General features: G+C 61.6%; 53 protein-coding genes (1 of these 53 only partly in view). 29 read left to right on the forward strand and 24 right to left on the reverse strand.

Annotated features, from left to right (window positions below; all coding sequences use genetic code 11):
* The 4 genes from U862_RS0120050 to U862_RS0120065 form a co-directional block, all read left to right on the forward strand.
* Positions 1 to 409, forward strand: partial view of an FAD-binding oxidoreductase gene (locus U862_RS0120050; protein WP_025112047.1) — the end only. Its footprint begins 986 nt before the window's first position; only the last 409 of its 1,395 coding nucleotides appear in the window; its start codon lies off the left edge, out of view; the stop codon is at positions 407 to 409.
* A gap of 39 nt (positions 410 to 448) precedes the next feature.
* Positions 449 to 1,114 carry a fumarylacetoacetate hydrolase family protein gene (locus U862_RS0120055; RefSeq protein WP_025112048.1) on the forward strand — a complete coding sequence of 222 codons (666 nt, stop codon included), beginning with the start codon at positions 449 to 451 and terminating at the stop codon, positions 1,112 to 1,114.
* A 258-nt stretch (positions 1,115 to 1,372) separates the two neighbouring features.
* On the forward strand, positions 1,373 to 2,296 hold the full coding sequence (locus U862_RS0120060) for an SdiA-regulated domain-containing protein (protein WP_025112049.1): 924 nt from the start codon (positions 1,373 to 1,375) through the stop codon (positions 2,294 to 2,296).
* A gap of 102 nt (positions 2,297 to 2,398) precedes the next feature.
* On the forward strand, positions 2,399 to 3,316 hold the full coding sequence (locus U862_RS0120065) for an SdiA-regulated domain-containing protein (RefSeq protein WP_025112050.1): 918 nt from the start codon (positions 2,399 to 2,401) through the stop codon (positions 3,314 to 3,316).
* Between the two features lie 149 nt (positions 3,317 to 3,465).
* Here the strand turns inward: U862_RS0120065 and rpiA are convergent, their stop codons facing one another.
* Entirely contained in the window at positions 3,466 to 4,140 is a 675-nt protein-coding gene (gene rpiA, locus U862_RS0120070; RefSeq protein WP_025112051.1) for a ribose-5-phosphate isomerase RpiA, read from the reverse strand.
* 146 nt (positions 4,141 to 4,286) lie between these two features.
* Here rpiA and ilvA point away from each other — a divergent pair, with 146 nt between their 5' ends.
* Positions 4,287 to 5,801: a threonine ammonia-lyase, biosynthetic gene (gene ilvA / locus U862_RS0120075; RefSeq protein WP_025112052.1), complete on the forward strand. Its 1,515-nt coding sequence runs from the start codon at positions 4,287 to 4,289 to the stop codon at positions 5,799 to 5,801.
* Between the two features lie 39 nt (positions 5,802 to 5,840).
* Positions 5,841 to 6,266, forward strand: a complete 426-nt coding sequence (locus U862_RS0120080; protein WP_025112053.1) for a DUF2269 domain-containing protein — start codon at positions 5,841 to 5,843, stop codon at positions 6,264 to 6,266.
* Between the two features lie 106 nt (positions 6,267 to 6,372).
* Here the strand turns inward: U862_RS0120080 and U862_RS0120085 are convergent, their stop codons facing one another.
* The gene (locus U862_RS0120085) at positions 6,373 to 7,029 is read right to left on the reverse strand and encodes an HAD family phosphatase (RefSeq protein WP_025112054.1); all 657 of its coding nucleotides are present in this window, start codon (positions 7,027 to 7,029) and stop codon (positions 6,373 to 6,375) included.
* 143 nt (positions 7,030 to 7,172) lie between these two features.
* Between U862_RS0120085 and U862_RS0120090 the strand changes: the two genes are divergently transcribed.
* Positions 7,173 to 7,652 (forward strand): RNA pyrophosphohydrolase, encoded by a 480-nt coding sequence (locus U862_RS0120090; RefSeq protein ID WP_003229203.1) that lies wholly within the window; start codon positions 7,173 to 7,175, stop codon positions 7,650 to 7,652.
* Positions 7,653 to 7,674: 22 nt separating this feature from the next.
* Positions 7,675 to 9,963, forward strand: coding sequence for a phosphoenolpyruvate--protein phosphotransferase (ptsP, locus tag U862_RS0120095; protein WP_025112055.1), 2,289 nt, complete (start codon positions 7,675 to 7,677; stop codon positions 9,961 to 9,963).
* A gap of 108 nt (positions 9,964 to 10,071) precedes the next feature.
* Here the strand turns inward: ptsP and U862_RS0120100 are convergent, their stop codons facing one another.
* The gene (locus U862_RS0120100) at positions 10,072 to 10,818 is read right to left on the reverse strand and encodes an NRDE family protein (RefSeq protein ID WP_025112056.1); all 747 of its coding nucleotides are present in this window, start codon (positions 10,816 to 10,818) and stop codon (positions 10,072 to 10,074) included.
* A 130-nt stretch (positions 10,819 to 10,948) separates the two neighbouring features.
* Here U862_RS0120100 and U862_RS0120105 point away from each other — a divergent pair, with 130 nt between their 5' ends.
* The 3 genes from U862_RS0120105 (at position 10,949) to U862_RS0120115 (ending at position 13,662) form a co-directional block, all read left to right on the forward strand.
* A complete protein-coding gene (locus tag U862_RS0120105) occupies positions 10,949 to 11,731 on the forward strand; it encodes a sulfite exporter TauE/SafE family protein (protein ID WP_025112057.1) in 783 nt (260 codons plus the stop codon).
* Between the two features lie 93 nt (positions 11,732 to 11,824).
* Complete coding sequence (gene lgt, locus U862_RS0120110) at positions 11,825 to 12,640, forward strand: prolipoprotein diacylglyceryl transferase (protein WP_025112058.1); 816 nt, start codon at positions 11,825 to 11,827, stop codon at positions 12,638 to 12,640.
* 50 nt (positions 12,641 to 12,690) lie between these two features.
* Complete coding sequence (locus tag U862_RS0120115) at positions 12,691 to 13,662, forward strand: thymidylate synthase (protein ID WP_025112059.1); 972 nt, start codon at positions 12,691 to 12,693, stop codon at positions 13,660 to 13,662.
* 125 nt (positions 13,663 to 13,787) lie between these two features.
* Here U862_RS0120115 and cadR read toward each other — a convergent pair whose 3' ends face one another.
* Positions 13,788 to 14,237, reverse strand: coding sequence for a Cd(II)/Pb(II)-responsive transcriptional regulator (gene cadR / locus U862_RS0120120; protein WP_025112060.1), 450 nt, complete (start codon positions 14,235 to 14,237; stop codon positions 13,788 to 13,790).
* A gap of 84 nt (positions 14,238 to 14,321) precedes the next feature.
* On the opposite strand from cadR, the gene U862_RS0120125 reads away from it, so the two are divergent.
* The 7 genes from U862_RS0120125 to U862_RS0120155 all read left to right on the forward strand — a co-directional run bounded on the left by U862_RS0120125 (position 14,322) and on the right by U862_RS0120155 (position 23,408).
* On the forward strand, positions 14,322 to 16,583 hold the full coding sequence (locus tag U862_RS0120125) for a heavy metal translocating P-type ATPase (protein ID WP_025112061.1): 2,262 nt from the start codon (positions 14,322 to 14,324) through the stop codon (positions 16,581 to 16,583).
* Positions 16,584 to 16,599: 16 nt separating this feature from the next.
* The gene (locus U862_RS0120130; protein WP_025112062.1) at positions 16,600 to 17,463 is read left to right on the forward strand and encodes a LysR family transcriptional regulator; all 864 of its coding nucleotides are present in this window, start codon (positions 16,600 to 16,602) and stop codon (positions 17,461 to 17,463) included.
* A gap of 240 nt (positions 17,464 to 17,703) precedes the next feature.
* Positions 17,704 to 18,780 carry a putative 2-aminoethylphosphonate ABC transporter ATP-binding protein gene (locus U862_RS0120135; protein ID WP_025112063.1) on the forward strand — a complete coding sequence of 359 codons (1,077 nt, stop codon included), beginning with the start codon at positions 17,704 to 17,706 and terminating at the stop codon, positions 18,778 to 18,780.
* A complete protein-coding gene (locus U862_RS0120140; RefSeq protein WP_025112064.1) occupies positions 18,780 to 20,504 on the forward strand; it encodes a putative 2-aminoethylphosphonate ABC transporter permease subunit in 1,725 nt (574 codons plus the stop codon). Before U862_RS0120135 ends, U862_RS0120140 begins: the two co-directional genes overlap by 1 nt.
* A 41-nt stretch (positions 20,505 to 20,545) precedes the next feature.
* The gene (locus tag U862_RS0120145; RefSeq protein WP_025112065.1) at positions 20,546 to 21,571 is read left to right on the forward strand and encodes a putative 2-aminoethylphosphonate ABC transporter substrate-binding protein; all 1,026 of its coding nucleotides are present in this window, start codon (positions 20,546 to 20,548) and stop codon (positions 21,569 to 21,571) included.
* 146 nt (positions 21,572 to 21,717) lie between these two features.
* A complete protein-coding gene (locus tag U862_RS0120150; protein ID WP_025112066.1) occupies positions 21,718 to 22,851 on the forward strand; it encodes a TIGR03364 family FAD-dependent oxidoreductase in 1,134 nt (377 codons plus the stop codon).
* Positions 22,851 to 23,408 carry a phosphonate degradation HD-domain oxygenase gene (locus tag U862_RS0120155; RefSeq protein WP_025112067.1) on the forward strand — a complete coding sequence of 186 codons (558 nt, stop codon included), beginning with the start codon at positions 22,851 to 22,853 and terminating at the stop codon, positions 23,406 to 23,408. The genes U862_RS0120150 and U862_RS0120155 overlap by 1 nt, the downstream gene beginning before the upstream one ends.
* Before the next feature lie 122 nt (positions 23,409 to 23,530).
* Here U862_RS0120155 and U862_RS0120160 read toward each other — a convergent pair whose 3' ends face one another.
* Both U862_RS0120160 and U862_RS0120165 read right to left on the reverse strand, forming a co-directional pair.
* Positions 23,531 to 24,907 carry a GTPase/DUF3482 domain-containing protein gene (locus tag U862_RS0120160; RefSeq protein WP_025112068.1) on the reverse strand — a complete coding sequence of 459 codons (1,377 nt, stop codon included), beginning with the start codon at positions 24,905 to 24,907 and terminating at the stop codon, positions 23,531 to 23,533.
* A complete protein-coding gene (locus U862_RS0120165) occupies positions 24,900 to 26,273 on the reverse strand; it encodes a DUF2868 domain-containing protein (RefSeq protein WP_025112069.1) in 1,374 nt (457 codons plus the stop codon). Before U862_RS0120165 ends, U862_RS0120160 begins: the two co-directional genes overlap by 8 nt.
* 85 nt (positions 26,274 to 26,358) lie before the next feature.
* On the opposite strand from U862_RS0120165, the gene U862_RS0120170 reads away from it, so the two are divergent.
* On the forward strand, positions 26,359 to 26,871 hold the full coding sequence (locus tag U862_RS0120170; RefSeq protein WP_025112070.1) for a dihydrofolate reductase: 513 nt from the start codon (positions 26,359 to 26,361) through the stop codon (positions 26,869 to 26,871).
* A gap of 104 nt (positions 26,872 to 26,975) precedes the next feature.
* On the opposite strand, the gene U862_RS0120175 is transcribed toward U862_RS0120170, so the two are convergent.
* Positions 26,976 to 28,367 carry an L-cystine transporter gene (locus U862_RS0120175; protein ID WP_025112071.1) on the reverse strand — a complete coding sequence of 464 codons (1,392 nt, stop codon included), beginning with the start codon at positions 28,365 to 28,367 and terminating at the stop codon, positions 26,976 to 26,978.
* Between the two features lie 241 nt (positions 28,368 to 28,608).
* On the opposite strand from U862_RS0120175, the gene U862_RS0120180 reads away from it, so the two are divergent.
* Positions 28,609 to 29,670: a hypothetical protein gene (locus U862_RS0120180; RefSeq protein ID WP_025112072.1), complete on the forward strand. Its 1,062-nt coding sequence runs from the start codon at positions 28,609 to 28,611 to the stop codon at positions 29,668 to 29,670.
* 227 nt (positions 29,671 to 29,897) lie between these two features.
* Here the strand turns inward: U862_RS0120180 and ilvD are convergent, their stop codons facing one another.
* From ilvD to U862_RS0120210, 6 genes are all read right to left on the reverse strand, one after another.
* Complete coding sequence (gene ilvD, locus U862_RS0120185; protein ID WP_025112073.1) at positions 29,898 to 31,739, reverse strand: dihydroxy-acid dehydratase; 1,842 nt, start codon at positions 31,737 to 31,739, stop codon at positions 29,898 to 29,900.
* Positions 31,740 to 31,997: 258 nt separating this feature from the next.
* Positions 31,998 to 33,230: an MFS transporter gene (locus U862_RS0120190; protein ID WP_025112074.1), complete on the reverse strand. Its 1,233-nt coding sequence runs from the start codon at positions 33,228 to 33,230 to the stop codon at positions 31,998 to 32,000.
* On the reverse strand, positions 33,223 to 34,200 hold the full coding sequence (locus tag U862_RS0120195; RefSeq protein ID WP_025112075.1) for a diiron oxygenase: 978 nt from the start codon (positions 34,198 to 34,200) through the stop codon (positions 33,223 to 33,225). The genes U862_RS0120190 and U862_RS0120195 overlap by 8 nt, the downstream gene beginning before the upstream one ends.
* Entirely contained in the window at positions 34,197 to 35,270 is a 1,074-nt protein-coding gene (locus U862_RS0120200; RefSeq protein ID WP_025112076.1) for a SagB family peptide dehydrogenase, read from the reverse strand. The genes U862_RS0120195 and U862_RS0120200 overlap by 4 nt, the downstream gene beginning before the upstream one ends.
* Positions 35,271 to 35,711: 441 nt before the next feature.
* On the reverse strand, positions 35,712 to 36,908 hold the full coding sequence (locus U862_RS0120205) for a class I SAM-dependent rRNA methyltransferase (RefSeq protein WP_025112077.1): 1,197 nt from the start codon (positions 36,906 to 36,908) through the stop codon (positions 35,712 to 35,714).
* A gap of 162 nt (positions 36,909 to 37,070) precedes the next feature.
* Entirely contained in the window at positions 37,071 to 37,610 is a 540-nt protein-coding gene (locus tag U862_RS0120210; protein WP_025112078.1) for a type 1 glutamine amidotransferase domain-containing protein, read from the reverse strand.
* Between the two features lie 228 nt (positions 37,611 to 37,838).
* Between U862_RS0120210 and U862_RS0120215 the strand changes: the two genes are divergently transcribed.
* The 3 genes from U862_RS0120215 (at position 37,839) to U862_RS0120225 (ending at position 39,869) form a co-directional block, all read left to right on the forward strand.
* A complete protein-coding gene (locus tag U862_RS0120215) occupies positions 37,839 to 38,651 on the forward strand; it encodes an HDOD domain-containing protein (protein ID WP_177327356.1) in 813 nt (270 codons plus the stop codon).
* A gap of 12 nt (positions 38,652 to 38,663) precedes the next feature.
* Positions 38,664 to 39,476, forward strand: a complete 813-nt coding sequence (gene mutM / locus U862_RS0120220) for a bifunctional DNA-formamidopyrimidine glycosylase/DNA-(apurinic or apyrimidinic site) lyase (protein WP_025112080.1) — start codon at positions 38,664 to 38,666, stop codon at positions 39,474 to 39,476.
* A 69-nt stretch (positions 39,477 to 39,545) separates the two neighbouring features.
* The gene (locus U862_RS0120225; protein WP_025112081.1) at positions 39,546 to 39,869 is read left to right on the forward strand and encodes a hypothetical protein; all 324 of its coding nucleotides are present in this window, start codon (positions 39,546 to 39,548) and stop codon (positions 39,867 to 39,869) included.
* Positions 39,870 to 40,001: 132 nt separating this feature from the next.
* On the opposite strand, the gene U862_RS0120230 is transcribed toward U862_RS0120225, so the two are convergent.
* The 5 genes from U862_RS0120230 to U862_RS0120250 all read right to left on the reverse strand — a co-directional run bounded on the left by U862_RS0120230 (position 40,002) and on the right by U862_RS0120250 (position 44,672).
* The gene (locus tag U862_RS0120230; RefSeq protein ID WP_003195146.1) at positions 40,002 to 40,253 is read right to left on the reverse strand and encodes a YfhL family 4Fe-4S dicluster ferredoxin; all 252 of its coding nucleotides are present in this window, start codon (positions 40,251 to 40,253) and stop codon (positions 40,002 to 40,004) included.
* A gap of 102 nt (positions 40,254 to 40,355) precedes the next feature.
* A complete protein-coding gene (coaD, locus tag U862_RS0120235) occupies positions 40,356 to 40,835 on the reverse strand; it encodes a pantetheine-phosphate adenylyltransferase (protein WP_003229157.1) in 480 nt (159 codons plus the stop codon).
* Between the two features lie 115 nt (positions 40,836 to 40,950).
* Positions 40,951 to 42,546 carry a GMC family oxidoreductase gene (locus U862_RS0120240; RefSeq protein ID WP_025112082.1) on the reverse strand — a complete coding sequence of 532 codons (1,596 nt, stop codon included), beginning with the start codon at positions 42,544 to 42,546 and terminating at the stop codon, positions 40,951 to 40,953.
* Between the two features lie 121 nt (positions 42,547 to 42,667).
* Positions 42,668 to 43,213, reverse strand: coding sequence for a hypothetical protein (locus U862_RS0120245; RefSeq protein ID WP_025112083.1), 546 nt, complete (start codon positions 43,211 to 43,213; stop codon positions 42,668 to 42,670).
* A 28-nt stretch (positions 43,214 to 43,241) separates the two neighbouring features.
* Entirely contained in the window at positions 43,242 to 44,672 is a 1,431-nt protein-coding gene (locus tag U862_RS0120250; RefSeq protein WP_025112084.1) for a coniferyl aldehyde dehydrogenase, read from the reverse strand.
* Positions 44,673 to 44,817: 145 nt separating this feature from the next.
* On the opposite strand from U862_RS0120250, the gene U862_RS0120255 reads away from it, so the two are divergent.
* Together U862_RS0120255 and U862_RS0120260 are read left to right on the forward strand one after the other, a co-directional pair.
* The gene (locus U862_RS0120255) at positions 44,818 to 45,489 is read left to right on the forward strand and encodes a TetR/AcrR family transcriptional regulator (RefSeq protein ID WP_025112085.1); all 672 of its coding nucleotides are present in this window, start codon (positions 44,818 to 44,820) and stop codon (positions 45,487 to 45,489) included.
* Positions 45,490 to 45,520: 31 nt separating this feature from the next.
* Entirely contained in the window at positions 45,521 to 46,375 is an 855-nt protein-coding gene (locus U862_RS0120260) for a sulfurtransferase (protein WP_025112086.1), read from the forward strand.
* A 114-nt stretch (positions 46,376 to 46,489) separates the two neighbouring features.
* On the opposite strand, the gene U862_RS0120265 is transcribed toward U862_RS0120260, so the two are convergent.
* The 6 genes from U862_RS0120265 to U862_RS0120290 form a co-directional block, all read right to left on the reverse strand.
* A complete protein-coding gene (locus tag U862_RS0120265; RefSeq protein ID WP_025112087.1) occupies positions 46,490 to 47,329 on the reverse strand; it encodes an AraC family transcriptional regulator in 840 nt (279 codons plus the stop codon).
* Positions 47,326 to 48,321 (reverse strand): hydrolase, encoded by a 996-nt coding sequence (locus U862_RS0120270; protein WP_025112088.1) that lies wholly within the window; start codon positions 48,319 to 48,321, stop codon positions 47,326 to 47,328. Before U862_RS0120270 ends, U862_RS0120265 begins: the two co-directional genes overlap by 4 nt.
* Before the next feature lie 63 nt (positions 48,322 to 48,384).
* The gene (rsmD, locus tag U862_RS0120275; protein ID WP_025112089.1) at positions 48,385 to 48,996 is read right to left on the reverse strand and encodes a 16S rRNA (guanine(966)-N(2))-methyltransferase RsmD; all 612 of its coding nucleotides are present in this window, start codon (positions 48,994 to 48,996) and stop codon (positions 48,385 to 48,387) included.
* A complete protein-coding gene (locus tag U862_RS0120280; protein WP_025112090.1) occupies positions 48,996 to 50,483 on the reverse strand; it encodes a pitrilysin family protein in 1,488 nt (495 codons plus the stop codon). Before U862_RS0120280 ends, rsmD begins: the two co-directional genes overlap by 1 nt.
* Positions 50,476 to 51,831 (reverse strand): pitrilysin family protein, encoded by a 1,356-nt coding sequence (locus tag U862_RS0120285; RefSeq protein ID WP_025112091.1) that lies wholly within the window; start codon positions 51,829 to 51,831, stop codon positions 50,476 to 50,478. The genes U862_RS0120280 and U862_RS0120285 overlap by 8 nt, the downstream gene beginning before the upstream one ends.
* A 152-nt stretch (positions 51,832 to 51,983) precedes the next feature.
* Complete coding sequence (locus U862_RS0120290) at positions 51,984 to 52,178, reverse strand: hypothetical protein (RefSeq protein ID WP_025112092.1); 195 nt, start codon at positions 52,176 to 52,178, stop codon at positions 51,984 to 51,986.
* Between U862_RS0120290 and ftsY the strand changes: the two genes are divergently transcribed.
* The 4 genes from ftsY (at position 52,177) to rpoH (ending at position 56,324) form a co-directional block, all read left to right on the forward strand.
* Complete coding sequence (ftsY, locus tag U862_RS0120295; protein WP_025112093.1) at positions 52,177 to 53,664, forward strand: signal recognition particle-docking protein FtsY; 1,488 nt, start codon at positions 52,177 to 52,179, stop codon at positions 53,662 to 53,664. The genes U862_RS0120290 and ftsY overlap by 2 nt on opposite strands.
* Positions 53,661 to 54,332, forward strand: a complete 672-nt coding sequence (ftsE, locus tag U862_RS0120300; protein ID WP_003229148.1) for a cell division ATP-binding protein FtsE — start codon at positions 53,661 to 53,663, stop codon at positions 54,330 to 54,332. The genes ftsY and ftsE overlap by 4 nt, the downstream gene beginning before the upstream one ends.
* Positions 54,329 to 55,354, forward strand: a complete 1,026-nt coding sequence (gene ftsX, locus U862_RS0120305) for a permease-like cell division protein FtsX (RefSeq protein ID WP_025112094.1) — start codon at positions 54,329 to 54,331, stop codon at positions 55,352 to 55,354. The genes ftsE and ftsX overlap by 4 nt, the downstream gene beginning before the upstream one ends.
* 115 nt (positions 55,355 to 55,469) lie before the next feature.
* Positions 55,470 to 56,324, forward strand: coding sequence for an RNA polymerase sigma factor RpoH (rpoH, locus tag U862_RS0120310; RefSeq protein WP_003229146.1), 855 nt, complete (start codon positions 55,470 to 55,472; stop codon positions 56,322 to 56,324).
* The last annotated feature ends 31 nt before the right edge of the window (positions 56,325 to 56,355 follow it).

Consider the following 56,355-nt stretch of genomic DNA (forward strand, 5'->3'; position numbering starts at 1 on the left):
CGAGACCATCTCGCACTGGACGCCGTACAAGAACGACATCTCGGTCACCGTCTCGAAAGTGCCGGCATTTCTGCAGGAAATCGACGCGATCGTCGGCGAATACTATCCAGACTTCGAAATTGTCTGGTTCGGTCACATCGGTGACGGCAACCTTCACCTGAACATCCTCAAGCCGGATAACCTGAGCAAGGACGAGTTTTTTGCCAAGTGCGCGACCGTCAACAAGTGGGTGTTCGAAACCGTCGAGAAGTACAACGGCTCGATTTCCGCCGAGCACGGCGTGGGCATGACCAAGCGCGACTACTTGACGTACAGCCGTTCGCCGGTCGAAATCGAATACATGAAAGCGGTCAAAGCGGTGTTCGACCCGAACGGCATCATGAACCCGGGCAAGATCTTCGCGGTTTGATTGGCAATCCCTTGAATCAATGAAGGCAGGAGTCGGTAAATGAGCTATCAGCACCAGTATGTCGACGGCACGCGCATCCACTTTCCGATCGGGAAAGTCGTGTGCATTGGCCGTAATTACGCCGAACACGCCAAGGAACTGGACAATCCGGTCCCTACCGAGCCATTGCTGTTCATCAAACCGGGCAGTTGCGTGGTGCCGCTGGAAGGCGGTTTCAGCATTCCGACCGAGCGCGGTTCGGTGCACTACGAAGCGGAAATCGCTGTGCTGATCGGCAAACCGCTGTCGACCAGGCCGAGCCGCGAAGAAGTGCTGGACGCGATCTCCGGTTTCGCCCCGGCGCTGGACCTGACCTTGCGCGACAAACAGGCCGAGCTGAAATCCAAGGGCCTGCCGTGGGAAATCGCCAAGTCGTTCGACGGCGCGGCCGTGATCGCCCCGTTCGTGGTTGGCAGCACCTTCGCTGACCTGACTGACATCGGCATCCGCCTGACCATCAATGGTGAAGTGCGTCAGGACGGCAATAGCAGCGCGATGCTCAATCCGATCGTGCCGATGATCCAGCACATGGCCGGCTGCTTCTCGCTGCAGGCCGGCGACGTGATCCTCACCGGCACGCCAGTGGGTGTCGGCCCGCTGAATGTCGGCGACGACATCGTCCTGGAACTGCCGGGCGCGAGCAGCTTCACCAGCAGCGTACGCTGACCCGCTGCAATGCCTCTGTAGGAGTGAGCCTGCTCGCGATAGCGGTCTGTCCGTTAACGAAAGTGTTGACTGAGCCGACGCCATCGCGAGCAGGCTCGCTCCTGCAGTTGTTCTGTGTAGTGGCCCGCAAAGCCGGAGGGCAATCCCGCCATTTGCCGTTTTTTTCACATTCTGTCCGGATAATTCCTCTCATTCTGGCGTCTGAGCCGGCCTCTTTGTGCTATTACCCATAGCCTGAATTTTCGGAACGCGTCCCTGATGTCAGCTCAAACTCAGCTCAATCCTCCTCGTCGCTCACGTTTTGCCCTGCGTTGGTATGTCTGGCTGTTGCTGGTGCTCGCCGCCGCTTATGGTCTGGCGTTTGCCATGCATTGGGATGACCGTGGCCTGCTTTGGGTGCGCGAGCGTTTCGAGAGCCAGACCGAACAGAAGGCCAGCGTCTGGCTGCCGGACTATCGGGCGGTCATTGACGGCAAGCTGCTGCCGGGCATGGAAAAGGACGAGGCTTCGGACCTGTCCTATAGCCCGCAGACCAAAACCCTGTTTTCGGTAATGGGCAAGAACCCGTTCCTGGTCGAACTGACCTTGCAAGGTGATGTGCTGCGCAAGATGCCGCTGGTGGGCTGGGTCAATCCGGAAGGCGTGACCGTGATGGAAAACGGCTTGATGGCGATCGTTGACGAGCGCGAACACCTGCTGACCATCGTCAAGGTCGATGCCGGCACCCGCGAGCTGAATATCGCCGACTTCCCGAAATACGACCTCGGCCCGTCGAAAAATCAGAACAAGGCGTTTGAAGCCATTACCTGGGATCCGCGCAACCAACAGTTGCTGCTGGGCGAAGAGCGCCCGCCGGCGTTGTTCACCTGGAAAAGCGACGGCAGCCAGATCCTCAAGGGCGACAAGCAGAAGCTGGCCAGTAACGAGCTGGATATCCGCAACCTCTCGGCGCTGGCGATTGACCCGCGTACTGGTCACACCCTGGTGTTGTCCGCCGACTCGCACCTGCTGCTGGAGCTGGACGAGAAGGGCGAGCAGGTCAGCTTCATGACCCTGCTCGGCGGCTTCAACGGTTTGAAGAACACCATTCCCCGCGCCGAAGGCGTGACCATGGACGAGGCTGGCACGCTGTACATGGTCAGCGAGCCGAACCTGTTCTACCGCTTCGAAAAGCAGAAGTAAGCCCATCGGCCCCGGCTTGTGGTCACGGGCAAGTGGCCATTAAGCTTCAGTTCAGACAGGCGTGATATTTCATCCGCCTGTTTTGATCCAGAGCCTGCCCGAATGCGTCGACTTGCCCGCCCCAAGCCCCTGTTTGTCATCCTGTCGGTGATGGCCCTGATCGCGTTGCTCGTGATCGGCCAATACTTGCGCCTGTTCGAGCGCGCCTGGTTCAACCTGCACACCCTGTGGCAGCCGTTGAGCAGCGAAGCCATCGGCCTGGATCAGTACCGGGTCGAGGTCGAAGCCAGGGTCATCGACGGGCTGAACGATGATGTATCGGCGCTGACCTACGATCCGGTGCGCAACAGCCTGTTCACCGTGACCAACAAAAATGCCGAGCTGGTCGAGTTGTCGCTCGAAGGCAAAATCCTGCGGCGCATTGCACTGATCGGCTTTGGTGATGCGGAAGCCGTCGAGTTCATCAGCGCCGACACGTATGTGATCACCGACGAGCGTCAGCAACGCCTGATCAAGGTCCATCTGCAGCAGGACACCACGTTCCTCGATGCGGCGGATGCCGAACAAATGACCCTCGGCGTACACATGAGCGGCAACAAGGGCTTCGAAGGTCTGGCGTATGACTCGGTGGGCAAGCGCCTGTTCGTGGCCAAGGAGCGTGATCCGATGCTGATTTATGAGGTGCATGGTTTCCCGCACTTCAATCCGGAAAAGTCCTACGCCGTGCACGTGATCAACAACCCCAAGCGCGATGCCGGAATGTTCGTGCGCGATCTGTCGAGCCTGCAATACGACGAGCGCAGCGGCCATTTACTGGCGCTGTCCGACGAGTCGGGGCTGATTCTGGAGCTGGATGTGGATGGGCGCCCATTGAGCACCTTGTCGCTGAACAAGGGTCGGCAAGGCTTGCAGAAGAGGGTGCCGCAAGCCGAAGGCATTGCGATGGATGATGACGGGACGTTGTATCTGGTGAGCGAGCCGAACCTGTTTTACGTCTTCAAGAAACCAGCGCAAAACTGACTGACACCGCAAAAAACCGAATGTGGGAGCGGGCTTGCTCGCGAAAGTAGTGGAACAGTCGACATCTGCATTGACTGAACCACCGCTTTCGCGAGCAAGCCCGCTCCCACAGGGAGTGCACTTGCCTACAAGAATGTGGGCAGGCTGGCTTACTCAGCCTTGAGGGTTTTCACGCCTTCGCTTGTACCCAGCAGCAACAGGTCCGCCGGACGCGCCGCGAACAGGCCGTTGGTGACCACGCCGACGATTGCGTTGATCTGCGCTTCCAGCTCCACCGGGTGGGTGATCTGCAGGTTGTACACATCAAGAATGATGTTGCCGTTGTCGGTCAGCACGCCTTCGCGGTACACCGGGTCGCCGCCCAGCTTCACCAACTGGCGGGCAACGTGGCTGCGGGCCATCGGAATCACTTCGACCGGCAGCGGGAATTCGCCCAGCACCGGCACCAGTTTGCTGGCGTCGGCGATGCAGATGAAGGTCTTGGCCACGGCCGCGACGATCTTCTCGCGGGTCAGGGCTGCGCCGCCGCCCTTGATCAGGTTCAGGTGGGCGTCGCTTTCATCGGCGCCATCGACGTAGAACTCCAGGTCGCTGACGGTGTTCAGCTCATACACAGGAATCCCGTGGCCCTTGAGGCGTGCAGCGGTGGCTTCGGAGCTGGCGACGGCGCCATCGAACGCGCCCTTGTGCTGGGCCAGTGCGTCGATGAAGCAGTTGGCGGTGGAGCCGGTGCCGACCCCGACGATGCTCTTGTCGTCGAGTTTCGGAAGGATGAAGTCGACGGCGGCCTGAGCCACTGCCTGTTTGAGTTGATCCTGGGTCATGCGGGCTCCGGAAGCGGGCAAGGTAAGTACGGAAAGGCCGGCATTATAGCCTCAAGCCGGGCTAAAACCTCTGGATTCGTGTGGTCGCCCGGGCAAAAGCCGGGTTAGACTCGTTGGTCCCGCCCAATCGCCAGTGATGCTTTCCGATGCTCGAACAGTACGTCAAAAAGATCCTCACCTCGCGCGTTTATGACGTTGCCGTAGAAACCCCGCTGCAGAACGCTCGCCAGCTCTCCGAGCGGCTGGGCAATGACATTTGGCTCAAGCGTGAAGACTTGCAGCCGGTGTTCTCGTTCAAGATTCGCGGCGCCTACAACAAGTTGACCCAGCTGACCGACGAAGAGCGCGCCCGTGGCGTGGTCACCGCGTCGGCGGGCAACCATGCGCAAGGTCTGGCGTTGGCGGCGAAAGTGCTCGGCGTGAAAGCGACCATCGTGATGCCCAAGACCACCCCTGAGATCAAAGTCGAAGGCGTGCGTTCGCGCGGCGGCAAAGTGGTGCTGCACGGTGACTCGTTCCCGGAGGCGCTGGCCTACTCGCTGAAACTGGTCGATGAAAAGGGTTACGTCTACATCCACCCGTACGACGATCCGCACACCATTGCCGGGCAGGGCACCGTGGCGATGGAAATTCTGCGTCAGCACCCGCAACCGCTGGACGCGATCTTCGTTCCGGTCGGTGGCGGCGGCCTGATTGCCGGCATCGCCGCGTACGTGAAATACCTGCGCCCGGACATCAAGGTCATCGGCGTCGAGCCGGACGACTCCAACTGCCTGCAAGCGGCCATGGCTGCCGGTGAGCGCGTGGTGCTGCCGACCGTGGGCATCTTCGCCGATGGCGTAGCGGTGGCGCAGATCGGCCAGCACACCTTCGATATCTGCAAGGACTACGTCGACGAAGTGATCACCGTCAGCACTGACGAGATCTGCGCGGCAATCAAGGATATCTACGACGATACCCGCTCGATCACCGAACCTGCCGGCGCCCTGGGCGTGGCTGGGATCAAGAAGTACGTCGAGTTGCGCGGTGTCAGCGGCCAGACCTTCGTGGCCATCGACTCCGGGGCCAACGTCAACTTCGACCGCTTGCGCCACGTCGCCGAGCGCGCCGAACTGGGCGAGGGCCGCGAAGCGATCATCGCCGTGACCATCCCCGAGCAGGCCGGCAGCTTCAAGGCGTTCTGCGAAGCGATTGGCAAGCGCCAGATCACTGAATTCAACTACCGCTACAACACCGGCAGCGAAGCGCACATCTTCGTTGGCGTGCAGACTCATCCGGAAAACGATCCGCGCAGCGCACTGCTGGCGAGCCTGACCGAGCAAGGATTCCCGGTTATCGACCTGACCGACAACGAACTGGCCAAGCTGCACATCCGTCACATGGTCGGTGGGCGCGCGGCGCAAGTGGTCGATGAAGTGGTGCTGCGCTTCGAATTCCCGGAGCGTCCGGGCGCGCTGTTCAACTTCCTCAACAAGCTCGGCGGGCGCTGGAACATCTCGATGTTCCATTACCGCAACCATGGTGCGGCGGATGGTCGTGTCGTCGCGGGCCTGCAAGTGCCTCATGACGAGCGTCATCTGGTGCCGGCGGCGCTGGCGGAAATCGGTTACCCGTACTGGGATGAAAGCGACAACCCGGCCTATAAGCTGTTTCTTGGCTGAGCGGCTACGCTGATGGGCAGGCCATAAGGAAATCGAACAATGGAAACGTTAACCGCCCTGAAAACGGCGCACATGGTGGCGACGGTGGTGTTGCTGGCCAGTGCGTTGGGTCTGGGAGTCTGGGTTTTACTGGCAAGGCGCAAAGGTGACACAACGGCCGCCAGCCGCACCTTGCAACGGCCTCGAGTGTTCATCTGGCTGTTGATGGGGCTGGCGCTGTTGAGCATGCCGTTCACCGGCTGGGGGATGGTGCATCTGGTCGGCTGGCCGTTGGGGCAGACCTGGCTGCTGGCCTCAAGCGTGCTGTACACCGTGGCGGCGCTGACGTGGTTCTGGTTGCTGGTGCGCTTGAATCGCTTGCGCAAGACGCCGGGTGGTGTCGGCAAGTTCAGTTTTGCCTTGGCGTTGTTCAGTTTTGTCTGCTTTATCGCCATTGCCGGGTTGATGGGCGCCAAGCCTGTTTAAGGCTTCACCCCGAGTCGACCCCATTCGGGAGCAAGCCCCCTCCCACATTGGATTTGTGTTGTAAACACGATCCCCTGTGGGAGCGGGCTTGCTCGCGAAGGCGTCCTCAGTCGCGCAAAGAAATCACCGGCCAGCCACGCTTTACGGCCTCGGCGCGCAGATTCGGATCCGGGTCAACCGCCACCGGGTTCGCCACCTGCTCCAGCAGCGGCAAATCATTCATCGAATCGCTGTAGAAATAGCTGTCATCCAGCGAATGTCCGGTCTCTGCCAGCCAGCGATTAAGGCGCGTCACCTTGCCCTCACGGAAGCACGGAATATCGGTGCTGCGCCCGGTGTAGCGGCCATCGACCATCTCGCATTCGGTGGCGATCAGGGTTTCAACGCCCAGGCGCACGGCAATCGGTGCGGTGACGAAGCGGTTGGTGGCGGTGATGATCACCAGTTTGTCACCGGCGTCGCGGTGCTTTTTCAGCAGTTCCAGCGCCTTGGGCAGTACGATCGGTTCGATGCAGTCGCGCATGTAATCGTTGTGCCACTGATCGAGCACGGCCATTTCGGTGCGGCCGAGGATTTCCAGGCAGAAGTTCAGGTACGCGGCGTTATCCAGTTTTCCGGCCAGGTAGTCCTGATAGAACTCGTCGTTGCGCGCCTTGTACGCAATCGGGTCGAGGAAACCGCGTTCGCACAGATAGTCGCCCCAGGCGTGATCGCTGTCGCCGCCCAGAAGGGTGTTGTCCAAATCGAATAGAGCCAGGCGCATTGCAGTTACCCGCTGAAAAGTCAGTAAAAAGGCGACAAGAATACGGTCTTTTCACAAGAGTGCACATAAGGTAGGAACCTTCGTTGCCGCCTTATCAACCTTTGTGGAACAATGCGGCGACATGCGTTTGCGAGGTTGTTGCCGTGATCGACCCCGATGGTTTCCGCCCCAATGTCGGGATCATTCTGACGAATGACGCCGGCCAGGTGCTGTGGGCTCGCCGTATCAATCAAGATGCCTGGCAGTTTCCGCAAGGGGGAATCAACCCCGAGGAGACGCCGGAAGACGCCTTGTACCGCGAGCTGAACGAAGAAGTTGGCCTGGAACGTGAAGATGTTGAAATACTGGCCTGTACTCGGGGCTGGTTGCGCTATCGTTTGCCGCAACGTCTGGTGCGTACCCACAGCCAACCGCTGTGCATCGGCCAGAAACAGAAATGGTTTCTCCTGCGCCTGATCTCCAACGAGCAGCGGGTGCGGATGGATTTGACCGGTAAACCGGAGTTCGATGGCTGGCGCTGGGTCAGCTATTGGTATCCGTTGGGCCAGGTGGTGACATTCAAGCGCGAGGTGTATCGCCGCGCCCTCAAAGAGCTTGCCCCGCGCCTTTTAGCGCGCGACTGACGACGGAGTTCGACCCCGAGCCATGCTCAATACGCTGCGCAAGATCGTCCAGGAAGTTAACTCCGCCAAGGATCTCAAGGCGGCGTTGGGGATTATTGTGTTGCGCGTCAAAGAGGCCATGGGCAGCCAGGTCTGCTCGGTCTACCTGCTTGATCCCGAGACCAACCGCTTCGTCCTGATGGCCACCGAGGGCTTGAACAAGCGCTCGATCGGCAAGGTCAGCATGGCACCCAACGAAGGTCTGGTGGGTCTGGTCGGCACGCGTGAAGAACCCCTGAACCTCGAAAACGCCGCGGATCACCCGCGCTACCGTTACTTCGCCGAGACCGGCGAGGAGCGCTACGCCTCCTTCCTCGGGGCACCGATCATTCACCACCGCCGCGTCGTCGGCGTGTTGGTCATCCAGCAGAAAGAACGCCGCCAGTTCGATGAGGGTGAAGAAGCCTTCCTCGTGACCATGAGCGCGCAGCTCGCCGGGGTAATCGCCCACGCCGAGGCCACCGGTTCGATCCGTGGCCTGGGCCGTCAGGGCAAGGGCATTCAGGAAGCCAAGTTCGTCGGCGTGCCGGGTTCGCCGGGCGCGGCGGTCGGTACGGCGGTGGTCATGTTGCCGCCGGCAGACCTGGACGTCGTCCCGGACAAGCACATCACCGACATCGACGCCGAACTGGCGCTGTTCAAGACCGCCATCGAAGGCGTGCGCGCCGACATGCGTGCGTTGTCGGCCAAACTGGCGACCCAGTTGCGTCCGGAAGAACGCGCACTCTTCGACGTCTACCTGATGATGCTCGACGATGCCTCGCTGGGCAGCGAAATCACCAATGTGATCAAGACCGGCCAATGGGCCCAGGGCGCGCTGCGCCAGGTCGTGACCGATCACGTCAATCGTTTCGATTTGATGGACGACGAGTACCTGCGTGAGCGGGCGTCGGACGTCAAGGACCTGGGCCGCCGCCTGCTCGCCTACTTGCAGGAAGAGCGTCAGCAGAACCTGGTCTACCCCGAAAAAACCATTCTGGTCAGCGAAGAGCTGACGCCGGCCATGCTCGGCGAGGTGCCGGAAGGCACGCTGGTCGGTCTGGTGTCGGTACTCGGTTCGGGTAACTCCCACGTCGCGATCCTGGCCCGGGCCATGGGCATTCCGACGGTGATGGGCCTGGTCGACCTGCCGTACGCCAAGGTCGACGGCATCGAAGTGATCGTCGATGGCACCCGCGGTGAGGTCTACACCAACCCCAGCGACGTACTGCGCAAGCAGTTCGCCGAGGTGGTCGAAGAAGAGAAACAACTGGCGCTGGGCCTCGACACCCTGCGCGATCTGCCGTGCGTGACCCTCGATGGCCACCGCATGCCGCTGTGGGTCAACACCGGCTTGCTGGCCGATGTGGCGCGGGCACAGAAGCGTGGCGCTGAAGGTGTCGGCCTGTACCGCACCGAAGTGCCGTTCATGATCAACCAGCGCTTCCCGAGCGAAAAGGAGCAGTTGGCGATCTATCGCGAGCAGCTCGCCGCGTTCCATCCGCAACCGGTGACCATGCGCAGCCTGGACATCGGCGGTGACAAGTCGCTGTCGTATTTCCCGATCAAGGAAGACAACCCGTTCCTCGGCTGGCGCGGGATTCGCGTCACCCTCGACCACCCGGAAATCTTCCTGGTACAGACCCGCGCGATGCTCAAGGCCAGTGAAGGCCTGAACAATCTGCGGATCCTGCTGCCGATGATTTCCGGCACCCACGAACTCGAAGAAGCCCTGCACCTGATCCACCGTGCCTGGGGTGAAGTGCGCGATGAAGGCACCGACGTGCCGATGCCGCCGATCGGGGTGATGATCGAAATTCCGGCAGCGGTGTATCAGACCAAGGAACTGGCGCGGCAGGTGGACTTCCTGTCGGTCGGCTCCAACGACCTGACCCAATACCTGCTGGCGGTAGATCGCAACAACCCGCGAGTGGCCGATCTCTACGACTACCTGCACCCGGCCGTGCTGCAAGCCCTGCAAACCGTGGTGCGCGACGCGCATGCCGAGGGCAAGCCAGTAAGCATCTGCGGCGAAATGGCCGGTGATCCGGCGGCGGCGGTGCTGTTGATGGCGATGGGCTTCGACAGCCTGTCGATGAACGCCACCAACCTGCCGAAGGTCAAGTGGATGCTGCGCCAGATCAACCTGAGCAAGGCCAAGGATCTGCTGGCGGAGCTGATGACCATCGACAACCCGCAAGTTATCCACAGCTCGCTGCAACTGGCGCTGAAGAATCTCGGGTTGTCGAAGATCAATCCCGCCGGCGGTCAACAAAGCCCTCTAAAGCCTTGAGGGCCTCTTCGCGAGCAAGCCCGCTCCCACATTTGACCGAGTTCTACCTTTGGAATGTGGTCGAATGTGCGAGCGGGCTTGCTCGCGAAGGCGTCAGTTCAAACGCTGCTAAACAGCAATCTCCACCTCACCCAAATGCCCGCCATACGGCCCAAAGCTGCGTTCCACCATCCGCCGCGTCCCGTCGGCCTGCACAATCAACGCAGTACTCGCCCGCGTGCCGTAACTCTGGCTGGCAATAAACACACTCGACAACAATGATTCGGTCGCCAGCCCGACCCCGGTGTCCGGCAGCTCGGCAAACGGTGCGGTCTGCGCATCGCCCAGCAGCGCCAGCAACCGCGCAGGCTGTGGATCATCCAGCACCGTACTCAACGCTGCCTTGGCCTTGAGCAGTTTCGGCCACGGCGTATCCAGACCGGCATTCGATAGCCCGTAAACCCCGGGTTCGAGCATCACCGGCTCGCACGTCCGCGCATTGAAGTGCCACAGCTCATGGCTATTGCCCAGCAGCAAGTTGAACCCCGCGTACTCCGGTGATCGGCCAACGACATCGCTCAAATAATCATCAAGCGACGCATCGCCCGTGAGAAACCGCGCCACCAGTTCTCCCCGCGACTTGCGCGCCGGCGGCTGGTGCGGGTCGCGGATGTTGGTCAGCGCGGCAAAGCGCCCGTTGGCGCCGATCCCCAGCCACGTGCCGCCCGCTTCCAGATCGCGACCGGCATGTACGTGCGGAGCGTGCGGCCATTGCGCCAGCGGCAGGCTCGGCCGGGCGTAGAACTCGTCACGGTTGGCCGCGACGATCAGCGGCTGGGCATGGCCCGGGCGCCAGGCGAAAACAATCAGGCACATAAGGTGGTCCTTGTGTGTTTTTTGCTCACTCTACGCAGTCGTCGTCCGTGCATCCATCGTAAGTGGAGCCAAAGGGCATGCATCCGTTACCATGCCGCTCCGGTTTTGGGGATGCGTCTGGGAGACGGTCATGGAATTTCTGCTCTATCTGGCGTTGGGCGCCTGTGCGGGCGTGCTGGCCGGGCTGTTCGGGGTTGGCGGCGGGATCATTATTGTCCCGGTGCTGGTGTTCAGTTTTACCTTGCAGGGATTCGATCAGTCGATCCTCACGCACCTGGCGGTAGGGACATCGCTGGCGACCATCATCTTTACCTCGGTCAATGCCGTGCGCGAGCACCATCGACGCGGTGCGGTGCGCTGGCCGATCTTCATGTGGATGACCGTGGGCATTCTCCTCGGCGCCGGTTTCGGTGCGCTGACGGCTGAGGCGATCTCCGGGCCGAATTTGCAGAAGATCATCGGCGTGTTCGCGCTGGTGATTGCCGTGCAGTTGGCGCTGGAGGTCAAACCCAAGGCCAGTCGAACGGTGCCGGGCAAACTTGGTCTGACCGTGGCCGGCGGTGTGATTGGCTGGGCCTCGGCGATTTTCGGGATTGGTGGCGGGTCGCTGACCGTGCCGTTCCTGACCTGGCGCAGCGTGCCGATGCAGCAAGCGGTGGCGACGTCGTCGGCCTGCGGTTTGCCGATCGCCGTGGCCAGTGCATCAAGTTTCATGATTCTGGGCTGGCATGATCCGTTGTTGCCGCCGCATAGTCTCGGTTTTGTCTATTTGCCGGCGCTGCTGGGCATTGCCCTGACCAGCATGGTCTTCGCCCGCATCGGCGCGCGTCTGGCGCACAAGTTGTCGCCGCGCTTGCTGAAAAGGCTGTTCGCCGCTTTGCTGTTCTGCGTGGGCCTGAATTTCCTGCTCTGACCTTCTGGTTCAGAACAGGCCGCAATCCTGGCTTAATCCTGAGGTGGCAGCGTCGCCCGGGAATTTTGGTTTCAACTCTAACGAGGAGTCGCAATGCTGCCTTACCCGCAGATCGACCCGGTGGCCCTGGCCATCGGTCCGCTGAAAATCCACTGGTACGGCCTGATGTACCTCGTCGGCATCGGCGGCGCATGGCTGCTGGCGTCGAGCCGGCTCAACCGATTCGACCCGACCTGGACCAAGGAGAAACTCTCCGATCTGGTGTTCTGGCTGTCGATGGGGGTGATTGTCGGTGGACGTCTGGGCTACGTGCTGTTCTATGACCTGAGCGCCTACATCGCCAACCCGACGCTGATTTTCGAAGTGTGGAAGGGCGGCATGTCGTTCCATGGCGGGTTCATTGGCGTGATGCTCGCAGCGGTGTGGTTCGGCAAGCGTAACGGCAAGACCTTCTTCCAGCTGATGGACTTTGTCGCGCCAATGGTGCCGATCGGCCTGGGCGCCGGACGGATCGGCAACTTCATCAATGCCGAGCTGTGGGGCAAGCCGACCGATGTGCCGTGGGCGATGATCTTCCCGCCGTTCAGCGATCCGGCGCAGCTGCCGCGTCACCCGTCGCAGCTGTATCAGTTCGCGCTCGAAGGCGTCGCGCTGTTCCTGATCCTGTGGTTGTTCTCGCGCAAGCCGCGTCCGACCATGGCGGTATCGGGCATGTTCGCGCTGTTCTACGGCATCTTCCGTTTCATCGTCGAGTTCGTCCGCGTACCGGACGCGCAACTGGGCTATCTGGCCTGGAACTGGCTGACCATGGGGCAGGTTCTCTGCGTACCGATGATCGTCGGCGGATTGTTCCTGATCTGGCTGGCCTATCGTCGTGCGCCGGCAGCGCCGGTTGCGCCGACGGCTTAAACTACGAACCCCGGCGCGCGACGCCGGGGCTCAAAGGACACAGGTAACTCATGAAGCAATATCTCGAACTGGTCTCGCACGTCATTCAGAACGGCACCAAACAGGCCAACCGTACCGGCATCAACACCATCAGCTTCCCGGGTGCGATGCTGCGTTTCGATCTGCAGGAAGGTTTCCCGGCAATCACCACCCGCAAGATGGCCTTCAAATCGGCCATCGGCGAGATGTGCGGCTTTTTGCGTGGCGTGAACAACGCCGCTGAATTCCGTGCGCTGGGCTGCAAGGTCTGGGACCAGAACGCCAACGAAAACGCCCAATGGCTGGCCAACCCGTTCCGTCAGGGCGAGGACGACCTCGGCGAAATCTACGGTGTGCAATGGCGCAAATGGCCTGCGTACAAGCAGATCCCGGTGAGCAACACTGCCGCTATCGAACAAACGCTGAGCAACGGCTACAAGCAGATCGCCCAGGGCGAGGAAGACGGCCAGGCCTACGTGGTGCTGTACAAAGCCATCGATCAGGTGCGCCAGTGCGTCGACACGATCATCAACGACCCGGGCAGCCGCCGCATCCTGTTCCACGGCTGGAACTGCGCCCAGCTTGATGAAATGGCCCTGCCGCCATGCCATCTGTTGTACCAGTTCCACCCGAACGTCGAGACCAGGGAAATCTCCCTGACCCTCTACATCCGTTCCAACGACCTGGGCCTGGGCACGCCGTTCAACCTCACCGAAGGCGCCGCGCTGCTGAGCCTGATCGGTCGCCTGACCGGCTACACGCCGCGCTGGTTCACCTATTTCATCGGCGATGCGCACGTCTATGAGAACCACCTGGACATGCTCAACGAACAGCTCAAGCGCGAGCCGTTCGCCATGCCGAAGCTGAAAATCTCCGACCGCGTGCCGGAGTTTGCCAAGACGGGTGTGTATCAGCCGGAGTGGCTGGAGCTGGTGGAGCCGAGCGATTTCTCGCTGGAAGGTTATGAGCACCATGCGCCGATGACCGCGCCGATGGCGGTCTAAAGGTTTCACGCAATACCCTGTGGGAGCGAGCCTGCTCGCGAAGAGGGCGTGTCAGTCATAGAGATGTCGACTGATACACCGCTTTCGCGAGCAGGCTCGCTCCCACATTTGGTTTTGCGTGAGTCTTAATGGCCGTGGCTGCGGCCCACATGCGAATGCTCGACTTCCGTCGCGACAACCCCGCCGCTCACTTCCAATCGCTGCAAAATTCCGCATTGATCCGCCCCCGGCCCTTCGCCACAGCGTTGGCGCAGGTCGAGCAGTTGTGTCTGCAACGCCAATAACCCATCGATCCGCGCCTTCACATGCTGGATATGTTCGTCGATCAGCGCATTGACGCTTTCGCACTGGTCCTGCGGACTGTCACGCAACGCGAGCAGGCTGCGGATTTCTTCGAGGGTCATGTCGAGGGTGCGGCAGTTGCGGATGAACGTCAGGCGTTCGGCATGGGCCTGGGTGTAGACGCGGTAGTTGCCGTCGCTGCGGGCCGGTTCCGGCAGCAGGTTTTCGCGCTCGTAGTAGCGGATGGTTTCCACGGCGCAGTCGGTGAGTTTGGCCAGTTCTCCGATCTTCATGACGGCAATCTCCAAAAGGGTGCTTGACCCTATAGTGGCTACAGGGTCTTTACTTGGCAACAGGCACCTTCATGGACGCGACCAATGAGCGATTCCCAGCACACCCACAAACCCGGCGACGGGCATGATCACAGCCATAGTCACAAGCTGCAGCCTGTGCATAAACATGACCACGGCGGTGATTCCTGCTGTTCATCAAAAGCCGCGGCGCCGGCATTGGTGCAATTGAGCGAAAAGACCAGCGCTGACGCCCGACTGAGCAGTTTCCGCATCGAAGCGATGGACTGCCCGACCGAGCAGACGCTGATCCAGAACAAGCTCGGCAAACTGGCCGGCGTGCAGCAACTGGAATTCAACCTGATCAACCGTGTGCTCGGCGTGACGCATAACCTGCCGGGTACCGAGCCAATCACTGAGGCGATCAAATCCCTCGGCATGCACGCCGAGCCGCTGGAGGCAGGCGTCGAGGCGCCGGCCCCTGCGCCGGTGAAAAAGCACTGGTGGCCATTGGCGCTGTCCGGTGTCGGTGCGCTCGCTGCCGAAGTTATCCACTTCACCAATGCCGCGCCGACCTGGGTGGTGGCGATCATTGCGCTGGTATCGATCCTCAGCGGTGGCCTGACCACCTATAAAAAGGGCTGGATCGCCCTGAAGAACCGCAACCTCAACATCAACGCGCTGATGAGCATCGCGGTGACGGGGGCGGTGCTGATCGGGCAGTGGCCGGAAGCGGCGATGGTGATGTTCCTGTTCACTGTGGCCGAACTGATTGAAGCGCGTTCGCTGGATCGCGCCCGTAATGCCATCAGCGGTCTGATGCAGATGACCCCGGAACAGGCCACGGTGCAGCAAGCCGACGGCAACTGGATCGAACAAGAGGTTAAAAGCGTCGAATTGGGCGCCCGCGTGCGGGTAAAACCCGGTGAGCGCATTGCGCTGGACGGCGAAGTCGTCAGCGGCAGCTCGACCATCGATCAGGCGCCAATCACCGGTGAAAGCCTGCCGGTGGAAAAAACCGTCGGCGATAAAGTCTTTGCCGGCACCATCAACCAGGCCGGGTCGCTGGAATACACGGTCACCGCAGCGGCGAACAACTCGACCCTGGCGCGAATCATCCATGCCGTCGAGCAAGCCCAAGGCGCGCGTGCACCGACCCAGCGCTTCGTCGATCAGTTCTCGAAAATCTACACCCCGGTGGTGTTCGTCCTGGCGCTGGCCGTGGCAATCATCCCGCCGCTGTTCATGGGCGCGGTGTGGTTCGACTGGATCTACCGCGCATTGGTGCTGCTGGTGGTGGCGTGCCCGTGCGCACTGGTGATTTCCACTCCGGTGACCATCGTCAGCGGCCTCGCTGCTGCGGCGCGCAAAGGCATTCTGGTCAAGGGCGGCGTGTACCTGGAGGGCGGTTTCAAGCTCGATTATCTGGCGCTGGATAAAACCGGGACGATTACCCACGGCAAACCGGTGCAGACCGATTACCTGTCGCTGGACCCGACCGCCGACGCCACGGCCCCGGCAATTGCCGCCGCGCTGGCCGGGCGTTCCGACCACCCGGTGTCGTTGGCGATTGCCAACGCGGCTGTGGATAAAAACCTTGCCGTGCTGACGGTGGATAACTTCGAAGCGCTGGCCGGTCGTGGTGTGAAAGGGCAGGTCAACGGCCAGACCTATCACCTGGGTAACCACCGTCTGGTTGAAGAGCTGGGCCTGTGCTCGCCGCAACTGGAAGAAAAACTGTTCGCGCTGGAGAAGCAGGGCAAGTCTGTGGTGCTGCTGCTCGACAGCTCCGGCCCGCTGGCGCTGTTCGCCGTGGCCGACACCGTCAAGGAAACCAGCCGCGAAGCGATCCGCCAACTCCATGAACTCGGGGTGAAAACCCTGATGCTCACCGGCGACAACGTTCACACCGCGCAAGCGATTGCCGCACAGGTTGGCATTGACGAGGCCCGTGGCGACTTGCTGCCGACCGACAAACTGCAAGCCATCGAAGACCTTTATGCACAAGGTCGTCGGGTCGGCATGGTCGGCGACGGCATCAACGACGCCCCGGCACTGGCCCGCGCCGAGATCGGTTTCGCCATGGCGGCGGCCGGTACCGACACCGCGATTGAAACCGCCGATGTCGCCTTGATGGACGACGATCTGCGCAAGATCCCGGCGTTCATCAGCCTGTCGCGCAATACCGCCAGCATCCTGAAACAGAACATCGCGTTGGCACTGGTGATCAAGGCTATCTTTCTTGGGGTAACCTTCGCCGGACTCGCCACCATGTGGATGGCGGTGTTCGCCGACATGGGCGTAAGCCTGCTGGTGGTGTTCAACGGCTTGCGCCTGTTGCGTAAATAAACGATGAGGGATGGTTGTGCTGAGTGCCGAGCTGAAAGCGTTTTACATGGTCGCCCGTCTGGGCAGCATCACGCTGGCAGCGAAGAAGCTCGGCCTCAGCCAACCCACCGTGACCACACAGATCCGCAACCTGGAAAGCCAGTATTCGGTGGAGCTGTTCTATCGCGGCGGTCGGCGCCTTAGCGTCAGCGACGAAGGCGCGCGGTTGCTGCCGATGGTCAAGGCGCTATTGCAGCAGGAGTCCGACATCGAGTTCTTCCTGCGCAACAGCGGTCAGGTGCAGGGCACGTTGCGCATCGCCGCCACTGCGCCGTATTACATCCTCGATCTGGTGAAGACTTTTCGCGAGCGCTTGCCGCAGGTGGAAGTGTCGGTGGAAATCGGCAATTCGCAGCAGGTGCTCGAAGCGCTGGAGGACTACCGGGTGGACGTCGCGGCGTCGTCGCAGTTGCTTGAGGATGCACGGTTGATTCGCCGGGTGCTCGGCACTGATCCGCTGGTGCTGGCGGTGCATCGCAACCATCCGCTGGCGGCGCAGGAGCATGTGGCGTTGAGCGCACTGGCCGGGCACACGCTGTTGATGCGCGAGCCGGGTTCGACCACGCGGCGGTTGACCGAAGAGTTGCTGGCCAGCGCCGGAGTGAGTTTCGGCCCGTTGCTGGAGATCGGCAGCCGCGAGTCGATCCGCGAGGCGGTGCTGCGCAATATCGGCATCAGCATCATTGCCCGCCAGGAAGTGCCGCACGATCCGCAGTTGCGGGTGCTGACCATCGAGAACGCGCCGCAGATTCCCGAATACCTGTATTGCCTCAAGGAGCGCAAGGGCGCGCGGCTGCCGGCGGCGTTTCTGGGGTTGGCGCAAGAGATGTCTCCGGCCTGACTTCTCCATAAACCTTGCTGGCCCCTTCGCGAGCAGGCTCGCTCCCATATTGGACCGTATTCACAACACAACTTCCTGTGGGAGCGGGCTTGCTCGCGAAGGCGTCAGCACAGGCAACACCTGCCCTGAGAACTGAACCAAAATCCCCGAATACCACTATCGGCCGTTTTTGCCTCACTGCCACATGACGGACGCATTACAACTCTAGGATTGGCCTCATCTGCTTGATGAGGTCTGTCCATGAATCCTGCCATCGCAACTGCCCTGACCAACCCCGGTGCGCCGATGAAAGTGCGCGGCGTGCAGAAACGCTTCGGCGCGTTCACCGCCCTGGATAACGTCTCCCTTGATGTCGCCGCCGGTGAACTGGTGTGCCTGCTCGGCCCGTCGGGCTGCGGCAAGACCACGTTGCTGCGCTGCATCGCCGGGCTGGAAAAGCAGGACAGCGGCGAACTGTACCTCGGCGACCGCGACGTTTCGCACCTCGCCCCGCAGGCCCGTGATTACGGCATTCTGTTCCAGTCCTACGCGCTGTTCCCCAACCTGACGGTCGAAGCCAACATTGCCTACGGCCTTGCCGGCAGTGGTCGTGACGAAGTGCGCCGCCGCGTCGGTCAGATGCTGGAACTGGTCGGCCTCAGCGGCAGTGAGAAAAAGTACCCGGGCCAGTTGTCTGGCGGCCAACAGCAACGTGTGGCGCTGGCCCGCGCTCTGGCCCCGGCGCCATCGTTGTTGCTGCTCGATGAACCGATGTCGGCCCTCGACGCCCGGGTCCGCGAGCATCTGTGCACCGAACTGCGCCAACTGCAGCGTAACCTCGGCATCACCACCCTGATGGTTACCCACAATCAGGACGAAGCCATGCTGATGGCCGACCGCATCGCCGTGATGAACAACGGCCGCGTCGAGCAATACGCCACCCCCCAGGAAATCTACAACCGCCCGGCCACGCCGTTCGTGGCCGAGTTCGTCGGACAGGGCAACTGGCTGCCGTTCCAGCGCAGCAGCGTCAGCCACGCGCAGGTCGGCGGGATGAGCCTGCGCCTGGCCGATGGCAGCGTACACAGTGCCTCGGGCCGGTTGTTCTGCCGTCCGGAAGCGATCAACGTCAATCCCGTGGTGCACGAAGAAAACCTGTTCCCGGCCAAAGTCCGCGAGATTACCTTCCTCGGCAATCGCTGCCGCATGAGCTTCGAACTCGATCAACTGCCGGGCCACGCATTGCTCGCCGAACTGGCGCCAGAGGCCATGCCGCGCCTCGGTGCCCAGCAAATCATGGTCGCCTTGCCGCCGCGCAGCCTGCAGGTGTTTGCCTGATGAACAGCAACCTCGCGCTGCCGCTACCGCACAAGCGAGTGCAGCAGACTTCCCGTGCCGAAATCGGTGACCGGATCTTCGTCCTCGGCGGCAAACTCCTGCTGCTGTTGCTGCTCGGTGTTGCGGTATTGCTGCCGTTGCTGGCGATCTTCTGGCGCGGTTTCAGCAGCGAAGCCGGGCAGGGCGGTGGCTGGCTCGCCGCCAAGGAGTTGGTAACCAGCGACAATTTCCACTGGCTGCTCGGCAACAGCCTGAAGGTTTCCCTCAGCGTTGCGGCCATCGTCGTACCGCTGGCCTACCTGTTTGCCTACGCCTTGCAACGCACGTTGATTCCGGCAAAAGGCATCTGGCGCGGTATTTCCCTGCTGCCACTGATGGCGCCGTCGATGCTGCCGGGCATTGCGCTGGTCTATCTGTTCGGCAATCAGGGCATGTTGCGCGGGCTGCTTTCGGACAACATCTACGGCTTCTGGGGGATTGTGCTGGGCGAGGTGATCTACACCTTTCCGCATGCGTTGATGATTTTGCTCTCGGCGCTGTCGCTGGCCGATGCGCGCCTGTTTGATGCCGCGTCGAGCATGGGGGCCAGCCCGGCCAAGGCTTTTCGCAGCATTACCTGGCCGGCAACGCGTCAGGCGGTGTTCGCCGCGTTCTGTCTGGTGTTCACCCTGACCATCACCGATTTCGGTGTGCCAGTGGTGGTCGGTGGCGACTATCAAGTGCTGGCGCTGGAAGCCTACAAAGCTGTGGTCGGCCAGCAGCAGTTCGGTCGCGGGGCGCTGATCGGCATGGTGCTGTTGCTGCCGGCGCTGTTCAGCTTCGGCGTCGATGCCTGGCTGCGTCGCCGTCACGGTGATTCCATGAGTGGCCGTGCGCAGGTGTTCAAACCGGCACCGTCGAAAATGCGCGATGCCTGCTATCTGGCGATTGTTTTGCTGATCAGCGCCGCGTTGATTCTGGTGTTCGGCATGGCGGTGTTCTCCTCGCTGGTGAAGTTCTGGCCTTACAACCTGTCGCTGTCGCTCAACCACTACCAGTTCAACGAAACCGCCGGCGGTGGCTGGCTGGCCTACAGCAACAGCCTGAAGATGGCGCTGGGCACGGCACTGATCGGCAGCATGCTGATCTTCACCGGCGCATACCTGATGGAGAAAACCCGCAGCCAACGCGGCCTCAACCTGACCCTGCGCATGCTCAGTTTTGTGCCGATGGCGGTGCCGGGGCTGGTGCTCGGTCTCGGTTACGTCTTTTTCTTCAACCTCAGCGGCAACCCGTTGCACGTGCTCTACGGCACGATGACGCTGCTGATCGTCTGCACCATTGCACACTATCTGACCACCGCACAAATGACCGCGACCACCGCGCTGCGCCAGCTCGACGCCGAGTTCGAAGCCGCCGCGCTGTCGCTCAAGGCGCCGCTGTACCGGCATTACCTGCGCGTCACCGTGCCGATCTGCCTGCCGGCGCTGCTGGACATCGTGCGCTACCTGTTCGTCTCGGCCATGACCACGGTGTCGGCGGCGATCTTCCTCTACAGCCCCGACACCATCCTCGCGGCGGTGGCGGTGCTGAACATGGACGACGCCGGCAACGTTGGCGGCGCGGCGGCGATGTCGACCCTGATTCTGTTCACCTCGGCGGGCGTGTCCTTGCTGCTGGCGTGGGCTTCGCGCGGCTTGCTGCGCCGTTCCCAGGCCTGGCGGCAAACCGCGCCCGGTCACTGATTCAAACCTGCCAACCTCAACTCACCTACAGGAAAACGATCATGTTCAAGCCTATGGCCCTGGCCGCTGCTGTGCTCGCTACTTTCAGCCTGAATGCCTTCGCGGCAAAAACCGAGTTGACGGTGTACACCGCCCTCGAAGCCGAGCAACTGACCGCTTACAAGGCCGCTTTCGAGAAGGCCAACCCGGACGTCGAGATCAAGTGGGTGCGCGATTCCACCGGGATCATCACCGCCAAACTGCTGGCCGAAAAGGCCCGTCCGCAGGCTGACGCGGTGTGGGGCCTGGCCGCTTCGAGCCTGGCGATCCTCGACCAGCAAGGCATGCTGCAAAGCTATGCGCCGAAGGATCTGGGCAAGATCGGCGCGAACTACCGCGACGCCGCCAACCCGCCAGCCTGGGTCGGCATGGACGTCTGGGCCGCAACTATTTGCTTCAACACCGTCGAAGCCCAAAAGCAGGGCCTGAGCAAGCCCGTGAGCTGGCAAGACCTGACCAAGCCTGAGTACAAGGGCAAGATCGTGATGCCCAACCCGGCGTCGTCCGGCACCGGTTTCCTCGACGTCAGTGCCTGGCTGCAAACCTTCGGCGAGAAGCAGGGCTGGGCCTACATGGACGGTCTGCACCAGAACATCGGCCAGTACGTTCACTCCGGTTCCAAGCCTTGCAAACTGGCGGCGGCGGGTGAATTCCCGATCGGTATTTCCTTTGAATACCCGGCCGTACAACTGAAACGCCAAGGCGCGCCGCTGGACATCATCCTGCCGAAGGAAGGCCTGGGTTGGGAGATTGAAGCGACTGCCGTGATCAAAGGCACCCCGCATGAAGACGCGGCGAAGAAACTCGCTGACTTCTCCGCCAGCGCCGAGGCGATGGATCTGTACAAGGAGAACTTCGCTGTTCTTGCGCAGCCGGGGATCGCCAAGCCGCAGACCGAACTGCCGGCCGACTACGAGCAGCGTCTGATCAAGAACGACTTTGCCTGGGCCTCGAAGAACCGTGACGAGATCCTCACCGAGTGGCGCAAGCGTTACGACGGCAAGTCCGAGAAAGTCGTTGCCAAGTAAGACCTTTATCGACTGACAGGGCCTCTTCGCGAGCAAGCCCGCTCCCACATTGGATCTTCAGTGAACGCAAATTCTGTGTGCACCAAAAATCCCCTGTGGGAGCGGGCTTGCTCGCGAAAGCGGTCTCGCATTCAGGGAAAATTTCCATGACACATCACCAAGACCTGCTCATCGTCGGCGCCGGCATCCTTGGTCTGTCCCACGCCTATGCCGCCGCCAAACGCGGCCTCAAGGTCAGCGTTTTCGAGCGCACCGCCACGCCCATTGGTGCCTCGGTGCGCAACTTCGGTCAGGCGCTGGTCACCGGTCAGCCGCCGGGCCCGATGCTCGAACTGGCCAAGGCCAGCCGCGACATCTGGGGCGACTGGGCGCAACTCGCCGGTTTGCAGATCAAGCGCAACGGCTCTTACCTGTTCGCCCGCACTGAAGCCGAAGAACACCTGCTGGAAGCCTTCTGCAACGGTCGCGCCGTTGAGCACGGTTACAACATCCAGCTCCTGCGCGGCGCCGCATTGCGCGACGTGTACCACGGCCAGTTCAGCCACCATCGCGCCGCGTTGCACGGCATGGACGATCAACAGCTGTACTCGCGGGAAGCGATTCCGGCGCTGATCGAATACCTGCGCCGCGACCTCGGCGTCGAGTTTCACTTCAGCACGCTGGTGCGCGACGTCGAACCGGGGCGCCTGCAAAGCACTGCCGGCAGCTTTACGGCAAAGCAGATCATCGTCTGCTCCGGTCACGACTATCAGACCCTGCTGGCCGAGCCGATTGCCGCGCTCGACCCGCAGATCTGCCGTTTGCAGATGCTGCGCGGCAAACCGCAGGTCGAACTGAATCTGCAACACGCCTTGCTCACCGGTTTGAGCTGCGTGCACTACGGCGCTTTCGCCGATTTGCCGGAAGCAGCGGCGGTGCAGGCGCAAATCCTGCGCGAGCAACCGCACCTGCATGACAACGGCATTCACCTGCTGATCAGCCCGACGCCGTATGGCGAATTGATCATTGGCGATTCGCACCATTACGGCAGCGACCCGTCGCCGTTCAACGCCGAGCAGGTCGACAACTGGATGCTGGAACTGGCCGAGCAGACGCTGGGCTGCAAGGTGCAAGTGGTCGAGCGCTGGCAGGGCGTCTATGGTTCCCGAGGGCCGGGGCCGTTTTCGTTCCTGCGCCCGGCAGCGGGGCTGAGTGTGGCGCTGATGCACACCGGCGTCGGCATGAGCGTCGGCCCGGCGCTGGCCGAGCGCAATGTCGCGCAGTTGCTGGAGGAAGTCTGATGGCCGATCACCAACAAGTCGTCGCCCGGGTGTTCGGGTTGTACGAGCGCTTTGGCAGCAGCGATTACATCGGTGAACCGGTGTCGCAGATCGAACACATGTCCCAGGCCGCTGAACTGGCGATCGCCGAAGGCTTCGACGATGAAGTAGTGCTGGCGGCGTTCTTCCATGACATCGGCCATTTGTGTGCCGAGGGTGCCGAGAACATGGGCGGTTATGGTGTGGTCAGCCATGAGCGGCTGGGCGCCAATTACTTGCGTGAGGCCGGTTTCAGCGAGCGTCTGGCGCGGCTGGTGGAATATCACGTGCAGGCCAAGCGTTATCTGACGCTGCGCGAGCCGGGGTACTTTGAGCGATTGAGTGAAGCCAGTCGCAAGACGCTGGCGTATCAGGGCGGGGTGATGAGTGAGGCCGAGGCGGATGCGTTTGAGCGCGATCCGCTGTGTGCCGTGAGTTTGCGGATGCGGCAGTGGGATGAGCTGGCCAAGGAGACGGCGGTGCCGGTGATGGATCTGGGAGTATTGAAGGCGAAAGCGGTGCGGCTGCTGGCGGCGTAACCTGTGTCAGCGAGTCGCGCCATTCGCGGGCAAGCCCGCTCCCACATTCGACCGAGTGCCAGCAGAAGGAAAGCGATCCAACTGTGGGAGCGGGCTTGCTCGCGAAGAGGCCGGTTCAAGCGCTACAAATCTGCAGCCAGCCAATCAATCTGCTCCTGCCGCTCAGCCTGATTCAGCTTTGGATGCGGATTGAGCGAAGACCACTGCGGATGCGCCCGCGCCTTGCTCAGCGCCTCGGGTAGCTTGCCCTCGCGCCAGGTCTTGTTGTGCGGTGTCGCCACCTGAATGCTGTCCAGCGCCGCATGGCCTCGGGCGGTCAGTGCCTGCAGCAGTTGTCGCTGACGCAATGCCAGCAGGCGCAACACGTTGTCATCGACCGTCAGCTCCCGCTGTCCCTTGATCTTGCCGAGCAGGCGATTGCCATAACTGCGGGCGGTTTGCAGGGCGCCGCCGGCAATCGCGCCGGCCAGGGCGGCGGCGCCGAGGGTGATGCCGCCCACCAGCAAATCCACCCCGGCACCGGCTGCAGCGCCGGCGGCAATCCCGCCGCCAACCCGCACACCGAGTTGCTTGAGGGTTTCCGGGTTGAACAAATCATCGCCCCAACGCCCATCGAGCAACGGCAGATCACTGGCGGCCGCGTCCTGTGGGCGGAAGGCGTAGAGCTTGAGCAGCGCTTCGACGCATTTTTGCTCGCGCTGGCGCACGGCCTTGCGCAGTTCGCTGATGGCCTGTTGTTCCTGTTCGGCGTGGCTAGCCACACTGCGCCGGCACGCGGCGCAGTCGATCAGCAATTCGGCAATCAAGCGCGCAGCACTTTGCTGGCGCGCCAGGCGTTGGGCCTGTTGATCGGCGATCAGGCGCTCCAGTTGCGGACGGGCATTTTCCAGCAGCAACGCGAGGCTTTCGTACAGCCGCCGCTCACCATCCTCCGGCGGCGCGACGCTGTCGAAGCGCACCAGCGCATGCAGGCCGAGCCGCGCCAACGCTTCGCGCCAGTCCGGCTCGCGATGGTTGGCGCTGCTGACGAAATTCAATACCGGCAGCAGTGGCTTGCCACAACTGGCGAGCACTTCGAGTTCATCGCGGTACTTGGCCAGCACCGGTTCGCGGGCGTCGATCACATAGAGGCCGGCGTCGGAGGCGAGCAGTTGTCGCAGCACTTTCGCCTCCTGTTCGAAACGCTGGCGTGCCTCGCTGCCGTCGAGAAAGCGCGCCACTCGTGCCGGACCATCGAGGCGTTCGCCGGGGCGTTCCAGGCGCTCGAGGAAATCCAGCAGAGCAATCGCGTCTTCCAATCCCGGTGTGTCGTAGAGATCAAGCAGCGGCTCACCGTCCACCGACAACCGCGCACCCTCGACATGCCGGGTGGTGCTCGGCCGGTGCGAGACTTCGCCGAAGCCGACATCGCGGGTCAGGGTGCGCAGCAGCGAGGTCTTGCCGACGTTGGTGTGGCCGACCACCGCAAGTTTCAGCGGCGCTTTCCGGGCATCAGTCATGACCGTTCTCCAGCCAGTTCAACGGGGCGCAATCGGCGAACGGCAGCTCCAGTTGCTGCAGCGCCACGTGCCAATCGCCGAGGCGGGCGCTGTCCAGTGCTTCACCGGGCGGCGCTTGCAGCAGCCAGACGCGGGTGGCGCTGGCATTGCGCGCCAGTTCGGCGATCAGCGCGAGGCTGCCGCGATCCGGCGAGCGCCGTGGATCGCAGGCGATCAGCAGGCGCGCCGGGGGGAAGCGACTGAGTTGTTCGAGCAGTTTGTGTCGCGACTCGCGGCTGTCGAGGATGCCGGCGTTGCTCACGGTTTTCGGCAGGGCCGGTGGCCAGGGACGCTGGTCGTCGAGTTCGATGGCGACCAGCAGGGCACCGTCGCTCGCATGTTCGCTGACGCTGCTTTCGACCCGATGCAACTGCTGCGGCGCGGCGTCATTGATACCGAGGCGTTCGCTGGTGGGCATCAGGCGTTCGCGCAACTGGGCGTAACCGGGCAGGTTCAAGTCCAGGCTCAGTGCGGTTTTGCCGCTGCTCCAGCGCCAGAAGCAAAACAGTGCCAGCAGCAGGCGCGGCAGCACGCCGTAGACCACCAGTACACCGACCAGCCAGGTCGCCCAGGCCTGCCGCGCACTTTCGATGTCCAGCGCGGCGGCGCCGCTGGCGCGGATCATTTCCACGCTCGGCACGTTGAAGCCGAGCAGCGCCGGCAGCGCGCCGAGGGCCTGGGTCATGTGGATGAAGGTGTCGGCGCTGAGGATCGTGGTTTCCCAGACGAAGCCGTAGCGCCGGGTCGCCATCAGCGTCAGCAGCAACACCAGCGCGCTGAGCATCGCCAGCAGCCACAATCCGTTGACCAATGTGCCGAGCGCCCAGCGGTTGAGCTTCTTGCGTTGCAGCATCAATAGCAGGGCCGGAGCCAGTTGTGCGGCTTTGGCGTCACGGGCGAACTTTTCGCTGAGCCACAGCCACAAGCGTCCAAGGGTGGCGCCGTGTTCGCCGGCAAAAATCAGCCCCAACGCCCAGCTCGACAGCAGAATCAGGTTCAGTCCGAGCAGGCTGCCCAAGGCCCAGAACACATTGACCGGTGTCTGGCTCAGCGCGGCGAAAGCCAGGCCGGCACCACTCAACACCGCGAAAATCATCAGCAGCACCAACGCCAGACGTGCGCCTTGCAGCCAGTGAGTGAGAGCGGCACGCAGCCCGTCGCGTTCGGCCAGCCATGCTGCCCGGCGTTGAATGCGGCTCGGCAGATCGCCACCCGCCGCGCGGGCCAGACGATTGGCTTCCAGATCCTCCAGGGGGCCTGCGTGTTCTTCACGCAGGCGGATGGTTTCAGTCAGCCAGAGGTTTTGCAGTGGAGTGAGTTCAGTCACGCGCCATTCCGTTGCTCAATTGAGCAGTGAGCATAACCGCTGTGGTGCTTATCGGGTCAAGCGAGGCTCTGGTATCCTCGCCGGCATGACTAAATCACTCCCCCTCAGCCTGATCGCAGCCCTCGGTGAAAACCGTGTGATCGGCGTCGACAACAGCATGCCCTGGCACCTGCCGGGGGACTTCAAATACTTCAAGGCCATGACCCTCGGCAAGCCGATCATCATGGGCCGCAAGACCTGGGATTCTCTCGGTCGTCCGCTGCCGGGCCGCTTGAACATCGTGGTCAGCCGTCAGGCCGATCTGGTGCTGGAAGGGGCGCAGGTGTATCCGTCGCTGGAAGCTGCCGTGGTTCGCGCCGAGGAATGGGCGACAGAGCAGGGTGTTGGTGAGCTGATGCTGATTGGCGGCGCGCAGTTGTATGCGCAAGGGCTGGCGCAGGCTGATCGTCTGTATCTGACCCGCGTGGCGCTGAGCCCGGAAGGGGATGCGTGGTTTCCGGAATTCGATCTGAATCAGTGGAAACTGGTGTCGAATGTGGCCAATCCGGCTGAGGGCGACAAGCCCGCGTACAACTTTGAAGTTTGGGAAAGGGCCTAAGCGCTTCGCGAGCAAGCCCGCTCCCACAGGGGATTTGTGTCGATCACAGATCCAATGTGGGAGCGGGCTTGCTCGCGAAGAGGCCCGCTCAATCACTGAAAAGCTTAAGCCTGAGCCAGCTCCGCATGCTCATCCGCATCCAGCAGTTCTTTATCCGTCTGCTGCATCACCTGGCTGGTAATCGCACCCGCCGTGATCGAACCACTCACGTTCAACGCCGTACGACCCATGTCGATCAGCGGCTCAACCGAAATCAGCAGCGCCACCAGTGACACCGGCAAACCCATCGCCGGCAGCACGATCAGCGCCGCAAACGTCGCGCCGCCACCGACACCGGCCACACCGGCCGAGCTCAGGGTCACAATCGCCACCAGCGTCGCGATCCACAGCGGATCCAGCGGGTTGATGCCCACGGTTGGCGCTACCATCACCGCCAACATCGCCGGGTACAGGCCGGCGCAGCCGTTTTGGCCGATAGTCGCACCGAACGAAGCAGCGAAACTCGCCACCGATTGTGGAATCCCCAGACGACGGGTCTGCGCTTCGATGCTCAGCGGAATGCTCGCTGCGCTGGAGCGGCTGGTGAACGCAAACGTCAGCACCGGCCAGATCTTGCGGAAGAAGCGCAACGGGTTGATCCCGGCCGCCGACACCAGCAGGCCATGCACCACGAACATCAGGCCCAGACCGAGGTATGAGACCACGACGAAACTGCCGAGCTTGATGATGTCTTGCAGGTTGGAACCGGCGACCACTTTGGTCATCAGCGCCAGCACGCCGTACGGGGTCAGCTTCATCACCAGACGCACCAGACGCATCACCCAGGCTTGCAGGGTGTCGATGGCGTTGATCACTTTCTGACCTTTCTCGACGTCATCCTTGAGCAGTTGCAGCGCAGCAACCCCCAGGAATGCAGCGAAGATCACCACGCTGATGATCGAAGTCGGCTTGGCCCGAGCCAGGTCGGCGAACGGGTTCTGCGGAATGAACGACAGCAGCAACTGCGGCACATTCAAGTCGGCGACCTTGCCGGCGTAATCGGTCTGAATGGTTTGCAGGCGAGCCATTTCCTGGGTGCCGGCGACCAGACCTTCAGCGGTCAGGCCGAACAGGTTGGTCAGGCCAATGCCGATCAGCGCCGCGATCGCGGTCGTGAACAGCAAGGTGCCGATGGTCAGGAAGCTGATCTTGCCCAGCGATGAGGCGTTGTGCAGACGCGCCACCGCACTGAGGATCGAGGCGAACACCAGCGGGATCACGATCATTTGCAGCAACTGCACGTAACCGTTGCCCACCAGGTCGAACCAGCCGATCGAGGCTTTCAGCACCGGGTTGCCAGCACCGTAGACGGTATGCAGGGCGACGCCGAACGCCACGCCCAGACCCAGCGCGAGCAGGACTTTTTTCGCCAGGCTCCAGGTGGTGTGGCGGGTTTGCGCCAGGCCAAAGAGCAGGGCGAGGAACACCAGCAGATTGAGGATCAGCGGCAGATTCATGAAGACTCCGATAAGACTTGTGCCAGTCGCCTTCTTGGGCGACTGCGAACCGGCAAGCCTAACAGTTTGATTTCCAATGAATTAATACCGAAATCGCAGGTCGTCCGTCGTTTTTGGAATAAGCGCTTGTCGCTCTCGGCAATGCAGCTGGCGTTGAGGAGACGTAAGCGGTCGCTGACAGACGAGGACTGTCACACTTATTTGTTAGCGTCGATGTCTTTACATCAGGGAGAAAGCGCCAATGAAGTTCGCACCGAAGTTTCTGGCTGTCGCACTGACGTTAGGGTTGGGTCTGGCGGGTCAGGCGTTCGCCACCGACCTGAAACACTGGCCGGCGGATCAGGCCAAGGCACTGGACGCGATGATCGCGGCCAACGCCAACAAGGGTAACTACGCGGTGTTCGACATGGACAACACCAGTTACCGCTACGATCTCGAAGAGTCGTTGCTGCCGTTCATGGAAAACAAGGGCCTGATCACTCGCGACAAACTCGATCCCTCCCTGAAACTGATGCCGTTCAAGGACACCGCCGACCACAAGGAAAGCCTGTTCAGTTACTACTATCGCCTGTGCGAAGTCGATGACATGGTCTGCTACCCGTGGGTGGCGCAGGTGTTCTCCGGCTTCACCCTCAAGGAGCTCAAGGGGTATGTCGATGAGCTGATGGCTTCGGGCAAGCCGGTACCAACCACCTATTACGATGGCGATGTGGTGAAGAACCTCGACGTGCAGCCGCCGAAAGTCTTTACCGGTCAGGCCGAGCTGTACAACAAGCTGATGGAGAACGGCATCGAGGTCTACGTGATGACTGCCGCCTCTGAAGAGCTGGTGCGGATGGTCGCGGCTGATCCGAAGTACGGTTACAACGTCAAACCGCAAAACGTGATCGGTGTCAGCACGCTGCTGAAGAACCGCGAAACCGGCGAGCTGACCACTGCGCGCAAACAGATCACGGCAGGCAAATATGACGAGAAGGCCAACCTCGGCCTCGAACTGACCCCATACCTGTGGACCCCCGCCACCTGGATGGCCGGCAAGCACGCGGCGATCCTGACCTACATCGACGAGTGGAAAAAACCGGTGCTGGTGGGCGGCGACACCCCGAGCAGCGACGGTTACATGCTGTTCCACGATGTGGATGTGGCCAAGGGCGGTATTCACCTGTGGGTCAACCGCAAGGACAAATACATGACTCAGTTGAACGGCATGATGGCCAAGCACGCAGCAGCGCAGGCCAAGGAAGGTTTGCCGGTGACAGCGGACAAGAACTGGGTGATCGTCAAGCCTGAAGAAATTCAGTAAGCCCCGGTCCTCTGTGGGGGCACAGACTCCGGGATCACTGACAGTCCTTGTGGGAGCGGGCTTGCTCGCGAAGAAGGAGTGTCAGGCGACAGTTTTTTTGACCGGTAGACCGCTTTCGCGAGCAAGCCCGCTCCCACAGTTTTGATCTTCAGGGTCTGGGATATTTTCATCAGGCAAAAAAATGCCCCGCACTTTGGCGGGGCATTTTTGTTTCTGCGATTGGACGCTTACAGCCCGTCGAGCATCGCCTTGTTACGTACGGCACCCTTGTCGGCGCTGGTCGCCAGCAGGGCGTAGGCCTTGAGCGCGGTGGTCACTTTGCGAGGGCGCTGTTCGACCGGTTTCCAGCCTTTCTTGTCCTGCTCGATCCGGCGTGCAGCCAGTTCTTCATCACTGACCAACAGGTTGATCGAGCGGTTCGGAATGTCGATCAGCACTTTGTCGCCGTCCTGCACCAGACCGATCGCGCCACCGGCGGCGGCCTCTGGCGAGGCGTGACCGATGGACAGGCCCGACGTACCGCCGGAGAAACGACCGTCGGTGAGCAGCGCACAGGCTTTGCCCAGGCCTTTGGATTTGAGGTACGAAGTCGGGTAGAGCATTTCCTGCATGCCCGGGCCGCCTTTCGGGCCTTCGTAGCGAATGATGACGATGTCGCCTTCCTTCACTTCGTCAGCGAGGATGCCGCGCACCGCACTGTCCTGGCTTTCGAAGATCTTCGCGTTGCCTTCGAAGACGTGGATCGACTCGTCGACGCCGGCAGTTTTCACCACGCAGCCGTCGAGGGCGATGTTGCCGTACAGCACGGCCAGGCCGCCTTCTTTCGAATAGGCGTGCTCGAAGCTGCGGATGCAGCCGTTTTCACGGTCGTCGTCGAGGGTTTCCCAACGGGTCGACTGGCTGAACGCCGTCTGCGTCGGGATACCGGCAGGACCTGCCTTGAAGAAGTGATGCACGGCTTCATCGGTCGTCTGGGTGATGTCCCACTTGGCGATGGCTTCTTCCATGCTGCGGCTGTGCACAGTCGGCAGGTCGGTGTGCAGCAGGCCGCCACGGGCCAGCGAACCGAGGATGCTGAAGATGCCGCCGGCGCGGTGTACGTCTTCCATGTGGTACTTCTGGATGTTCGGCGCGACTTTGCACAGTTGCGGCACGCTGCGCGAGAGGCGGTCGATGTCGCGCAGATCGAAATCGATCTCGGCTTCCTGGGCGGCAGCCAGCAAGTGCAGGATGGTGTTGGTCGAACCGCCCATCGCGATGTCGAGCATCATCGCGTTCTCGAACGCCTTGAAGTTGGCGATGTTACGCGGCAGTACGGATTCGTCGTTCTCGCCGTAGTAACGCTTGCACAGCTCGACGATGGTGCGGCCGGCCTGCAGGAACAGCTGTTCGCGGTCGCTGTGGGTGGCCAGGGTCGAACCGTTGCCTGGCAGGGCGAGGCCCAGTGCTTCGGTCAGGCAGTTCATCGAGTTGGCGGTGAACATGCCGGAGCACGAACCGCAGGTCGGGCAGGCGCTGCGCTCGTACTCGGCGACTTTCTCGTCAGAAGCGCTGGAGTCGGCGGCGATCACCATGGCGTCGACGAGGTCGAGGCCGTGGGAAGCGAGTTTGGTCTTGCCGGCTTCCATCGGGCCGCCGGACACGAAGATCACCGGAATGTTCAGGCGCAGAGCGGCCATCAGCATGCCCGGGGTGATCTTGTCGCAGTTGGAAATGCAGACAATGGCGTCGGCGCAGTGGGCGTTGACCATGTACTCGACGGAGTCGGCGATGATCTCGCGGCTCGGCAGCGAATAGAGCATGCCGTCGTGGCCCATGGCGATGCCGTCGTCCACGGCGATGGTGTTGAATTCTTTCGCTACGCCACCGGCGCGTTCGATTTCACGGGCAACCAGTTGACCGAGGTCTTTGAGGTGCACGTGGCCCGGTACGAACTGGGTGAAGGAGTTGGCAATGGCGATGATCGGCTTCTTGAAGTCGTCATCTTTCATCCCGGTTGCGCGCCACAGTGCGCGGGCGCCGGCCATGTTGCGGCCGTGGGTGGATGTTTTCGAACGGTAATCAGGCATTGGAGCACTCCGGGCGGCTAATCAGGTATCAAAAGGGAGTGAGCTTCTATTGACGTCTGGAACACTCAGAAATGGCCGTGTGTCCTGGATGTTGCCGATGACTTTGCGGGATCGCCGCTTGCCTCAGCCTGAGCTCATAAACCCGCCGGGGGATGAATGGCGATGAATCAGCCGATTCTACACCGCTGGCGTCCGGAGGGAATGGCGCAAAGCATTGTTCCAGTGCCGACGGTGCGTGTGGCATGACGACCGGCAGGCTCAATCGCCGCCCGTGGGGGCGATGGCACTGCTTTCGATGACTCTGGCGCGACGATTGATCCGCTTGTTCAACGCCAGTGCGATGCAACTGAGCAGGACAAAACAGTAACCGAGGGTTGCTTGCAGGTTGCTCGGGCTCAGGCTGATCAGGGCGCTGATCAAACCGCCACAGATGAAGATGATCGTACTGCCGGCCGATGCCGCAGTGCCGGCGCTCTCCGGGAACAGGCCCATGGCTCGCGAGGTGGCGGCCGGGCGCGCAATGGTGGTGCCCGCAGTGCAGATCAGCATAGGGATCAGTACCGTGACGGGTGAGAGCGCGAAGTGCTGCGACAGGAACAGCATCACCAGCCCCGCCAGCAGGATCATGCTCAAACCCGCGACGATCTGGTGCGCGGAGCTGATGCGCAGGCTCAGCAGCGCAGCGGCAATCCCGCCAACGATATAGGCCGCACCGTAGACCAGCAGGATCAGCGAATACTCATAGGCCGACAGCTGTAGTTGATCCATGAAGATCAGTGGCGAGATGACGATGAACGAGAAATGGCAGGCAAACGCAAATGCGGATATGAGCCAGTAACCGACGAACTCGAAATCGCCCAGCACTCGGCGATAGGCATTGAGGAAGTTGAGCGGCGTGTTGCGAACGACGCGATGACTGTTCTCCAGAAAAAACCAGGCCTTGACCAGTACAGCCGCCGCCAGCGCGGTGAATACCCAGAAGCTGCCCCGCCAGCCGAGAGTGGCCTGCAGAAAGGTGCCGGCCAGCGGCGACACTGAAATGAAAATTCCGGTCGCGGTCACCATCAGGATGCGCAAGCGGTCGCGCTCCTCACCCTCGAACAGATCCTGAACCAGCGCCTGGGACAACACGAAGCAGCCACACCCCAATGCCTGCAGCAACCGGAACGCCAGAAAGAGGGTGTAGTCGCGGGTCATGGCGCAGCCGAGCGCCCCCAGCATCGACACACCCATGCCTGCGAGCAGCAATCCTTTACGGCCGATCACATCGGAGAGTGGCCCGATCAACAGTTGCGCGAACGCAATCCCTACGGCGAACAGGCTGATCGACAGCGCAATGTCCGCCGGGGAACTGCGAAAGTGTTCGGCCAATGCGGGGAACGAGGGCAGCAGCACGTCCAGAGGAAACACCCCAAGCAGGACCATGGCCAGTAGAAGGCTGACGGCGCCGCGTTGTTGTCGTGCAGTAGCGGTGTTTACTCGGTCATTCATCGATCAGGCCTGCCTTGGCAAAAAGTTTGCGGTTATGCGGCAGCGCAAAGAACCCTGCCTGCTCCAGTGCATGCAGCGTCGCGCCGGCGCCTGAGCGCGCTCGTTGCCGGTTGGCCCGTGCGGTCGCCAGACCGCTGACAATCTGCGCCACATCGGTTTCTGCAATGCCGACGCCCCGCAGACTCTGTCGCAGCCAGCGTTCGTCGACTTCGAAGAAGATCCCGATGGCGTCCAGCAGGGTTCTGGCGGTGAAGGTGCGCTGGCGGCTGTTCAGGGTCAGCCACAAATAATGGAACACTTCGCTGAAGTAACGACTGTGGCGGGCCTCGTCGCTCAGGTGATCACGCAACATGCTGTTCACGCTGCTGACCAGAGTTTCGCGGCAAACCTCCAGCAACTCCCGGGCAATGATGGTTTCGGAGACGAAGCCGAGCAGAAACCACGCCAGTGGACGTTGGCTCTCGGTTGTGCGGGCAATCAGGGCGTTCATTCGGGTGATTCGCAAGGGCATCACCGGACGTTCGACGAAACCATGCAAGTCGGCAATCTGGCTGGCCAGTCGATCAGAGAACAGCGCGTGGTAGCCCTCATCCGTGTAGAGCTGCAGTGCAGCAGTTTTCATCCGTGGCGGAATGTAGGCCGGCAACTCGCCGTGGACGATGGTTTCCACAGCCCGGTTGACGATGCGGTGTTCGAGCAGGGTGGTGTAGTCAAGAAAATGCACCAGATGGTTGGCAGTCAGGCGATGCATGACGGTTGTACCTGCGGCCTGAATGGCGGGGTGCGCCAGATACGGCAGGAAGGCCGGCGGGAACCAGAAACGGGTTTGCAGTTGTTGCTGCACGTCTTGCGGTAGCTGGTAGTCGTTTTGGCTGGTGCGTACCGAGGCACTGGTGTTCCAGTCGCCGAGGGTAAACCGGAGCGCCCAGGAAACCGGCGCCGAAGTCGAATCTGCCAAGGGGGCCGTCATGCTTGCGTCTCCTGGAGCAGATCCTGCATTTCCTGGCACATCGCCTGACCGTCACTCGCGCCGCAACCGACAAAGAACAGCGGCTGCTCGGCACTGCCTTCGATGCCCAGCAGGGTTTCGACCTGCTGATCGCCGAATGCCCCTGTCAGCCAAGTGTTGAGGCCCAGGGCCGTAGCCACCAACTGGAAAGACTGTGAGAGGTGACCGGCTTCGACGAAGGCCATGCGGTAGGCCCGGGAGTGTTGATACTTCCACCAGAGCTTGTCGAAACGCGCGGTGATGAACAGCCCCAACGGCAAGTTGTTGATGAAATGTTGCCCAGCCAGAAGCTGGCCCAACGCCGACTCGGGCAATGGACCGACCGGACTCAAGGCGTGCTCGGCCGGGTGATAGGCGTAAATGCCCGGTGCCAGGCCGCTGACGTTCTGCGTCAGTACAAAACCTTCGCAGGCGTTCAATCCGCCACCCGACGGGCTACTGCGTCGGGCGCCGAGGCCTTGGGCGATGCTGGCGTCGCGATCGTTTTCACGTTCGTCGAGATAACCCAGCGAGAGATACAGCAGCGTGGCAACGGTTTCGAGGGTGATTGCTTCGCCGGTAAACGCACGACAGGTCTTTCGCTGCAGCAGCGCATTGCCCAGGCTGCTTTCAGTCAATGTGGCGGGGGACGGCAGCATGATGCGTCGTTCGACGCCCGGAACCGGGCGCTCCCTGTCAGGAGCGTCTGAGGCCAGCACTTCATTGCAGTGATCCAGGTATTGTCGGGACCATTCATGGATATTCTGCGGCACGTTTTCACAGGGAATGTTCTGTGTGCCGATATGGTAGATCTTCGATAACTCGTCCCAGCCCCATTCGGGACTGTTTATCTTTGTAATGGTTAATATTTTTGAGCTTAATAGTTGTGTGTCTATGGTGTTGCAGTGATCAAACAAGTTTGGGTTGTGAATAAGTTCTGCAAGTCTCGATGAGTAGTCGATATCGAGTTCATGTTGAGTGTGTTCTTTGTAGTTCCAGACAATAAGTCCGGGTGTGCGCGGCAGTATGAACAAATAAGGATTGATGTGCATGTTGGCTCTTCGCTCTGGACAAAGTCGAAAGGACGCTGGGGTGCCGGCACTCCCCAGCGTCCACCTTACTTAGCGGGTTTTAGGGGCGACCAGAAAAGCCAGGTTTGCGATTTTGTTAGCTTCCAGAGTAATTGCTTTCATAGTATGAACTCCATGTTCAGTGATATTGGGTGCCACCTCGTGGTGACAACTTAATCATAGTTTGTAATGAGTTATTGGCAAGTGATTATTAAGTAGGAAAATTCCAGTAATTTTGTCAGAGTGGTCGCGTGGTCAAAGCATATTTGTAAGTTATAGAGTGTTAAATCGAATGCGCAGGGAAATTTCCTTCAATTGTTCGAGAAGTTATGTGTAGGACGATAGAGAGAGAACAGGCATTCGGCGACGTTGCATCGCCAGACAACAAGCGGGGAGCCCTTGGGCTCCCCGTTTTTGTGCCAATCAGCTGTTAGGCAGCAGGCGGCAGGTGATGCTCTTGATGTAGCGGGTTTCGGCGATGGCCGGGTGGACCGGGTGATCCGGGCCTTGACCGCCGCGTTCGAGCAGCTGGATGTTACGGTCCAGATGACGGGCGCTGGTCAGCAGGATGTTCTGCAGATCATCTTCCGGCAGGTGCATCGAGCACGAAGCGCTGACGAGGATGCCGTCCTTGGTGAGCAGGCGCATGGCTTGCTCGTTCAGGCGACGGTAGGCGCCTTCACCGTTTTTCATGTCTTTCTTGCGTTTGATGAACGCTGGCGGGTCGGCAACGATCACGTCGAAACGCTCTTCGCTGGCCTTGAGCTCTTTCAAGGCTTCGAACACGTCGCCTTCGATGCAGGTCATCTTGTCGGCGAAGCCGTTCAGCGCAGCGTTGCGTTCAACGCCGTCGAGGGCGAAGCCCGACGCGTCGACGCAGAACACTTCACTGGCGCCGAACGCCGCCGCTTGCACGCCCCAGCCACCGATGTAGCTATAGAGGTCGAGGACGCGTTTGCCTTTGGCGTAGGGAGCCAGGCGGGCGCGGTTCATGCGGTGGTCGTAGAACCAGCCGGTTTTCTGGCCTTCGATGACTGGCGCTTCGAACTTCACGCCGTTCTCTTCCAGTGCCACCCACTCCGGCACCAGGCCGAACACGGTTTCGACGTAACGGTTGAGGCCTTCGGCATCACGGGCGGCAGAATCGTTCTTGAACAGAATGCCGCTTGGCTTGAGCACTTGGGTCAGTGCGGCGATCACGTCGTCTTTATGCGCTTCCATGGTCGCCGAGGCGATCTGGACCACCAGGATGTCACCGAAACGGTCGACCACCAGACCTGGCAGCAGGTCGGAGTCGCCGTAGACCAGGCGGTAGAAAGGCTTGTCGAACAGGCGCTCGCGCAACGACAGCGCCACGTTCAGGCGGTGCACCAGCAGCGATTTGTCCAGCGGCAGTTTGATGTCGCGCGACAGCAGACGCGCGCAGATCAGGTTGTTCGGGCTCATGGCGACGATGCCCAGCGGCTTGCCGCCGGCGGCTTCGAGAATCGCCTGATCGCCGGCCTTGAAGCCGTGCAGTGGCGTGGCAGCCACATCGATTTCGTTGCTGTAGACCCACAAGTGGCCGTTGCGCAGGCGACGGTCGGCGTTGGCTTTGAGGCGCAGGCTAGGCAGGGACATGACGTCGCTCCGGAAAAAAGAGCGGGAGTATACCGTGTTGGGACTGGTGCCGGGATTGGAGAGCGATGAAACGCTGATGACGCCTTCGCGAGCAAGCCCGCCCCCACATTTGCACGCATTCCAATGTGGGAACGAGCCTGCTCGCGAAAGCGATTTTGAATGCTACGCCGACAGCGCGCTGATCAGCTCCTTGCTGAACGCCGGAATATCGTCGGGCTGGCGGCTGCTGATCAGATTGCCGTCCTTGACCACTTCTTTGTCGACCCAATTGGCCCCGGCATTCAGCAGATCATCCTTGACCGTCTTGTAGCTGGTCATGGTCTTGCCGTTGACCAGCCCGGCGGAAATCAGCAACCAGCTGCCATGGCAGATCACCGCAATCGGTTTGCCGGCGGAGGCTCCGGTCTTGACCAGGTGCTGGGCATCCTGGTCGATGCGGATGGTGTCGGAGTTCTGTACGCCGCCCGGCAGAACGATCGCGTCGTACTGCTCGCTGCTGGCGCCTTGGAACGTCTGGTCGACCTTGAAGTCGTCCGCCGGCTTGTCGTGGTTCCAGCCTTTGACCTTGCCGGCCTCGGCGGAAAGGATGTCGACCTGGGCGCCGGCTTGCTCCAGTGCCTGCTTGGGACCGGTCAATTCGACCTGTTCGAAACCGTCTGTTACCAAAATGGCGATGCGTTTGCCGTTGAGGGAAGTGGCCATCGATAAGCTCCTGAGTCTGCGGGAATTTGCCGCCGCACGGGATCGGGGTGATCCCTTGGGCATTACAGATTCCGAAGCCATGGCCTGAATGAAAGTTCCTGACAATTGCCCACTGGTGTGTCGTCGCGCGGTTTTTAGAGGTTAGAATCGCCGCCTGTCCCAGAGTGTGTACTTATGTCCCAAGAGCTGACCACCGAACAGATTCAACAATCCCTGCAAGGCATCAGCGTGCCCGCGCAGCCGCAGATCATGGTGGATCTGCAAATGGAGCAGTACATGCCCGACCCGGACCTGGAGGTGATCGCCAAGCTGATCTCCCAGGATCCTGGCTTGTCCGGCTCGCTGCTGAAAATCGTCAATTCGCCTTATTACGGCCTGAGCAACAAGATCACTTCGATCCAGCGCGCGGTGAATCTGTTGGGCAGCCGCTCGATCATCAACCTGATCAACGCGCAGTCGATCAAGGGCGAGATGAACGACGACACCATCGTCACCCTCAACCGTTTCTGGGACACCGCCCAGGACGTGGCGATGACCTGCCTGACCCTGGCCAAGCGCATCGGCACTCAGGCCGGCGATGAGGCCTATGCCCTGGGCCTGTTTCACGATTGCGGGGTGCCGTTGATGCTGCAACGGTTCCCCAACTACATGTCAGTGCTGGAAAAGGCCTACGCAAATGCCAGCGCCGAGTGCCGGGTGGTGGACACTGAAAACGCCGAGTTCAACACCAACCATGCAGTGGTCGGCTACTACACCGCCAAGTCCTGGCGCCTGCCGGAGCACGTCAGCGCGGCCATCGCCAATCACCACAATGCGCTGGCGATTTTCAGCGATGAGTCCTCGCGCAACAGCCAGCTGAAAAACCTGTTGGCGATCCTCAAGATGGCCGAGCACATTTGCGCCTCCTATCGGGTACTGGGTAACCAGACCGAGGATTTCGAATGGAACGCTGTCGGCCCGCTGGTACTCGATTACGTGGGGCTGTCGGACTACGATTTCGAAACGCTCAAGCAAACGATCCGCGACCTCGGCGCGCATTGATTCGAGGACGCCATGCCTGAACTGCCGGAAGTCGAAACCACCCGTCGGGGCATTGCCCCGCACCTGGAAGGCCAGCGCGTCAGCCGGGTGATTGTGCGTGATCGCCGGCTGCGCTGGCCAATCCCCGAAGACCTTGATGTGCGCCTGTCCGGGCAGCGCATCGTGTTGGTCGAGCGGCGGGCCAAGTACCTGTTGATCAATGCCGAGGTCGGCACCTTGATCAGTCACCTGGGGATGTCGGGCAACCTGCGTCTGGTAGAGGTCGGGCTGCCGGCGTTGAAGCATGAGCACGTCGATATCGAGCTGGAGTCCGGGCTGGCCCTGCGCTACACCGATCCGCGGCGCTTCGGCGCGATGCTGTGGAGCACCGATCCGCTCAATCACGAACTGCTGATTCGCCTCGGGCCGGAACCGTTGACCGATCTGTTCGACGGCGAGCGCCTGTTCCAGCTGTCGCGCGGGCGTTCGATGGCGGTCAAACCGTTCATCATGGACAACGCGGTAGTGGTCGGTGTCGGCAACATTTACGCGACCGAAGCCCTGTTCGCTGCCGGGATCGACCCGCGCCGCGAGGCCAAGAGCATCTCCCGGGCGCGTTATCTGAAGCTGGCCATCGAGATCAAACGCATCCTCGCCGCTGCCATCGAGCGTGGCGGCACCACGTTGCGTGATTTCATCGGTGGCGACGGGCAGCCGGGGTATTTCCAGCAGGAGCTGTTCGTTTATGGCCGTGGCGGTGAGCACTGCAAGGTCTGCGGCACCGGCCTGCGCGAAGTGAAGCTCGGTCAGCGGGCCAGTGTGTTCTGCCCGCGCTGCCAGAGCTGAAGCAAAAAGCTGAAAAGGTCCTACGGTCTATAGTGAGTTGTCTCACTGTTCAGCCCGAAGGATCGTGCCATGAAGCCCCTGCAAGTCCTGCTCATTGCGCTGCTGTTGTGTTCCAGTCTGCCGACCCGGGCGACGGAGGGCGGCAGCGGTGACCCGCGCTACGCGATTCAGAACCCTCCGGCCTACGCCATGATTGGCGATTTGCTGATCGCCCGACCGTTGCTAGTGGTGGCGACGGTACTGGGTGCGGGGGTGTTTGTGGTGTCGTTGCCGTTTACCGCGCTGGGTGGCGGGGTGGGCGATGCGGGGCAGGCGTTGGTGGTCGACCCGGCGAAAGCAGCGTTCGTGCGCTGTCTGGGGTGTACGGGGGAGGGGTTCGAGCAGCGGGAGTGAGCTGATCCCGTTGTGCGGTGTTGTTGGCGGCCCCTTCGCGAGCAAGACCGCTCCCACAGTTTGAAATGCATTCCAGTGTGGGAGCGGGCTTGCTCGCGAAGAGGCCCGGAAGCGCGCTACAAAACGGCCAGATCAGGCCTTGCCAGTAATCTTGCGGTACTTCTCCATCAACTGTTCTTCAGTCTCCGGATGCGCTTCGTCCAGCGGAATGCAATCCACCGGGCAGACCTGCTGGCACTGCGGCTCGTCGTAGTGGCCGACGCACTGGGTGCACAGGTTCGGGTCGATCACATAGATCTCTTCGCCTTGGGAAATGGCGGCGTTCGGGCACTCGGGTTCGCAGACGTCGCAGTTGATGCAATCGTCGGTGATGATCAGGGACATGCTAACTCCAGCCGGGGCGGCAGGCCCGGGCGCTATAAATCAATGCGCGTAATTGTGCCGCATTGGCGCCCGCAGTGCACGCGGGCGCCGTTTGAACGGTCGTTACTTCTTGAAGCGCAGGGTCAGGGCATCGGCCACGGCCGGGTGCACGAACTTGCTGATATCGCCGCCCAGCGCCGCAATTTCCCGCACCAGGGTCGAGGAAATGAACGAATAGCGTTCGGACGGCGTGAGAAACAGGCTCTCTACGTCCGGGGCCAACTGGCGGTTCATGTTGGCCAGCTGGAATTCGTATTCGAAGTCCGACACCGCGCGCAGACCACGCAGGAACACATTGGCGTTCTGCTCTTTGGCGAAATGCGCCAGCAGCGTCGAGAAGCCGACCACTTCCACGTTCGGCAGGTGTTTGGTGACCTCGCGAGCCAGTTCGACCCGTTGTTCCAGCGGGAACAGCGGGTTTTTCTTGGGGCTGGCGGCGACCGCAATGATCACGTGATCGAACAGGCGCGAGGCGCGTTCGACCAGATCGCCATGGCCCTTGGTAATAGGGTCGAAGGTACCTGGGTACAACACTCGGTTCATCGCGTCGTCCTGGCGGGAGTCCGTTGGGGAGTCGGATGGTATCGCAGCCGTCCCGGTCGGCCAAGTCGCCTGTTGGGTAAGAAAGCACTATAGACGACGTGATAAACCGGTTTTTTCACGGATTTCTCAGCCGATCGGCGAGGGCCGTCGCCAGTTGTGCGGTCAGCCCGTACACCGACAATTGCGGGTTGGCGCCAATGCTGGTGGGGAACAGCGAGCCGTCGTGAATCGACAGATTGCTCAGTTGGTGATGCCGGCCGAGGCTGTCGGTGACCGCGCTTTTCGGGTCTTCGCCCATTGCACAACCGCCCATCACGTGGGCACTGCCAAGGCGTGTGCGGTACAGCTCAAGGCTCAAACTGTCGATCAAGGTGCGGGCCTCGGCCAGGGTTTTCACGTAGCGCGCATCGGCGTGCATCGGCATCACCGCTTTGGCGCCGCCGGCAAACTGGATTTCGGCCATGCTGTGAAAGGCGCGGCGCAAGCCTTCCCAGGCGTAAGGCGAGACCTGGTAGTCGAGCACCGGCGAGCCGTCGCCACGCAACTCGACGCTGCCGCCGGGGCTTTCCGGGTGGAAACCGTCGCGCAGCAGCGCGAGCATCGCGTGGGTGCGCGGCAGGTCAGCCATGTGTTCGGCGTTCTGCAGGCCAAAGCCGCCCAGCAGTGTTGCTGCCAGAGCCGGCTGCAGCGGTGGTACTTCGAGTTTGTAGCCCATTGGGCCGCTGGTGCCGTCCTTCCATTGGAAATGATCCGAGTAGATCGACTGCGGCGCGCCGTAGAACGGATTGATCACTTCGTCGAAACGCCCGGCGGACATGTTTACCAAGTGCAGGAAGGTGCGTTTGCCGAGGCGCTGATGCGGGTCCGGCGCGTCCGAACGCAAGAGCAGGGCCGGGCTGTTGATGCCGCCGCCGGCCAGCACGTAATGCCGCGCCTTGACCGTGATTTTGTACCCGGTCGGTGCGACGCAGCGCTCGTCCATTGCCACGCACTGCAGGCCGGTGATTTTGTCGCCGTTGATCAGCAGTTTTTCCGCACGGGCCAGGTACAGCAGCTCGCCGCCCTTTTCCAGTGTCGCGGGGATGGTGGTGACCATCATCGATTGCTTGGCGTTGGTCGGGCAGCCCATGCCGCAATAGCCGAGGTTCCAGCAACCGCGCACGTTGCGCGGGATCACGTGCCAGCTATAGCCGAGTTGCTCGCAGCCCTTGCGGATCACGTCGTTGTTGGCATTGGGCGGAACCCTCCACGGTGCGACGCCCAGGCGCTGCTCCATTTTCTCGAACCACGGCGCCATCTCGGCCGGGCTATGGCCTTTGACGTTGTGCTCTCTGGCCCAGTGTTCGAGGGTCGGCTCAGGGGTGCGAAAGCTCGATGTCCAGTTGATCAGCGTGGTGCCGCCCACCGCGCGGCCCTGGAGGATGGTGATCGCGCCGTCCTTGCTCATGCGGCCGATGCCTTCCTGGTAAAGGCTGCTGTAAGCCTTGTCCTCGAGCATCTTGAAGTCGGAACTGGTCTTGAGCGGGCCTTCTTCGATCAGCAGCACTTTGTAGCCGGCGGCGCTGAGGATTTCTGCCGTGGTGCCGCCACCGGCACCGCTGCCGATGATGGCCACGTCGGCTTGCAGCGTCAGGTCGTCGGTCAGTTGTGCGCCGTTGTAGGTTTTCCAGCCACGGGCGAGGCCTTCGCGGAACGGGTCGGGTACAGGCATTGATCAGGTTCTCTTGTTCTTGTTGTTCTTGTGGGCCCCTTCGCGAGCAAGCCCGCTGCCACAGGGGAATGCATTTCAAAATGTGGGAGCGGGCTTGCTCGCGAAAGGCGCGGCGCCGATTTCAGACGGTAGGCGGTCCCGGGTAGCCGCAATGCCCCCACGAATCTGCGCGGGTGTACCAGGCCATCATCACCATTTGCTGCAGGGAACTGTGGCCCATGCGCAGCAGGCTCAATGAGCTGTTCTGCCAGCGTTCGAGGAAGTGGCGCATCGCCTCGGGACTGGCGTTTTCCCAACTGCCCCAAATGCCCGTGAGCGGCCCGCGGGTGACCGCCATGCCGAGCACGTCGAACAACTGCCGAGTGAGTTTGAGCATCTCCGGCGACAGGTGATCGAGGCTGTAGTCGAGCGACTTGAGGGTGCCATCGATGGCAGCGGGCATTTTTTCGCTCGCCACGGCGCCGTCGAGCATCACCGGAATCAGGGCGCGCAGGAACAACAGATCGCCGTCGCGTAAAGCGACGAAGCCGCTGGCTGCGACACTCGATGAGCAGCCGCTGAGGCTGGCGCCAAGGCCGGCGGTAGCGAGAAACGCAGTGGCGCCGAGGCTGAATTTCAGCAGACCACGGCGCGACAGGGCAGGTGTTTCGGTCAGGCTTGGGTGCATTGTTGTTATTACCCGGCGGTGACGACGATTAGCGGATGAACAGCTTCTGGATCAGTTTCTGAATCGATTTGCCGTACGGCGGGTAGATCAGTTTCGCCGCGTTGAAGCGCTGTTTGATCAGCACACCCTTGGCCTTGCTGAAGGTCAGGAAGCCTTCGTGGCCGTGATAGTGGCCCATGCCCGACGGGCCGATGCCGCCGAACGGCATGTCGTCCTGCGCCACATGCAGCAGGGTGTCGTTCAGGCACACGCCGCCGGAGTGGGTTTCGTGCAGCACGCGGTTCTGTTCGCGCTTGTCGTAGCCGAAGTAGTAAAGCGCCAGCGGACGAGGCCGCTGATTGATGTAGGCAAATGCCTGGTCCAGATCCTGGTACGGCACGATCGGCAGCAGCGGGCCGAAGATTTCATCCTGCATCACGATCATTTCGTCAGTGACGTTCAGCAACAGGCTGTGCGGCATGCGCCGGCCCTGACCCTGGTCGAACAGCGGGATCAGCAGCGCGCCCTTGCTGGTGGCGTCGCTGACATAACTGTTGAGCCGGGCCAGTTGGCGCTCGTTGATGATCGCGGTGTAGTCCGGGTTGTCGGCGAGGGTCGGGTAGAAGCTGTTCACCACCTGACGATAGGCTTCGACGAACGCGCCGACGCGGTCTTGCGGCACCAGCACGTAATCGGGGGCGACGCAGGTTTGTCCGGCGTTGAGGGTTTTACCGAAGGCGATGCGTTCGGCGGCGTCCTTGAGCGGTACGTCGCGGGAGACGATGGCCGGGGATTTGCCGCCCAGTTCGAGGGTTACCGGGGTCAGGTTTTGCGCCGCAGCGCGCATCACGTGTTTGCCGATGCTGGTGGCCCCGGTGAACAGCAGGTGGTCAAAGCGCAGGCAGGAAAACGCCACGCCAATGTCCGACTCGCCGAGCACCACGCACACCAGGTCTTCGGGGAAAATCCGCGCGAGTAGGGCCTTGAGCAGCAGGCCGGTGGCGGGTGTCGATTCGCTGAGCTTGAGCATCACCCGGTTGCCCGCCGCCAGTGCGCCGACCAGCGGGCCGATGGCCAGATACAACGGGTAGTTCCACGGGACGATGATGCCGATCACGCCGAGTGGTTGATACACCACTTTCGCTGACGCCGGCTGAAAGGCCATGCCGACTTTGCGCCGCGAAGACTTCATCCAGCCCTTGAGGTGCCGACTGGCGTAATGAATGCCGTGCAGGCTGGGCATCAGCTCGGCGAGCAGGGTTTCATCGGCGCTGCGATGGCTGAAATCCGCGCTGATAGCGTCGATCAGGGCCTGACGCTCATCGCTGAGCAAGTCGCGCAATGCCTTGAGCCATTGCTGACGCTGGGCCGCTGGTGGCATCGGGTTGGCGGCATAGGCGGTGCGCTGTGCCGCGAACAACCGGTCAAGCTCTTCCAGCGGCTGTTGCAGCGTTTGCAGGTAAGCAATGTCGGCAGTCATCGTCTGCTCCGGATTTATTGTAGTGAGGACTTTTTAGAGTCTATGCTCTACAAAGTCAAATGACTTCCCGACACAGCTTTGTTTTATCCATTTCCGGTTAGGTCGTAAGATGCCTCTCACCGCACTCTGAATTAAAGCTCAAGCCATGGCCCCACGAATAAAAACCAGCGAGCGCATCGTGCAGAACAGCCTCGAACTGTTCAATCAGCAGGGCGAGCGCAGCATCAGTACCAACCACATTGCGGCCCACATGGAGATTTCTCCGGGCAACCTGTACTACCACTTCCCCAACAAGCAGGCGATCATCGCTGTACTGTTCAGTGAGTACGAAAGCCTTGTGGACAGCTTTCTGCGCCCGCCGCAGGGGCGTGCCGCCACGGTCGAAGACAAGCGCTATTACCTCAAGGAACTGCTGTCGGCGATGTGGGGCTATCGTTTTTTGCATCGCGATCTGGAACACCTGCTCGACAGCGACCCGGACCTGGCGGCGCGCTACCGGCGTTTCTCCCAGCGCTGCGTGATCCAGGGCATGGCGATCTACGAGGGATTTGTGGCGGCCGGCATTCTCAAGATGGATCGGGTGCAGATCGAATCCCTGACGATCAATGCCTGGATCATCCTCACCTCCTGGGTGCGCTTTCTGTGCACCACCCGGGAAAACTCCAACCACCTCAGCGAGCAGGCCATCAAGCGTGGCGTGTATCAGGTGTTGGTGCTGGAAGCCGGGTTCGTCACCGATCAGGCCCGTGAAGAGGTGAATGCCTTGTTCGACGAGTTTTACGTGCCGCTGGCCCAGGCCCTCGAGGAAGGGCAGTAACCCATTTGGAAGTCGCTCACAGGAGTCCGTTATGCCGATTGCGCAACTGATCAGCCCGAACGCACTGGATGCCCGCAAGGAGCAGCCGGGGCTGGTGATTCTCGATTGTCGTTTTGCCCTCGAAGACCCGGACTACGGGCAGCGCAGCTATGCCGAAGGGCACATTGCCGGCGCCCGTTTCGCCGACCTTGAGCGCGACCTCAGTGGCACGTTCATCAAAGGCGTGACCGGACGCCATCCGCTGCCTGAGCCGGCGGCGTTGATCGAACGCCTGCAAGCCTGGGGCATCGATGCCGACAGCGATGTGGTGCTTTACGACGACGGCCCCGGCGCCTACGCGGCCCGGGCCTGGTGGTTGCTGGCGTGGCTGGGCAAGCGCGACGGCGTGTTCATTCTCGACGGCGGTCTCAAAGCCTGGCACGCAGCCGGTCTGCCACTGAGCCTGGATGCGCCAGCGGTCAGCCGGGGCAACTTCAGCGGTCAGCCGGACATGAAACTGCTGCTGAGCGCCGAGCAATTGCAGCAACGCCTCGCTCAGCCGTCGCTGACGTTGCTCGACGCCCGCGCCCTGCCGCGCTTCAAGGGTGAGGTGGAGCCGATCGACCCGATTGCCGGGCACATTCCCGGTGCGCAATGCGCGGCGTTTACCGAGAACCTGGGTAGCGACGGGCGCTTCCTGCCGGCGGATCAGCTCAAGCAGCGGTTTGCCGCGAAACTCGGTGATCGCTCGCCTGCGGAACTGGTGGCTTATTGCGGTTCCGGGGTGACGGCGTGTCACAACCTGTTTGCGCTGTGCCTGGCGGGTTATCCGTTGGGTGCGTTGTATGCCGGGTCGTGGAGTGAGTGGATCAACGAGCCTTCCCGCGGAATCGCCACGGGCGAATAACCACTGCCAATCCCCCCCTGTGGGAGCGGGCTTGCTCGCGAAAGCGGTGCGTCAGCAAACATCACTGTTGACTGACGCACCGCTTTTTCGCGAGCAAGCCCGCTCCCACAAGGGTTAATCGTCACCGATAGATTGTCGGGCGCTGCGATACGCCGCCGGCCCCACGCCATACACCTGCTTGAACTGCCGGCTCAGATGACTCTGATCGGCGAAGCCCAACTGCATGGCGACCTCCACCGGCAGACAACCGTGCTGCAATAAACCCCGTGCAGTGGCGATGCGCTGCTGCATCAGCCAAGTGTGCGGCGGCATGCCGGTGGCGCGGCGAAATACCCGGGCGAAGTGGAAGGGCGACAGGTTCACCGCCGCGGCCAGTTCTTCCAGCGACGGCGGCGCGGCCAGTTGCGCATGCAACAACTCCTTGGCCAGCACCACCGCGCGGTGTTCCTTGCCCGGCTTGCCGTTGATTTGCACTGCCGCATGGCGCTGCAACAGCAGCATCATCATCTCGCGCCACACCGTCTGCTGTTGCAGCGCGCTGGCCGGACTTTCCAGCAGGCGATGCAACTGACAGAAACCGTTGACCAGATCCGGGTCGCGGTACAGCGTCGCGCCAAATGCCGGCAGTGGTGCGGTGGGCAGTTCCAGTTCCTCGAGCAAGGACACGATCTGCCCGGTATCGGGGTAAAACGCCCGGTACAGCCAGCCGTCCTCGGTGCCTTTGTGACCGGTGTGCAATTCGTCCGGGTTGATCAGCACCAGGGTGCCGCTGCCAGCCAGATGTTCGGCGCCGCGATAGCGATAACGCTGGGCGCCGGCCATGATCATGCCGATCACGTAGCCGTCGTGGACGTGCGGGGCGAAGCGATGATCGATGTAGCGTGCCGACAGCAACTCGACCCCGGCCAGTGGCGCGGTTTGCCAGAAACGGATCGACTCGCCCTGATCGCTCATGGCGTCACGCCAGCCAGCCATTGCGGGATGCGCCGTTCCAGGTAGTAACCAGGCTGGCGGAAGGTGCCATCGACAAACCCGACATGCCCACCCTTGGCCTGCAGCTCGAACTGCGTAGTGGCGGACAACTCCTCGGCCGTCGGCAGACTGTGGGGGAATACGAAGGGGTCGTCGGCGGCCTGAATGATTAGCGTCGGCGTGCGGATCTCACCGAGAAAGTAGCGACTCGATGCCCGGCGATAGTAGTCCTCGGCATCGGTGAAACCGTGCAGCGGCGCGGTGACCCGGCCATCGAAGTCCCAGAAGGTGCGCATGTTCTCCAGCGAACCGAGCGCCGCCAGTGCCGCCAGGCCATCTGCACGGCCGTCGTGCTGGAACTGGCGTTGCTTGTTCTTGATGTAAGCGACCATCTCACGCATGAAGTGCGCCTGATAGACCTTGGAGAAACCCTGGCCGATGCGGTCGGCACATTGATCGAGGCGAAACGGCACCGACACGGCGACCGCACCGAGCACGCCGCTGTCGCTGCCGGTTTCTCCCAGATGCTTGAGCAGTACGTTGCCACCCAATGAATAGCCGACCGCATACAGTGGTGCTAGCGGCCGTTGGGCGCGCAGATGTTTGATGGCTTCGGCGAGGTCTTCGCTGGCGCCGGAGTGGTAACTGCGCGGTAGCAGATTGGGTTCGCCGGAGCAGCCGCGCCAGTTCAGCGCGACACTGGCCCAGCCCTGCGCGGCGAGTGCAGCCTGGATCCCGGCAACATAAGGCGAATTGGACGAGCCGGTCAGCCCGTGCAACACCAGCACCAGAGGCGCCTCGGCGCTGTGCGGGCCATGCCAGTCGAGATCGAGGAAGTCACCGTCGTCCAGCCATAGGCGTTCGCGCTGGCGGTCAAGGTGTACGGTGTTGCGCCACAGCGGCCCCCACAAGGTTTGCAGGTGCGGATTGCCGAGGCCGAAGGCGGGGCTGAAGCGTTCTGAAGAAGCGGGCACGATGGTTCTCGATGCAGCGTGGCGAGCCTCGGTTGAGGCGCGCCACTTGTTCAGGCCGGTCGGTTAACCGGCGATCTCTGCCATACGTTGCCACAACGCGTAGTACACCCGCCCGGATTTCTGCTCGCGGTGCAGGCGCCAGTTGCCCGGCAGGCCCAGCGTCGAAGGCGCGGTCTCGCTTTCAGTGTAGATCCACGAATCGGGCGCGAGCCATTGGCGTTCTTCCAGCAGGGTGCAGACGGCTGGCAGCAGGTTCTGGTTGAACGGCGGATCGAGAAACACCAGGTCGAACGGCGTGGCGACCTGGGTTTCCAGATAGCGCAAAGCGTCGGCGGTCTGCACCTGACCATTGGTGCAGCGCAGGGTGCCGAGGTGTTCCTTCAGACTCGACACGGCGATGTGGCTGGCATCCAGCGCCTGGCCCATGGCCGCGCCACGGGACAGAGCCTCAAGAAACAGCGCGCCACTGCCGGCGAACGGATCCAGCACTTTGGCGCCGGCTACATACGGCGCGAGCCAGTTGAACAGGGTTTCACGCACGCGGTCCGGCGTCGGGCGCAGGCCCGGTGCATCGGGGAAGCTCAGTTTGCGGCTGCGCCATTCGCCGCCGATGATGCGCAGTTGGTTCACACCGTTGTGGACGTTCTGCGCAGGTTTTTTAGGACGAGTAGCCATTAATGCTCCGGAACCCCGAGCGGTTGCTCGGCAGGTTTATCAGATGGGGCCGGTAACGGCTTTTGCGGCACGGTCGGGCCAGCGCTGACGATGACCATTTTGTCCGTGCTCAGGTGTTTGTTCATCGCGTCTTTGACCTGCTCGACAGTCAGGCTCTGGGACTGACGCATGAAGTCATCCAGATAGCTCAACGGCAGATTATAGAAGCCCATGGCGCCCAGTTGGCCGACGATATCGGCATTGCTCGCGGTGGACAGCGGGAAGCTGCCGGCCAGTTCGCGCTTGGCGTCGTCGAGTTCTTTCTGGGTCGGGCCGGTCTTCAGGTAATCGGCAAGCACGTCCTGCACCAGTTTCAGCGTGCCTTCGCTCATTTCCGCGCGGGTCTGCAGGTTGATCATGAACGGACCACGGGCCTGCATCGGGCTGAACCCGGAGTAAACGCCGTAGGTCAGGCCGCGCTTCTCGCGCACTTCGCTCATCAGACGGGTGCCGAAGCCGCCGCCACCGAGGATCTGGTTGCCCATCGACAGCGCTGCGTAGTCCGGGTCGTCACGGTCGATGCCCAGTTGCGCGAGCAACAGGTTGGTCTGCTTGGACGGGAACTCGATGTGGCCGATGCTCGCCTTGGGTTCCTGCGGCTGAGCGATCTTCGCCAGCGCCGGGCCTTTGGGCAGGGCGCCGGAGACCTGATTGGCAATCGCCTCGGCCTCGGCGCGAGACAGGTCGCCGACCAGCGCGATCACCACGTTGCCGGCCGCATAGGCCTTGGCGTGGAACTCACGCAGCTGCGCCAGGGTGATCTTCGGTACGCTCTGCGCATTGCCGTCGCTGGAATGCGCGTACGGGTGGTCGCCGTACAAACGCGACATCAGCTCGAGGCTGGCGAGTTTGCCGGGGTTCTGTTTCTGGTATTCGAAACCGGCGAGCATCTGGTTCTTGATGCGCGCAAAGGAATCGGCCGGGAACGTCGGTTTGCCCACGACTTCGGAAAACAGCTTGAGTGCCGGCTCGCGTTGTTCGGCGGCACTCAGGCTGCGCAGCGAGGCCAGCGCCATGTCTTTATAAGCGCCGTTGCCGAAATCCGCGCCCAGGCTTTCGAAACCCTGGGCGATGGCGCCAACGTCCTTGCCGGCCACGCCTTCGTTGAGCATGGCATTGGTCAGGATTGCCAGGCCCGGTGCGTTGCCGTCCTGGCTGCTGCCCGCGGCGAAGATCAGGCGCATGTCGAACATCGGCAGTTCGTGGGCTTCGACGAACAGCACTTTGGCGCCTTCGGCGGTGTTCCAGGTCTGCACATCGAGCTTGCGACTGGCCGGAGCCTTGCCGTCGAGTTCGGCCAGCGATTGCAGCTTCTGGCTGGTCTTGGCGTTATCCAGCGCTTCGCTGGCGTCGGTTTTGGCGCCGGGCATCAGGTAAAACGCGGCGGAGCCGATCACCGCAACGGCGATCAGGCCGAGCAGCAGGCGTGGGGATTTGCGCTCACTCATGAGTCGTCTCCAGTGGCAGGACGTGGGCGACGCTGAGACGTTCGCGGGTGAAATACAGCTTGGCGGCGTTCTGGATGTCTTGCGGGGTCACGCTTTCCAGATCGGCCAGTTCGGTGTCCATCAGTTTCCACGACAGGCCTACGGTCTCCAACTGGCCTATGGCGGTGGCCTGGCTGGTGATCGAATCACGTTCGAAAACCAGGCCGGCGATCACTTGTGCACGCACGCGCTCCAGTTCTTCGGCGGACGGCGCGGTGGTTTTCAGCTGTTCCAGCAGTTTCCACAAGCCGGCCTCGGCTTGCGCCATGGTCTTTTTCTTCTGGGTGTTCGGTGTCGCCGACAGGGTGAACAGGCTGTCACCCCGGGTGTAGGCGTCGTAGCTCGACGAACCGCCGGAAACCAGCTCTTCGCCGCGCTCCAGTTGCGTCGGGATGCGTCCGCTGTAGCCGCCGTCGAGCAGCGCCGAGATCAGACGCAGGGCGTTGACCGAGCGCTTGTCTTCAGCGGTGGCGATGCTTGGCACGTTGAAACCGAGCATCAGGCTGGGCAGTTGGGTCTGCACATGCAGGGTGATCTGGCGTTCGCCAGGTTCGGCCAGCTCCAGCGGTTTCTTCGCTGGCGGCACGTCACGCTTGGCGATCGGTCCGAAGTAGCGCTGGGCGAGGGTCTTCACTTCGTCCGGGGTGACGTCGCCGACGACCACCAGCGTGGCATTGTTCGGCACATACCAGGACTGATACCAATGACGCAGCTCTTCGACCTTCATCCGGTCCAGGTCAGCCATCCAGCCAATGGTCGGCGTGTGGTAGCCGCTGGCCGGGTAAGCCATCGCCTTGTAGCGCTCGTAGGCCTTGGACATCGGCTTGTCGTCGGTGCGCAGGCGGCGCTCTTCCTTGATGACTTCGATTTCCTTGGCGAACTCGTCAGCCGGCAGGCGCAGATTGGCCATGCGGTCGGCTTCCAGTTCAAACGCCACGCCCAGCCGGTCGCGGGCCAGTACCTGGTAATAAGCGGTGAAGTCGTCGCTGGTGAAGGCGTTCTCTTCAGCGCCCAGATCACGCAGGATCAGCGAGGCTTCGCCGGGGCCGACTTTTTCGCTGCCCTTGAACATCATGTGCTCAAGCGCGTGGGACAGACCGGTCTGGCCCGGGGTTTCGTAGCTGGAACCGACCTTGTACCAGACCTGCGACACCACCACCGGCGCGCGATGGTCTTCGCGCACGACGACCTTCAGGCCGTTGTCGAGGGTGAATTCGTGAGTCGGTTGCGGGTCGGCCGCCAGGGCCGAAAGGGGCAGGCAGACTGTGCTGAGCAGCAGGCCTGCAGCGCGGCGGGCTAGAGCATTCATTCGTTTTTTAACCTGTTGGGCTGCCCGCTTGGTCTTAGCCTAGGCGGGCGAGGAGGTGCTAGGATACTGATCCGTTTTACTGGCGGCCACGCCTATCAGGCCACTGATCGGTCTATAGGTTGTATGGGTTTCCGGCAGAAGCTTTGAGTTTGTCAGCTAAACTCTGCGTTTTCGCCGACGATGCCGTTCCAGTCCTTCGTATTAATCGACCTTTGAGGTGCCTGTGGCGCCTCGACAAAATGTTGCGCGTGAACAAGCTGGATGAAACACAGTCTGTTCTGCATCGAATATTTATTTGCCGGGGCGCCCTTATGGCGCGTCGCTACCGTGAGATAGCCGTCCTCCATGTTTGGTTCCAACGACGACAAGAAGACCCCAGCTGCGGCTGGCGAGAAGAAAAGCCTGTTCGGATGGCTGCGTAAGAAACCGCAGGAACCCGTCGTCGAACAGCCGCCTGCGATTCCTGAGCCAGCCCCGGCGCCAGTTATAGAAGAAGAGCCGGCGCCGATCGTTCTACCGATTGCCGAGCCGGTGCTGCAGCCGGCTGAGCCTGCGCCAGAGCCTGAAGCGCCGGTGGCGGCTGAATTGCCGTCGATTCCGGCGGCTGAGCCGTGGCTGACCTTGCCGGTAGCGGAAGAGCCGGTGGCATTGGTCGAAGAGGCCGCGCCGCACATCACGCCAGTGATTCCTGCGCCTGCCGCGTTGGTGCCTGAAATTGCTCCAGCGCCGGTGGTTGAGCCGGTTGTCGAGCCTGCGCCGATTGTTGCCCCGGTTGTACCGGTCGTCCAACCCGCCGAGCCTGCACCTGCACCTGCACCTGCACCTGTTATCGCTGCGCCAGCCGCGCCGGTTGAGTTGGTGGCTGAAACTCCGGTCGACGCCCCGCGCACCGAAGCAACCAAAGCCGGTTTCTTCGCCCGCCTCAAACAAGGCTTGTCCAAGACCAGCGCCAGCATCGGCGAGGGCATGGCCAGCCTGTTCCTCGGCCGCAAAACCATCGACGACGATCTGCTCGATGACCTCGAAACCCGTCTGCTGACCGCTGACGTCGGTGTAGAAGCCACCACGCAGATCATCCAGCGCCTGACCCAGAAGGTTGCCCGCAAGGAACTGGCCGACGCCGAAGCGTTGTACAAATCCCTGCAGGCCGAGCTGGCCGCGATGCTCAAACCGGTCGAACAACCGCTGAAAATCGCCTCGCAGAACAAGCCATTCGTGATTCTGGTGGTTGGCGTCAACGGCGCCGGCAAGACCACCACCATCGGCAAACTGGCGAAAAAGCTGCAACTGGAAGGCAAGAAAGTCATGCTTGCCGCCGGTGACACGTTCCGCGCCGCTGCCGTTGAGCAGTTGCAGGTCTGGGGCGAGCGCAACAAGATTCCGGTGATCGCCCAGCACACCGGTGCTGATTCGGCTTCGGTGATCTTTGACGCCGTGCAGGCCGCCAAGGCCCGTGGCATCGACGTGCTGATCGCTGACACCGCCGGTCGTCTGCACACCAAAGACAACCTGATGGAAGAACTGAAGAAAGTTCGCCGGGTGATCGGCAAGCTCGACGCCGACGCGCCGCACGAAGTGCTGCTGGTGCTCGACGCCGGTACCGGCCAGAACGCCATCAACCAGGCCAAGCAATTCAACCAGACCGTCGAACTGACCGGCCTGGCGCTGACCAAGCTCGACGGCACCGCCAAGGGCGGGGTGATTTTCGCCCTGGCCAAGCAGTTTGGCCTGCCGATCCGCTACATCGGCGTCGGTGAAGGCATCGACGACCTGCGTACCTTTGAGGCCGAACCCTTTGTCCAGGCACTGTTTGCCGAGCGGGAGCGTTCATGATTCGTTTCGAACAGGTCGGTAAACGCTACCCGAACGGTCACGTCGGCTTGCATGAGCTGAGCTTTCGAGTCCGTCGTGGCGAGTTTCTGTTTGTCACCGGCCACTCCGGTGCCGGTAAGTCCACGCTATTGCGCCTGTTGCTGGCGATGGAGCGACCGACCAGCGGCAAGCTGCTGCTGGCCGGACAAGACCTGAGCACCATCAGCAACGCACAGATTCCGTTTCTGCGCCGGCAGATCGGCGTGGTGTTCCAGAACCACCAGTTGCTGTTCGATCGCACGGTGTTCAACAACGTCGCGCTGCCGTTGCAGATTCTCGGGCTGTCCAAGGCCGAGATCGCCAAGCGTGTCGATTCGGCACTGGAGCGCGTGGCGCTGTCGGATAAAACCGATCTGTACCCGGGCGACCTGTCCACCGGTCAGCAACAGCGCGTCGGCATCGCCCGCGCCATCGTTCACCGCCCGGCTCTGCTGTTGGCGGACGAACCGACCGGTAACCTCGACCCGCGTCTGGCGGCCGAGATCATGGGCGTGTTCGAAGACATCAACCGCCTGGGCACCAGCGTGCTGATCGCCAGTCACGACCTGGCCCTGATTGCGCGCATGCGGCACCGCATGCTGACCCTGCAGCGCGGCCGATTGATCGGCGACGGGGAGGCCGGCGTATGAGTGCGACACGCAGTCCGAAGGTTTCCGAGCGCGTGGCCCCGAAGGCCGCTGACCCGCAACCGCCGAAGAAGAAAAAACACGACGATGACGACGGCCCGGACTTCTCCACGCTGTTGCGTTCGTGGATCGAAAGTCACCGCGCCAGCCTGCTCGACAGCCTGCGTCGCCTCGGCAAGCAGCCAATCGGCAGCTTCTTCACCTGCATGGTGATGGCCGTGGCGTTGAGCTTGCCGATGGGCCTGTCGCTGCTGATCAACAACGTCGAGCGTCTCGGCGGCTCTTGGCAGCGTGCGGCGCAGATTTCGCTGTATCTGCAACTGGACGCCACGCCGGATCAAGGTGAGTCGTTGCGCGAACAGATCAAAGGCATGCCCGGTGTGGCTGATGCTGAATATGTCGGCCGCGATCAGGCGCTGGAGGAGTTTCAGCAGCAGTCCGGTCTGGGCGAAGCCCTGCGCGAACTCCCGGAAAACCCGCTGCCGGGCGTGGTGCTGGTGACTCCGAAGGAGGTCGACAAGCCGACTCTGGAAGCATTAAGACAAAAACTTTCCGAGCTGCCCAAGGTACAACAGGCGCAACTTGATCTAGTCTGGGTCGAGCGTCTGGCCGCCATCCTCAAGCTCGGCGACCGGTTTGTCTTCGGTCTGACGGTGTTGCTGGTTTCTGCATTACTTTTGGTGATAGGCAATACCATTCGTCTTCATATTGAAAACCGCCGCACAGAGATAGAAGTGATTAAACTCGTCGGCGGCACCGACAGCTACGTGCGTCGTCCTTTCCTTTATATGGGCGCGTTGTATGGCTTCGGTGCGGGGGTTCTGTCCTGGGGGGTGCTGGCGTTCGGCCTTAACTGGCTGAATGACGCGGTAGTTGGACTGGCCGGCTTGTACGGCAGTGATTTCGCGCTGGCCGGAGTGCCAGTTGCCGACGGTCTGTCGCTCTTGCTTGGCGCGGTGCTGTTGGGTTATATCGGTGCATGGATTGCAGTCGCACGTCATCTCAGGGAGCTGGCGCCGAAGTAGAATCTTTTTTGCGCGTGATTGACCTTGCGGTTTTTTTGGGAACTTGTACTTGAATTCCCGGTCAATTTTTCGCAGTGCCGAGAGGCACGAGTATGTAAGTGGGAGGTTTTTTCGCATGACCAATTCTTTGCAACCTGCGTACGCGTTGGTTCCGGGTGCGAACCTGGAAGCTTATGTGCACACCGTCAACAGCATTCCTTTGCTGACGCCGGAGCAGGAGCGTGAACTGGCCGAGAGTCTCTACTATGAGCAGGATTTGGGGGCGGCTCGGCAGATGGTGCTCGCCCACCTGCGTTTTGTTGTACACATTGCCCGTAGCTATTCCGGCTACGGCCTGGCACAGGCTGACCTGATCCAGGAAGGTAACGTCGGCCTGATGAAGGCCGTGAAGCGCTTCAACCCGGAAATGGGTGTGCGTCTGGTGTCGTTCGCCGTGCACTGGATCAAGGCGGAAATTCACGAGTTCATCCTGCGCAACTGGCGCATTGTGAAAGTCGCGACCACCAAGGCACAGCGCAAGCTGTTCTTCAACCTGCGCAGCCAGAAGAAGCGTCTGGCGTGGCTGAACAACGAGGAGGTCCACCGTGTGGCGGAAAGCCTCGGTGTCGAGCCGCGGGAAGTGCGCGAGATGGAAAGTCGCCTGACCGGCCATGACATGGCCTTCGACCCGGCCGCAGAAGCGGACGACGACAGCGCTTTCCAGTCGCCGGCCAATTACCTGGAAGACCACCGGTACGATCCGGCGCGTCAACTGGAAGATGCCGACTGGAGCGACAACTCCAATCACAACCTGCACGAAGCGCTGGAAGTGCTGGACGAACGCAGCCGCGACATCCTCTACCAGCGCTGGCTGGCAGAAGAGAAAGCCACGCTGCACGACCTGGCGCAGAAGTACAACGTGTCGGCCGAGCGGATCCGTCAGCTTGAGAAGAGCGCGATGAACAAGCTCAAGTTGTCGATCGCCGCATAACCGGCGAGCTGGCCATAAAAAACGCCCCGAT

Source organism: Pseudomonas sp. H1h, from assembly GCF_000633255.1.
In the GTDB taxonomy this organism is placed as follows: domain Bacteria; phylum Pseudomonadota; class Gammaproteobacteria; order Pseudomonadales; family Pseudomonadaceae; genus Aquipseudomonas.

Coding starts and splice junctions, on each gene's coding strand:
- lgt (WP_025112058.1), top strand. CDS start 11,825: ATGCTGCCTTACCCGCAGATCGACCCGGTGGCCCTGGCCATCGGTCCG.
- U862_RS0120115 (WP_025112059.1), top strand. CDS start 12,691: ATGAAGCAATATCTCGAACTGGTCTCGCACGTCATTCAGAACGGCACC.
- U862_RS0120285 (WP_025112091.1), bottom strand. CDS start 51,831: ATGAATGCTCTAGCCCGCCGCGCTGCAGGCCTGCTGCTCAGCACAGTC.
- ftsE (WP_003229148.1), top strand. CDS start 53,661: ATGATTCGTTTCGAACAGGTCGGTAAACGCTACCCGAACGGTCACGTC.
- U862_RS0120085 (WP_025112054.1), bottom strand. CDS start 7,029: ATGCGCCTGGCTCTATTCGATTTGGACAACACCCTTCTGGGCGGCGAC.
- U862_RS0120240 (WP_025112082.1), bottom strand. CDS start 42,546: ATGCCTGTACCCGACCCGTTCCGCGAAGGCCTCGCCCGTGGCTGGAAA.
- U862_RS0120145 (WP_025112065.1), top strand. CDS start 20,546: ATGTTCAAGCCTATGGCCCTGGCCGCTGCTGTGCTCGCTACTTTCAGC.
- U862_RS0120065 (WP_025112050.1), top strand. CDS start 2,399: ATGCGTCGACTTGCCCGCCCCAAGCCCCTGTTTGTCATCCTGTCGGTG.
- U862_RS0120060 (WP_025112049.1), top strand. CDS start 1,373: ATGTCAGCTCAAACTCAGCTCAATCCTCCTCGTCGCTCACGTTTTGCC.
- U862_RS0120135 (WP_025112063.1), top strand. CDS start 17,704: ATGAATCCTGCCATCGCAACTGCCCTGACCAACCCCGGTGCGCCGATG.
- U862_RS0120265 (WP_025112087.1), bottom strand. CDS start 47,329: ATGAGCGATCAGGGCGAGTCGATCCGTTTCTGGCAAACCGCGCCACTG.
- U862_RS0120100 (WP_025112056.1), bottom strand. CDS start 10,818: ATGTGCCTGATTGTTTTCGCCTGGCGCCCGGGCCATGCCCAGCCGCTG.
- mutM (WP_025112080.1), top strand. CDS start 38,664: ATGCCTGAACTGCCGGAAGTCGAAACCACCCGTCGGGGCATTGCCCCG.
- U862_RS0120200 (WP_025112076.1), bottom strand. CDS start 35,270: ATGCACATCAATCCTTATTTGTTCATACTGCCGCGCACACCCGGACTT.
- U862_RS0120105 (WP_025112057.1), top strand. CDS start 10,949: ATGGAATTTCTGCTCTATCTGGCGTTGGGCGCCTGTGCGGGCGTGCTG.
- ilvD (WP_025112073.1), bottom strand. CDS start 31,739: ATGCCTGATTACCGTTCGAAAACATCCACCCACGGCCGCAACATGGCC.
- U862_RS0120055 (WP_025112048.1), top strand. CDS start 449: ATGAGCTATCAGCACCAGTATGTCGACGGCACGCGCATCCACTTTCCG.
- coaD (WP_003229157.1), bottom strand. CDS start 40,835: ATGAACCGAGTGTTGTACCCAGGTACCTTCGACCCTATTACCAAGGGC.
- ftsY (WP_025112093.1), top strand. CDS start 52,177: ATGTTTGGTTCCAACGACGACAAGAAGACCCCAGCTGCGGCTGGCGAG.
- rpoH (WP_003229146.1), top strand. CDS start 55,470: ATGACCAATTCTTTGCAACCTGCGTACGCGTTGGTTCCGGGTGCGAAC.
- U862_RS0120210 (WP_025112078.1), bottom strand. CDS start 37,610: ATGGCCACTTCCCTCAACGGCAAACGCATCGCCATTTTGGTAACAGAC.
- U862_RS0120260 (WP_025112086.1), top strand. CDS start 45,521: ATGCCGATTGCGCAACTGATCAGCCCGAACGCACTGGATGCCCGCAAG.
- U862_RS0120125 (WP_025112061.1), top strand. CDS start 14,322: ATGAGCGATTCCCAGCACACCCACAAACCCGGCGACGGGCATGATCAC.
- U862_RS0120150 (WP_025112066.1), top strand. CDS start 21,718: ATGACACATCACCAAGACCTGCTCATCGTCGGCGCCGGCATCCTTGGT.
- rsmD (WP_025112089.1), bottom strand. CDS start 48,996: ATGGCTACTCGTCCTAAAAAACCTGCGCAGAACGTCCACAACGGTGTG.
- rpiA (WP_025112051.1), bottom strand. CDS start 4,140: ATGACCCAGGATCAACTCAAACAGGCAGTGGCTCAGGCCGCCGTCGAC.
- ilvA (WP_025112052.1), top strand. CDS start 4,287: ATGCTCGAACAGTACGTCAAAAAGATCCTCACCTCGCGCGTTTATGAC.
- U862_RS0120175 (WP_025112071.1), bottom strand. CDS start 28,367: ATGAATCTGCCGCTGATCCTCAATCTGCTGGTGTTCCTCGCCCTGCTC.
- U862_RS0120155 (WP_025112067.1), top strand. CDS start 22,851: ATGGCCGATCACCAACAAGTCGTCGCCCGGGTGTTCGGGTTGTACGAG.
- U862_RS0120250 (WP_025112084.1), bottom strand. CDS start 44,672: ATGACTGCCGACATTGCTTACCTGCAAACGCTGCAACAGCCGCTGGAA.
- cadR (WP_025112060.1), bottom strand. CDS start 14,237: ATGAAGATCGGAGAACTGGCCAAACTCACCGACTGCGCCGTGGAAACC.
- ptsP (WP_025112055.1), top strand. CDS start 7,675: ATGCTCAATACGCTGCGCAAGATCGTCCAGGAAGTTAACTCCGCCAAG.
- U862_RS0120170 (WP_025112070.1), top strand. CDS start 26,359: ATGACTAAATCACTCCCCCTCAGCCTGATCGCAGCCCTCGGTGAAAAC.
- ftsX (WP_025112094.1), top strand. CDS start 54,329: ATGAGTGCGACACGCAGTCCGAAGGTTTCCGAGCGCGTGGCCCCGAAG.
- U862_RS0120140 (WP_025112064.1), top strand. CDS start 18,780: ATGAACAGCAACCTCGCGCTGCCGCTACCGCACAAGCGAGTGCAGCAG.
- U862_RS0120255 (WP_025112085.1), top strand. CDS start 44,818: ATGGCCCCACGAATAAAAACCAGCGAGCGCATCGTGCAGAACAGCCTC.
- U862_RS0120195 (WP_025112075.1), bottom strand. CDS start 34,200: ATGACGGCCCCCTTGGCAGATTCGACTTCGGCGCCGGTTTCCTGGGCG.
- U862_RS0120190 (WP_025112074.1), bottom strand. CDS start 33,230: ATGAATGACCGAGTAAACACCGCTACTGCACGACAACAACGCGGCGCC.
- U862_RS0120160 (WP_025112068.1), bottom strand. CDS start 24,907: ATGACTGATGCCCGGAAAGCGCCGCTGAAACTTGCGGTGGTCGGCCAC.
- U862_RS0120230 (WP_003195146.1), bottom strand. CDS start 40,253: ATGTCCCTGATCATCACCGACGATTGCATCAACTGCGACGTCTGCGAA.
- U862_RS0120280 (WP_025112090.1), bottom strand. CDS start 50,483: ATGAGTGAGCGCAAATCCCCACGCCTGCTGCTCGGCCTGATCGCCGTT.
- U862_RS0120290 (WP_025112092.1), bottom strand. CDS start 52,178: ATGGAGGACGGCTATCTCACGGTAGCGACGCGCCATAAGGGCGCCCCG.
- U862_RS0120205 (WP_025112077.1), bottom strand. CDS start 36,908: ATGTCCCTGCCTAGCCTGCGCCTCAAAGCCAACGCCGACCGTCGCCTG.
- U862_RS0120180 (WP_025112072.1), top strand. CDS start 28,609: ATGAAGTTCGCACCGAAGTTTCTGGCTGTCGCACTGACGTTAGGGTTG.
- U862_RS0120225 (WP_025112081.1), top strand. CDS start 39,546: ATGAAGCCCCTGCAAGTCCTGCTCATTGCGCTGCTGTTGTGTTCCAGT.
- U862_RS0120245 (WP_025112083.1), bottom strand. CDS start 43,213: ATGCACCCAAGCCTGACCGAAACACCTGCCCTGTCGCGCCGTGGTCTG.
- U862_RS0120080 (WP_025112053.1), top strand. CDS start 5,841: ATGGAAACGTTAACCGCCCTGAAAACGGCGCACATGGTGGCGACGGTG.